Consider the following 56,934-nt stretch of genomic DNA (forward strand, 5'->3'; position numbering starts at 1 on the left):
ACCTCGACCCCGAGGGCGTCGCCGCGGCCCGCGAGGCCCTCGTCGCCCTCGGCGTCGTCGACGACGTCGAACGCCGCATCACCGAGCTCACCGCCTCCGCACTCGATGCGGTGCGCGGTGCCGACGCCCCGGTCCTGGCCGTCCCGGCCCCCGACCGGCTCGCCGATCTGGCCGTCGCCGCCACCCGGCGCGCGCGCTGATCCACCTCTCAGGAGTCGCGTGACCCGCACCGTCCAGTCCCCCACCGACCACGTCGTCGTCGTGGGCGCAGGCCTCGCCGGCCTCGCGACCGCCCTGCACCTGCTCGGCGCGGGCCGTCGCGTCACCGTCGTCGAGCGCGACCCCACGCCGGGCGGGCGCGCGGGCCGTCTCGACCTCCATGGGGGGCAGCACGCCGATAGGGGGTTCCGCCTCGACACCGGCCCGACCGTGATCACGATGCCGGAGCTGATCGAGGAGGCCCTCGCGGCCGTCGGCGAGAAGCTCGGCGACCGCCTCGAGCTCGTCGACCTCCACCCCGCGTACCACGCGCGATTCGCGGACGGCAGCGCGATCGACGTGCACACCGATCCGGGTGCGATGGAGCAGGAGATCCGGGAGAAGGTCTCGGCGTCCGACGCCGAGGGCTACCGCCGGCTGCGGTCCTGGCTCACCGAGCTCTACCAGGTGCAGATGGCGACGTTCATCGACGCGAACTTCGACTCGCCGCTCGACGTCCTGGGCCCCGACCTGGCGCGGCTGGGCGCGCTCGGGGGCTTCGGACGGCTCGGGTCGAGGATCGCGAAGTTCCTCGACGACGAGCGCCTGCGACGCATCTTCTCCTTCCAGGCCCTGTACGCGGGCGTCCCGCCGGCCAAGGCCCTCGCCGCCTACGCGGTGATCGCCTACATGGACACGATCGCCGGCGTCTCGTTCCCGAAGGGCGGGGTCCGGGCCCTGCCCCAGGCCCTGGCCGACGCCGCCGCCGACGCGGGCGCCGAGTTCCGCTACGGCACGACGGTCACCGGGCTGGAGCGCTCCGGCGGGCGCGTGCGGGCGCTGCGCACCGTGCCGACGGGCGAGCCGAGCGCCGACGGCGACCGCCTCGCCGCCGACGCCGTCGTGCTGACCTGCGACCTCCCCGTCTCCTACGGCCTGCTCGGGCGCACCCCGCGACGCGTGGTGCCGATGCGCTGGTCGCCCTCGGCGTTCGTGTGGCACGCCGGGGTGCCCGCCGGCACCGGTCTCGGCCACCACACCATCTCGTTCGGCGACGCCTGGGCCGGCACGTTCGACGAGATCATCACCGAGGGCCGGCTGATGTCCGACCCGTCGCTGCTGGTCACGCACCCGACGGCCACCGACCCGTCGCTGGCGCCCGACGGGCACGAGCTCGTGTCCGTGCTCGCGCCCGCCCCGAACACCGACAAGGCCCCGCTCGACTGGGAGCGGATCGGCCCGCGCTACCGCGACGAGCTGCGCGGGGTGCTGGCCGGTCGCGGGATCGAGCTCGGTGAGCCGGTCACCGAGCACCTCATCACCCCCGACGACTGGGGTCGGCTCGGGCTCGCGGCAGGCACCCCGTTCTCGGCGGCGCACACGTTCGCGCAGACCGGCCCGTTCCGGGCGGGCAACCTCGTGCGCGGCGAGGGCAACGTCGTCCTCGCCGGCTCGGGGACGACGCCCGGCGTCGGCGTCCCGACGGTGCTCGTCTCGGGCAAGCTCGCGGCGGCGCGGATCACCGGGTGAGCACCACGGAGCTGGACGCCGCCGGCATCACCGACCCGGCGCTGCGCGACGCCTACACGCAGTGCCGGGCGCTGAACGCCGTGCACGGCCGGACCTACTTCCTCGCCACGCGCCTGCTCGCCCCGGCCCAGCGCCCGGCGATCCACGCGCTCTACGGCTTCGCGCGGATGGCCGACGACGTCGTCGACGACCCGGACGCCGACGCCTCGCCCGCCGCCGTCGCCGCGCGGCTCGAGGAGGTCCGCGCCCGCATGCGCCGAGGCCTCGCCGGCACCGACCCGCGGACGCTCGTGACCGAGGGCGAGCCGGTGGTCGCCGCGCTGGCCGACACCGTCGCCCGCTTCGGCATCGAGCACCGCCACCTCGAGGACTTCATGGACTCGATGGCCATGGACCTCACCGTCACCGACTACCCGACGTTCGACGACCTCTCCGGCTACGTGCACGGCTCGGCCGCGGTCATCGGGCTGCAGGTGCTGCCGGTGCTCGGGACGGTCGTGCCGCAGGAGGAGGCCGAGCCGTACGCCGCCGACCTCGGCGTCGCCTTCCAGGTGACGAACTTCCTGCGCGACGTCGGCGAGGACCTCGACCGCGGCCGCGTCTACCTGCCGACCGCGGAGCTCGCGGCGTTCGGCGTCGACCGCGACCTGCTGGCCTGGTGCCGCAGCACCGGCCGCACCGACCCCCGGGTCCGGCGGGCCCTGGCCCACCTCGTCGCCCGGACCCGCGCGGTCTACCGGCGCGCCGAGCGCGGCATCGCCCTGCTCCACCCCGTGTCGCGGCCGTGCGTGCGGACCGCGCACGTGCTCTACGGCGGCATCCTCGACGAGATCGTCGACGCCGACTACGACGTGCTGCGCCGGCGGGTGGCCGTCGGGAACGGGCGCCGCGCGGCGGTCGCCCTGCCGCGCCTGGCCCACGCCGTGGGGTCGCGGTGGGGGACGCGGTGGCGTCGGCGGCTGGCGGCGAGCACGAGGGTCACGCCGCCTGCGCGCGGTGCCGGGCGGTGGGCACCACCGTCGCGGACACCGTCGGGCCGGATCTCGAGGTGCTGCCGCTGGCCGACTACCGGGTGGCGGCCTGGTGCGCCGAGTCCGGCGTCGCGGGGGACGCGCCGACGCTGCTGGAGATCACGCCCACCGACGGCGCCGACCGCGTGCGGGCGTGGACGGGCCCGGCGCTGGCCCCCGCCCTGGTGCGCCGGCTCGGCGTGCGGCGCGCCGCGCGGCTGACGGCGGCGCTGCGCCGGCACGGGCTGCTCGGGGAGGCGTTGAGCGGACTGCGTCCGTTCAGAACGCCATCGCCTGGGCGCGACGCTTGACCTCGCGCCCCCGGTCGGAGCGCAGCGCGTCGATGGGGGTGCCCGGCAGGGAGTCGTCGTCGGCGAAGAGCCACCGCAGGATCTCCCCGTCGGCGTACCCCCCGTCGCGGAGGACCTGGATGGTGCCGGGCAGGCCCTTCACCACCCCGTCGGTGGTGAGGAAGGCGGCGGGCACCGACCAGCGGTCGTCCTCCCGAACGCCCAGCAACTGCCCCTGCTTGATCATCTGACTGACGCGCGTGCGGGGCACGCCGAGACGCTCGGCGACCTGGGCGAGCGAGACGACCTCGATGTCATGGCCCACGAGGGCGGCGAGGGACTCGGTCACAGGCGTCACTGTGCCAGAGGTGCGGCCCCTCCGGCCCCCTGTGCGCGCGTGTGTCCCGGGGTGTCCAGACCGTCGCGGATCAGGGCCTCCGGCTGGGCGAGCGCCGGGAGGTGGCCGCCGGGCACGAGCACCGGTTCGACGCCGGCGCGCGCACGGGCGAGACCGATCTGGAAGTCCGGCGGGAAGAAGCGGTCGTCGCGTCCCACGACGACGGTGACGGGCACGTCGGGCCACGCCGGGAGCGACCAGCCGTCGGCGAACGGGCCGTCGGACTGCGCGCGCTGGTGCTCGGCGCCGGCCCCGACCACGTCGGCGGGGACGTCGTGCAGGAACTCCCACTCGGGGGCGAACCCGGCGTCCTCGCGTCCCGCGGCGCGCACCGCGGCCTCCTTCGCCGCCGCGTGCCCCGACCCGGTCCACCACTGCCCGGGCGTCTCCCCCACCGCGGGGATCATGGCGTTGACCAGCACCAACCGCTGCACGGGGATGCGTCGGCAGATCTCCACCGCGGTGAACCCGCCCAGCGACTGGCCGACCACCACGGGGTCGGGGCGGCCACCGAGGGCCTCGAGCGCGACCTCGACGTAGCGCGGCACGCCGGCGTCCGGGTCGTCGGCGGGGAGGTCGACGGCGATCGCCTCGTCGCCGCGGGCCCGCAGGAGATCCACCACGCGGTGCCAGTACCAGGCCACGCCGCCCGCGCCGGGCACGAGGAGCCAGGTCGTCATGGTCGGAGCCTAGGTGCGCGGCGCGTGGGCCAAGCGCACCCGGTCGAGGGGCCGCGCGTCGGACACGAGAATCCCCGCAGGTCACCGACGTCCTCGTAGCATCGGGGCATGACGTCCGTCCCGACCGCCGACCCCGCGGGGACGGTGCTGGAGGGGCGCTACCGCGTCGACGGCCTCCTCGCGCGCGGCGGGATGTCGGTGGTGCACCGCGGGAGCGACCTGCGCCTGGACCGTCCGGTGGCCATCAAGATCCTCGACCGCGGCCTCGCCGCCGACCCCGCCTTCGTCCGGCGCTTCGAGCGGGAGGCGCGGGCGGCGGCCCGCCTGGCGCACCCCGGCGTGGTCGCCGTGCACGACCAGGGACGCGACGCCGACGGCACCGTCTTCCTCGTCCTCGAGCTGGTCGAGGGCGGGACGCTGCGCGACGTCCTGCGCGACCAGGTCCGCCTCCACCCGGCGGCCGCCCTGACGGTCATCGAGCAGGTGGTCACCGCCCTGCAGGTCGCCCACGACCGCGGCCTCGTCCACCGCGACGTGAAGCCCGAGAACGTGTTGGTGGGCACCGACGGGTCCGTCAAGGTCGCCGACTTCGGGCTGGTCGCCGCGGCCTGGGAGACCGACGCCGCCGACCCGAACGACCCCGAGGGCTCCGGCGAGATGGTGCTCGGCACCGTGGCGTACCTGGCCCCCGAGCAGGTCACCGACGGCCGCGCCGACGCCCGCAGCGACCTCTACGCCGCCGGGATCGTGCTGTTCGAGCTGCTCACGGGCGTGCCGCCCCACGGCGGCGACGACGCCGTGGCCGTCGCCCGCCGGCACGTGCACCACGACGTCCCGCCGCCCTCGTCCGTCGTCGGCGGCATCCCCCGCGCGCTGGACCGCCTCGTGCTCGCGGCCACCGACCGCGACCCCGACGCCCGCCTCGCCGACGCCGGCGCCTTCCTGGCCGCCGTCCGCGGGGTGCGGATGGACACCGACCTGCCCTACCACCCGGTGCCGCCACCCCCGCGCCGCACGGGCACCGCCGGGTCCCGGCCGCTGCGCGGCACGCGGCTGCTCGACCTCGACGGCGCGCCCCGCGAGTCGCCCCGCACCGGGCGCCGGCCGTGGGACGACGAGCCGGAGGACGACCTCGACGAGGACGACGTCGACGAGGCGGACGACGACCGCGATCCCGGCCCCGACTCCGGTCCCACGGTGCGCCGCAGGCCCGACGGCGCGGTGGACGACGTCGACGTGGCCATCGAGCGGATCGAGCGCCGGCGGGCGCGCACCCGCTCCCGCCGGCTGCTCGGCGCCTGGCTGCTGCTCGTCTCGATCGCGACCGTCGCCGCCGGTGCCGCCGGCTGGGGCTTGGGGCTGCCGGGCTAGCTCGTCGCCGGGTCCTTGCGACCCCAGACGGCCGTCATCATCCAGCACTGGGTCCAGAGATCCGGGTCGTCGAGCACCGCCGTCGCGGCGTCCAGCGTCGCCGCGTCCAGCCGTCCACTGCGCAGGACCCGGTCGCGCACCTCGGCGAAGAAGAGCTTGAAGTAGAGCGCGCCCCGGTCGCCTCCCCGGATGTTCTGCACGTCGGTCGTGGCCTGCGGCCGCGCGAACCCGGCCGCGCCGACCATCCCCGGCAACCGGCGGCCGATGAGCCAGTCGACGCCGTTGTCCTGTCCCCACGCGATCAACGCCCGCCACGTCTCGGCCCAGACGGCGGGCTCCGTGGTGGGTGCGAGGTGGAAGTCCGGCTCCTGGACCAGGAGCCATCCGCCCGGTGCGACCGCCGCAGCCATCTTCTCGAGCACCGCCGGGGCGTGGCCGGCGATCTGGTGCAGCAGGGCACGGCAGCTGACGAGGTCGTACAGCCCGCTCGGGAGGGGGTCCGTCCGGACGTCCGCCTGCTGCACCGTCAGGTTCTGCGCGGGCACCAGCCGCAGGAGCGCCGGGTTGATGTCGACGGACGTGACGCTCCCGGCGGAGCCGACGGCGTCGCAGAGCCACTCGGCCACGCTGCCGTTGCCGCCCCCCAGCTCCAGGCAGTGCCAGCCCGGCCGGACCCCGAGTGCCTCGAGGTGGCCGCGGGTCCAGGGGTCGAGGATCTTCGACATCAGGTCCAGCCGCTGGTACTCCACCGTCGCGGCGTCGTCGAGGATGTACGCGGGCAGGGCTCCCGCGGCCACGCCGTCGCCGGACCGCAGGCTCACCGGTGCTCCGGGTTCTCGAAGTCGAACCGGCAGCCGGCGTCCCACTCGGAGCGCTGGTTGCCGTACGCCGGGATGCCGCCCCGGTCCTTGAGCATCCGTGCCACGTGCAGCAGGTTCCAGGTCATGAACGTGGTGTTGCGGTTGGTGAAGTCGTTCGACGGACCGCCCGAACCGGGGTCGAGGTAGGACGGGCCGGGTCCGGCCTCACCGATCCAGCCGGAGTCCGCCTGCGGCGGGATCGTGTACCCGAGGTGCTGGAGGCTGTAGAGCACGTTCATCGCGCAGTGCTTCACGCCGTCCTCGTTGCCCGTGATCAGGCAGCCGCCGACCCGGCCGTAGTAGGCGTACTGACCGGCGTCGTTGAGCAGGTGGGAGCACGCGTAGAGGCGCTCGATCACCTGCTTGGTCACCGAGCTGTTGTCCCCCAGCCAGATCGGGCCGGCGACGACGAGGATGTCCGCGGCGAGGACCCGCTGGTAGAGCTCGGGCCACGCGTCGGTGGCCCATCCGTGCTCGGTCATGTCCGGCCAGACACCGACCGCGATGTCGTGGTCGGTCGCGCGGAACTGGTCGACGCGCACACCCTGTTTCTCCAGGATGCCGACGCTGAGGTCCACCAGGCCCTGGGTGTGACTCACCTCCGGCGAACGCTTCAGCGTGCAGTTCACGAACAGCGCCGACAGATCCTGGTACCCGGTCACGTTCCGCCTCCCCCGATCACCGCGCGGCGATCATCGGGACGTCACGATCCTCGGGTGCGGGCCGGCGGGACAGCGCGAACTCGCACCGTGCCCGGCCCGCCACCCGACGTGGCGGGCGCTCAGTTCCGGAGCATCTCCGCGACGAGGAACGCCAGCTCCAGCGACTGCTGGGTGTTCAGGCGCGGGTCGCAGGCCGTCTCGTAGCGCCCGGCGAGGTCGGTGTCGGAGATGTCCTGGGCGCCGCCGAGGCACTCGGTGACGTCCTCGCCGGTGAGCTCGACGTGGATGCCGCCGGGGTGGGTGCCGAGGCCCTGGTGCACCTCGAAAAAGCCCTGGACCTCGTCGACGACCTGGTCGAAGTGCCGGGTCTTGTAGCCGGTGGTCGCCTCGACGGTGTTGCCGTGCATCGGGTCGCACTGCCAGATGACCTGGTGCCCCGACCCCGTGACCTTCTCGACGATCGACGGCAGCACGTCGCGGACCTTGCCCGCACCCATGCGCGAGATCAGCGTGAGCCGGCCGGGCTGGTGGTACGGGTCGAGGCGCTCGACGTACTCGACCGCCTGCTCCGGCGTCGTGCCCGGGCCGATCTTGATGCCGATGGGGTTGGCCAGCAGCTCCGCGAACGCGATGTGCGCGCCGTCGAGGGCCCGGGTGCGCTCGCCGATCCACAGGAAGTGGGCGCCGAGGGAGAACAGGCGGGCGTCGTCACGGCTGGTCGCCTCGACCCGCGAGTCCAGCCGCAGCAGCGCGCGCTCGTAGTCGAGCACGAGGGCCTCGTGGCTGGCGAAGATCTCGGTGCCGCGCAGGGAGTGGTCGTTCACCCCGGCCGCCGACATGAACCGCAGCGCCCGGTCGATCTCGGCTGCCACGGCCTCGTACCGCTCGCCCGCGGCCGACGTGCGCACGAACTCCCGGTTCCACTCGTGCACCTCGTGCAGGTCGGCCATGCCGCCGGAGGTCAGCGCGCGGACCAGGTTCATCGCGGCGCCGGCGTTGGCGTACGCGCGGATCATGCGGCCCGGGTCGGGGATGCGGCGCTCGGCGTGCGCGGCCAGCGAGTTGACCATGTCGCCCCGGTAGGACGGCAGGCCCAGCGCGTCGGTGTTCGACGAGCGCGGCTTCGCGTACTGCCCGGCGATCCGCCCGATCTTGACCACCGGCAGCGACGCGCCGTAGGTCAGCACCACCGCCATCTGGAGCAGGGTGCGGATGTTGCCGCGCAGGTGCGGCTCGGTGTTGTCCGCGAACGTCTCCGCGCAGTCGCCGCCCTGGAGCAGGAACGCCTCGCCCCGGGCCACCGCAGCCAGCTGGGACTGCAGCCGGTCGATCTCGGCGGGCACGGTGATCGGCGGCACGTGCTCGAGGACGGTGCGGACCTCGGCGACCGCGTCCGGGTCGGGCCAGTCGGGCTGCTGCGCCGCCGGGCGCGCGAGCGCGGCGTCGAGGCGTTCCCGCAGGGCGGGAGGCAGGGGCGGCAGGCCCGGCAGAGCGTCCACGGGCAGGTCGACGGACCAGTTCACACCCGCCAGCGTAGAGGGCGGTGACGCGGCCGTTACGTGTTCCCCGCTACGTGGTCGGCCGGGCGCGGTCATCACGCGCTGTGATCACGCCCCGGCGGCCGGGCGGCCCTCGTGCAGCGCGCGCCAGTGGGCGTCGATGACCTGCCATCGGGCCAGGTTGTGGCGGGCATCGGCGAGGGCGTCATGGGCGTCCGCGGGCGCCGACGGCAGCTCGGGGCGCCCGACGTCGTCCCAGCGCTGGCGCAGATCGCGGGTGAAGCGGGGCAGCGCCCGCGGCAGGTCGGGCATCGCGCCCCAGAGCTGCGCGATGGCGACGTGGTCGTACGCGGCGTACCAGGCCCAGAGCTCCACCGGGCCCTCGCCGGCGGTCACGAACTCGTAGAACGCCTCGCGGATGCTCAGGCGGCTGCGCCACGCCGGGTCCGACATCGGGGGCAACTTGTCGAGGACGTTGTGCCGGACCCAGGGGCCCGCCCGCATGGGGTCGAACTGCTTGGAGATCGCGTAGAACTCGCGGCCCTGCTCGTCGACGACACCCACCGAGACCAGCTCGATGGTGGTCCCGTCCTCGATGAACTCGCAGTCGTAGAAGTACCGGGCCACGAGGGTGATTCTGGACGGTGGGACCCCGCCGGGATCAGGCGGCCTCGGCCTCGGCGCCCTTGTCCTTGCCGTCCTTGACCGTGCTGGCGTAGACGTCGACGTACTCCTGGCCCGACAGCCGCTGCACCGCGTCCATGATCTCGTCGGTCATCGCCCGCTCGACCTGGCGGTCGTCGGTGATGCCGGCGTAGCGCGAGAAGTCCAGGGGCTCGCCGATGCGGATGCCGATGCGGACCGGGCGCCAGAAGCGGGAGCCGACGGGGTTCGCCTGGTCTGTCCCGATCATCGCCACGGGCACGACGGGCACGCCGGCCTCGAGCGCCATGCGCGCCACCCCGGTGCGGCCCTTGAACAGCCGGCCGTCGGGCGAGCGCGTGCCTTCGGGGTAGATGCCGAACAGCCGGCCCTCGCGCAGCACGCCGATGCCGGTGTCGAGCGCCGCGCGTGCCGCGCGCCCGTTACCGCGCTCGATGGGGACCTGGCCCATGCCGGTGAAGAACCAGCGCTTGAGGGTGCCGAGCACCCCGGGCTGGGTGAAGTACTCCGCCTTGGCGGGGAAGGCCATCCGGCGCGGCACCATCAGCGGCAGGACGAAGGAGTCGAGCACCGCGAGGTGGTTGGACGCGACCAGCGCGCCGCCCCGCCGCGGCAGGTTCTCCGCCCCCACCACGCGCGGGCGGAACGCCACGCGCATGAGCGGGCCGAGCAGCACCCACTTCATGATCCAGTACAGCACTCGCGCTCCCGTTCCGCCCTGCCCTCGTCGCCGCGCGCGAGCCTAGGGCCCACCGGCGGCCCGACACAGCCTCCGCGCCACCCGTCACACGACCCGATCGGCCCCCTCGGACGCCCGCGATCATGCGAACGGCCGCCCGCGACCCCGTCGTGCGGACCGCCCGGCGCGACACGGGCACCACCGCGTGACCCAGGCGTGTGGGACATGCCACGATAGGGTTCCCGATCCGCTCCCACCGCCTCGTGCGGTCCCTGTGCCGCGCCGCCCACGCCGTTCGTCGGAGGATCCATCGTGCCCGTCCTGCCCGGAGCCGAGCCCTTCGTCTCCGATCCCGGCGACGGGTCGCGCGAGATCGGCGTGGTGCTCAGCCACGGGCTCACGGGAACGCCGCAGAGCATGCGGGCGTGGGGCGAGTTCCTGGCCTCCGACGGCATCGGCGTGCGCGGGCCGCGTCTGCCGGGCCACGGCACGCGCTGGCAGGACCTCAACCGCACCCGCTGGACCGACTGGTACGGCGAGGTCGAGCGCGCCGTCGACGACCTCCGGCGCGAGTACCGCTCGGTGTTCGTGTTCGGGCAATCCATGGGCGGCACGCTCACGCTGCGCCTCGCGCAGGAGCGCGGGGACGACCTCGCGGGCATCGCGCTGGTCAATCCCTCGGTCACGACGCTGCGCAAGGACGCGACGATCGCGCCCTACATCCAGTGGATCGTGCCCTTCGTGCCGGGCGTGGCGAACGACATCAAGAAGCCCGGCGTCACCGAGCTGGCCTACGACCGCCTGCCGACGCGCGCCGCGGTGTCGCTGACGACGCTCTGGCGCCTCGTGCGCGCCGATCTCGAACGGGTGCACCTGCCCGTCCTGCTGTTCCACTCCCCCACCGACCACGTGGTGGAGCCGGTCAACAGCACCCTCGTCCTCCAGGGCATCTCCTCGCACGACGTCACCGACGTCGTGCTCGCCGACAGCCACCACGTGGCCACGCTCGACAACGACGCTCCGAGGATCTTCACCGACAGCCTGGCCTTCGTCCGTCGCGTGCACGACGACCGCACCGGCGGACCGAACGCCACGGACACCGCCGTCGCCACCCCAGGGACCCCCGCATGACCGCGCCCGAGCCGGACGACACCCGCCCCGACCCCGCGGACAGCGGCGTCGGCGATCCCCACCGTCCCGGCGTGCCGGACGACATCGACGCGGCCTTCGCCTCGATCGTCGCCGACTGGGCGGCCTCCGGTGCCCCGCGATGGCCGGACGAGATGCCCGACCCGGACGACGCGTCGGGCCGGGAGCACCCGTCCACCGGGCTCGGCACCGCGACGCCCCCCGGCGGCCAGCGCCGGCCCCGCGACACGTTCGACGCCGACGTCCCGCGCCCCGCCGCGCGTCCGGGGGCCACCCCGCCCGCCGAGGACCCGCCCGCGCGCGACGTGCCGCGCCCCTCGCCGAAGCCCGCCCACGACGAGCACTACGTGCCCCCGGAGCCCCCGCCGCTGCCGCGCCTCGGCGTGAGCAGCCTGCTGGGGCTCGGCCTGCTGATCGTCGGGGTCGTGCTGCTCGCCGTTCCGGGCCTGCTCGGCGGGCCCGTCGGGCTCGGCATCGTGCCCGGCCTGCTGGCGATGACCGCCGGTCTCGGCTGGCTCGTGTTCGGTCTGCGCCGCGGGCGCGACACCGGCAGCGACGGCTCCGACGACGGCGCGATCCTCTAGACGCCCGTCCGTTCGCGGGCGTCGAGGGCGGCGCCCACGATCCCGGCGCGACCGCCCAGCATCGCGGGCCGGACCTCGGCCAGCCGGCGGTGCCCTCCCCCGGTGACCTCCTCGGCATAGCGTCGGCGCGCCCGGTCCAGGAACAGGCCCGACGACGCGGACACCTCGCCGCCCACCACGACGACGTCGGGGTCGAAGACGTCGGCGACCAGGGACAACGCCTGCCCGAGCCAGTCGGCGAACTCGTCGACGACCCGCCCGGCGAGCAGATCGCCCGCCTCGGCGGCCCGGGCGACGTCCCAGCCGGTGATCGGCTGCGCGCGCTCCCACGTCGCCCGCAGCACCGAGAACTCCTCGGTGTCGGCGACCAGCTCCTCCGCCGAGCGCCCCAGCGCGGTGCCGCTGCAGTAGCGCTCGAGGCAGCCGCGCTTGCCGCACGGGCAGGGCCGGCCGCCCCGGACCACCGTGAGGTGCCCGAGCTCGGGGGCGACGCCGTGGGCCCCGCGGAACACGGCCCCGTCGACCAGCAGCGCCGCGCCGATCCCGGTGCCGAGGGCGACGAGGACGGCCACCCGGGCGCCCACGGCGGCGCCGACCCGGTGCTCGGCCAGCCCCGCCGCGTTCGCGTCGTGCTCGATCACCACGGGCACGTCGAGGCGGGCCGCGAGCCGCTCGGCCACGGGGTCGTCGCGCCACGGCAGGTGGGCGCCGAACGCGACGGTGCGCCGGTCCGGGTCGACGAACCCCGCGATCGCCAGCCCCACCGCGCCGACGCGGTGCTGCTCGGCGAGACCGCGCACGAGGTCGACGATCGCGTCGTCGAGGCCGGCGGCGTCGCGGGCGGTGGGCACGGCCGCCGTGGCGACGACGGTGCCGTCGGCGTCGACCACGCCGGCGCGCACCGACGTGCCGCCGATGTCGACCCCGACGGTCAGCACGGGGTGTCGCCGGCGGACTCTCCGTTCCCCTCGGTCCGGTCGGTCCGGTCTTTCTGGGCGGGGCGGGCGGGGCGCCGGATGGCGATGCGCTGCACCGACGGCCGCGCCGTGGCGGCGGGCGGGGTGGCCGCGGGCGAGCCGGTCGGGCGGGCGGGCCGCGCGGGGGCGGGGCCGCCGGTGCCTCGGGGGCGGCCCGATCGGGGCCGGCGGCGGTGGGCCTCGCCGGCGGTCCGGAGGCGACGCCGGGGCGCCGGGGCGCGGGTCGGGGCCCGCCACCCGGGGGCCTCGGCCCGGGCCGGGGTGCGGCGCCCCGGCCGGCGGCCGGGGTGGTGGGCCCGGCGGCGGGCGTGTCGGTGGCGGGAGCGTCGGTGGTGTGGGCCTCCCGGAACGCGGCCGAGCGCGGCGAGGACCGGCGGATCGGCACCCGCCGACCGTGGGCGCGGGAGCCCGCCGGGCTCGGGGTGGGCCGGGGGCTCGCGGGCTCCGGAGTGGCGGCGGCTTCGGAGGTGTGGGGCTCGGGTCCGGGCTCCTCCGCCCGGGCCGCGTCCTCGGGAGCCGGGTCGGGCGCACCCACACCCCAGCCGTCCCACGCGCCCCACTCGGCGGGCCAGCCGGGCGGCGGGGGTGGTGTGGTGGACGCCGCCGGCCCCGGCGCGGCGTGGTGCCCGTGCTGGTGCCCGTGCCGGTGGCCGTGCTGGTGGCCGTGCGAGGGGTCCTGGTGTGCCTGCACCATCAGCCGCAGCAGGCCCATCAGCGCCGTGGCGTGCTCGGTGAGGCGGGCGGTCAGCTCGGGCTGCTCGCCCCGGAATGCCGCGACGAGCGCGCAGATCGGGCACCAGGTGCACGGCCCGGGGCTCTGGGACGGGCGCGCCGACCCCGCCCCGGGGTCCGGCATCCCGGCGTCGAGACCGTCGACCCGCGTCCCGAGCCAGTCGAGCAGCGCGGACGCCGTCGCCCGCGCCTCGTCCGTGAGGTGGTCCCGGTCCGCGCGGTCGGACCCGCCCTGCGGCCCCGTCACGTCATCCACACGGAGCGGTCGGGGCGGAAGACCACCGAGAGCAGGTCGTCGGAGAGGTCGGCGCCCGTGACCTCGCAGCGCCGGAGCACGGGCGGCAGGGCCACGGCGCGGCGGCGGCCGTCGACGGTCACCGCCAGCTCGTCACCGATGCGGGCGAGATCCACCTCGGCCTCCCCGATCCCCGAGACGTGCAGGTCGAGCACGAACTCGCTCTCGGGGTGCGTGCCGGTGCCCGCGGTCCGCCGCACCGCGACGAGCGCGCGCCCGACGGGCCCGTCGAGCGGGTCGTCGTCGCCGTACAGGGTGTCGGCGAGCACCGCGAGGGCGTCGACACCCACGGGCTCCCCGGCGTGGTGGGGCACCCGGCGCACGGGCACGTCCCCGCCGGCACCGACGAGGTCGGCGAGCACCGCCTCCTGCTCTGCGCGCCGTGCCCGCACCCACGTCGCGGCCTCGCCGCGTCCCCGACCGGCGTCGGGCACGAGCCGGTTGGCGACCATCCCGTCGACGTGCAGCCCGTGCAGGGCGAGCGCCGTGAGGGTGCGACGGGTCTCGGCCGCGACCACGCGCTCGGGGGTCAGGACGAGGCGGATGGTCGTCGTGCGGTGGTCGGCGAGCAGGGCGCGCAGGCCCGCGAGCTGCTCGGCGAGGCGGGACAGCGACGCCGCGGCGGCGTCCCAGCGGGCCACCGTCGCGCTGCTGCCGGCGATCCCCGCGAGCACGCCACGCACCGCGCGGCGATGGGTCGGGAACAGGCGCTCCAGGTAGGAGCCCAGCGCCTCGGGCAGGGCCAGCAGCCGCAGCGTCTCCGCCGTGGGACCGCAGTCGACGACCACGACCTCCCAGGGCCCGTCGACCGTCGCCCGGCGGACGTCCTCGAGCGCGAGGAGCTCCTCGACGCCGGGCAGGACGGTCAGCTCGTCGGCGACCATCTCGTCGACCCCGGCGCCGGCGAGCAGGGTACGGAGCTGGGTGCGCAGCGGCTCCCAGGCCTCGTCGACGAGCGCACGGGTGTCGATGTGCGCCGCGAAGAGGCCCGGGAAGGTGTCGGGGGCGACCTCGGCGGGGGCGCCGTCGAGGGGCACGGCGAAGGCGTCCCCGAGGGAGTGGGCGGGGTCCGCCGAGAGGGCCAGCACCTTGCGCCCGGCACGGGCGAGCGCCACCGCCGTCGCCGCGGCCGTGGTGGTCTTCCCGACACCACCCTTGCCGGTGAACAGCAGGACCCGCACTAGCCCTCCACGCGGCGCTTCAGCCCGGTCAGCGCTTGATCCATGATCCGCTTCTCGGCACGGCGCTTGAGCATGCCCGGCAGGGGGACGCTGAGGTCCACCGACAGCGTGTACGTGACCTCGGTGGTCCCCCCGTCCTCCGCCAGGCGGTAGCGCCCACGCTGGGAGCGCTGCATCTGGCCGGAGACCAGGTCCCAGGTGACGCCGTCGTCCACCCAGTCGTAGGCCAGCACGTAGGTGTCCTTGATCGGCCCGGCGTCGAGCGAGAAGCGGACCTGCTCGGGACGTCCCTCGTCGTCGTGGGTGAGCACCGTGGCCGCGGTGATCGAGTCCGCCCACTCGGGATAGGCGTCGAAATCGGCGATGACCCCGAGGACGTCGGGGGCCGGCGCCGCGATCGTGATGGATTGCGTCGACTCGTCGGCCATGGCGCGAGAGGCTACCGCCGCGCCCCCGGCGGCCAGCACGCGCCGTGCGGCCGGGGACGTGACCCGTGACCCCGACCTCACCCCGTCACACGGACGTGACCGGGGACTCCCCGCCGGGCGGCACACCGGGTGGCCGCCCGGCCTCCAGGCGGTCCTTGAGCGCGAACGCCACGGCCTTCGCGGCCCGTTGGCGACGCACACCCTCGCGGGTCGCGGCTCGGCGCGAGAGGGGCTCGCCGATCGGATCGACCCGCAGGAACCAGTGCAGCACCGTGCCGTCGCCGACGGCCTCGAGCCACACCTCCATGCTCCCGGTCCAGGCGTCGCCGACGACGCTCCAGCGCACGCCCTGCGCGCCCCGGTCGGTGAACACCCGGAGCGCGAGGTCCGGCCAGAGCCGGCGCCAGGCGGCGGGGTCGGCGAACTCGGCGGCCAGGCGCTCGGGGGGCACGGCGAGGAAGGTCTCGTCCACCACGTCCACGGTCGCCACGCCGCCAGCGTGGCAAGGCGCCGTGCCGTGCGCCGTCCGGGGTCGCGGTGGGCGGATTGTCCGGCTACCGGGAGGTAGTCCCCCGCGACTATGGTCACAGCCGACGCAGCGAGGCGCGCGGGGCAGGAGTGGAGCGAGATGCAGCAGTACACGGAGCCGGCGACCGCCAAGGTGGCCGACGACGACAACCTCACCGCCGCGCCGTGGGCCAACGCCGAGGCGCACGGCAGCGACGTCGCGTACCGCCGCCTGGTCGACGACCAGTGGCAGGACGTGACGTTCGCGACCTTCCGTGACGAGGTCGCCACCGCCGCGAAGGGCTTCATCGCCGCCGGCCTGCAGCCCGGCGACCGCGTCGGCCTGATCTCGCCGACGCGCTACGAGTGGACGCTGCTCGACTACGCCCTCTGGGCGGCCGGCGCGGTCACCCTCCCGATCTACGAGACCTCGTCGTCCGACCAGGTCGAGTGGTGCCTGTCCGACTCCGGCGCCAAGGGCGTGATCGTCGAGTCCGACGAGCACCGCGCCATCGTCGAGAACCTGCGCGAGAAGCTCCCCGAGCTCGAGCACGTGTGGCAGATCGACGGCGCCGACGGCGCGGTGAGCTCCCTGCGCGACGCCGGCGCGGGCCTCGACGACGCGACGCTGGAGGAGCGCCGGACGTCGGTGCACGCCGACGACCTCGCGACGCTGATCTACACCTCGGGCACCACGGGCCGCCCCAAGGGCTGCGAGATCACCCACCGCAACCTGCTGTTCGAGGTGCGCGCCGTCGCCGACACGTTCTCGGACCTCATGGCGCCCGGGAACTCGACGCTGCTGTTCCTCCCGCTCGCCCACATCTTCGCCCGCGTCATCCAGTGCGCCGCGATGGAGTACCGCTACACGATCGGCCACTTCGCGGACACGAAGAAGCTCACCTCCGAGCTGCCCCGCTTCCAGCCGGACTTCCTGCTCTCGGTGCCGCGCGTGTTCGAGAAGGTCTACAACGGCGCCAAGGTCAAGGCGCACAACGACGGCAAGGGCCGGATCTTCGACATGGCCGAGGCGACGGCCGTCTCCTACAGCGAGGCCCTCGACGCGGGCGGCCCCGGCCTCGTCCTGCGCCTGCAGCACGCCCTGTTCGACAAGCTCGTGTTCGGCAAGCTGCGGGCCGCCCTGGGCGGGAGGTGCACGGGCGCGGTCTCCGGCGGCTCGGCGCTCGGCGCGCGCATCGGCCATTTCTTCCGCGGCATCGGCGTCCCGATCCACGAGGGCTACGGGCTCACCGAGACCAGCGCGGCGATCACCGCCAACCCGAACCGGGCGATCAAGGTCGGCACCGTCGGCAAGGCCATCCCCGGCGTCACGATCGCCATCGGCGAGGACGGCGAGATCCTCGCGAAGGGCGACGTCGTGTTCCGCGGCTACTGGAACAACGAGGAGGCGACGGCCACGGCGATCGTCGACGGCTGGTTCCACACCGGCGACCTCGGCAGCCTCGACGAGGACGGCTACCTCTCGATCACCGGCCGCAAGAAGGAGCTCATCGTCACCGCGGGCGGCAAGAACGTCGCCCCCGCGGTGCTCGAGGACCGCGTGCGCGCCCACCGCCTCGTCAGCCAGGCCCTCGTCGTCGGCGACAACCGGCCCTACATCGGGGCGCTCGTCACCCTCGACCCCGAGGCCCTGCCGGGCTGGAGCTCCGAGCACGGCAAGGACGCCTCTGATGCGGCCACCCTCGCCGAGGACGCCGACCTGCAGGCCGAGATCTCCGGCGCGATCGAGGACGCCAACCGCGCCGTCTCCAAGGCCGAGGCGATCAAGCAGTGGCGCATCCTCTCCAGCGACTTCACCGAGGAGAGCGGCGAGCTCACCCCGACGATGAAGCTCAAGCGCAACGTCATCACCGAGAACCGGGCCGCCGACATCGAGGCGGTCTACGAGCGCTGAGCCCTTCGGTCCTGGTTGCAGCGAACGCGCTGTTCGCTGCTTCTAGGCGCACGAACTCCCCGTTCGCGCGCCGGATCTAGCCGGCGGCCAGCGCCCGCAGGCGGGCGGCGCGGGCGTCCCAGGTCCAGTCGGCGCGCATCCAGCGCCGCCCGGCCTCGCCCATCGCGCGCGCCGCGTCGGGGTCGGCGAGCACGCTCGCGAGGGTGTCGGCGACGTCGGTGGCGTCGCGGCCGTCGACGAGGCGCCCGGTCTCCCCGGCCGGACGGTCTCGGGCGCGCCGCCGGAGCGCCCCGCGATGACGGGCACCCCGGCCGCCTGGGCCTCGAGCAGCACGATCCCCAGCCCCTCGACGTCGAGGCCCCCGCCGAGCGTGCGGCAGGGCAGCGCGGAGACGTCGGCCGCGGCGTGGTGGCCCGCGACCTCGTCGGGCGTCATCGGGCCGGTGAACACCACGTGGTCGGCCACCCCGTGGCGGCGTGCGAGCCGGCGCAGCCGGTCGCGGTCGGGCCCGTCGCCGGCGATCATCAGCGCCGCCCCGGGCACCGCGGTCCGCAGGCGCGGCAGGGCGGCGATCAGCACGTCCTGGCCCTTGCGGCGCACCAGCCGCGACACGCACACCACGAGCGGGCGCTCCCCGAGCCCGTGCCGGCGGCGGATCGCCTCGCGGGCGCCGGGGTCGGGCCGGAACCGGGCTGTGTCGATGCCCGACGGCAGCGGCTCGAGGGCGGCGTCCGGGCCGAGGGCGGGCGCGATGCGGCCGCGCGTGTAGCGGCTGACGGTGGTGACGACGTCGCAGTCGCCGCCGATGCGTCGCAGCGCCTGGCGGCTGCCCGGCAGCATCGACCAGCCGACCTCGTGCCCGTGGGTGCTCGCCAGCACCCGGCCGGCCCCGCTGCGTCGCAGCGCCGGCGCCATCAGCCCGAGCGGCGCGGCCGCCCCGAACCACACGGTGTCGATCCCGTGCGAGCGCACGAGCTCCGCGGCCCGCCGGGTGGCGCCGGGCGTCGGCAGCATCATCGTGGTCGGCAGGCGGTGCACCTCGAAGGGCTGCGCCGCGTCGAACGTCCGGCACGCTTCGACGGCCTCCGGCGAGCGCGCCCAGGTGGACGCGAGCACCACCAGCTCGTCGGGCGGGAGGTGCGTGGCGAGGGCGTGGAGGTAGGACTGGATCCCGCCGGGCCGGGGCGGGAAGTCGTTGGTGACCAGCAGCGTGCGCGCCACGGGCGGGAGCGTGTCACGGGCCCCCGGCGCGCCCCGCGACGGGCTGCGGGCAGGGGCTACGGGGCCCAGCGGCGGATGAACTCCACCGCCGCCGCGTCGACGACCTCGGGGTGCGAGGCGCTCAGGAAGTGCTGCCCGCCCTCGACGATCCGCAGCTCGGCCTCCGGGGAGCGCGTGAAGCGGCCGATCTCGTCCTGGGCGTTGGCCACCGAGTACACGGGGTCCGCCGTGCCGTGCAGCCAGAGCACCGGGCACCGGACCTCGTCGAGCCGGCCGTGCAGCCCGTCGCGGTCGCGCAGGTTGATCGAGCTCGTCCGGAGCCGTCGGCGCCCGGCGTCGCCGGTGTAGTTCTGCTGGTGGGTCCTGTGCCAGAAGTCCCGCTCCTCCGCGCTGACGTCGGGGCCGAAGCCCTCCGCGAGCACCGCGTCGACGAGCTCGACGGGGATCACCCAGTCGTCGCCGACGGGCTCGGCGAGGGCGTCGATCGCGGGGGTGCAGAACGAGATGCCGTCCCAGCAGCCGAGCTCGCGGCTCCGCGGGCTCTCGAAGTCCATCGACGTGCCGAGCGGGAGGACGCCCTGGACGACGTCGGGGGCGAGCAACGCCATGCGCACGGCGATCCAGCCGCCCTGGGAGGTCCCGAGCACGAACGCCCGCTCGATGCCGAGGGCGTCGAGGACGCCGAGGGCGGCCGCCGCGCTGTCCCAGTAGGTGTAGTCGGCGTACCCGGCGCGGGTGCTGCCGTGACCGTACGGCTCGATCGCCAGGAGGTTGGCCGTGCGCCGGAGCTCCTCGTCGGCGAACTGCGGGCGGTAGAGATCCACCGACGTGGTGAACGAGTTGGAGAGGACCAGCGTCGGCAGCGACGCGTCGTACGGCGCGGCGAGCGCGTACCCGATGGTCGAGGAACCGAGATGGGGCACGGTGACCGTGTCGGCAGCGCTCATGGTCCGGAGCGTGTGACCCGGACCACGACCGTGTCAATCAGGCAGTCAGCCGGGTCGATCAGAGGACGACGCGCCGCACGCCCGAGAGGCTGCGGCGGACCTCGGAGACCTTGACGACGTCGCCGGACTGCGGGGCCTCGAGGAACTTGCCGTCGCCGACGTAGAAGCCGACGTGGGTGACGGGCTCGTTGAAGAACAGCAGATCGCCGGGCCGGGCGTCCGGGAAGGACACCGGGATGCCGATCAGGGCCTGCTGGCGCGACACCCGGGGCAGCCCGACCCCGACCTGGCGGTAGGCCCACTGCACCAGCCCGGAGCAGTCGTAGGTGCTGGGCCCGGTGGCGCCCCACAGGTAGGGCTTGCCCTGCTGGGTCAGCGCCACCTTCAGCGCCTCGATCGCGATCCCGGTGCCGGCGATGTCGGTGGGGAAGTTCGTGGTGCCGCCGCGGCGCAGCGCGGCCAGGGTCTCGGGTGAGGCGTCCTCGAGGGCCTGCTCGGCCGCGGCGACCTCGCGGTCGGCGTCGTCCTTGCGGCGCTGGGCGTCGTCGGCGGTGCGCTGCGCGTCGGCGGCGGAACGCTCGGCGTCGAGCGCGCGGGCGTCGGCGTCGCGCTCGGCGCCCTCGGCGACCGCGGTGGCGTCGAGGAAGCGCTGGACCAGGACCCGGTTCTCCTCGGAGATGGTGTCCAGCAGCGAGGTGCGGTCCAGGTAGGCCTGCGGGGACTCCGCGCCCAGCAGCGCACCCAGCGGGTCGAGCTGTCCGCCCTGGTAGGCGGCGCGGGAGACCTGGTCGACCGCGCCGAAGGCGACGTCGCGCTCGGCCCGGGCGGCGTCGGCGACCTCGCGGGCGGCGTCGGCGTCGCGGCGGGTGCGCTCGGCCTCGCCCCGGCGGATCCCGAGCTGCTCCTCCGCGTCCAGCGACGCCTCCGTGGCGTCGGCCGCGCGGGCGTTGGCCTGGGCGAGGGACGTGACGGCGTCGGAGGCTCCGGGCGGGACGATGGGATCGGCCCACGCGGACCCCGCGGATCCGGCCCCGAGCAGCGCCCCGGACGCGAGCAGCGCGAGGACGGCCGTGACGACCACGGCCACCGAGAGGCGGCGGCGAGCGCCGCGATCCGCGGGGCGGGGAGACACCACGGTGTCGTCGGGTCCTCTCTGCGCTGCCCGGCACAGCCGCGACCCCGGACCCTCCGGCCACCCGCACGGGACGGCCCGGGACCGGACGTCTCGGCCCCCGACGGCCACCATCCGGAGCCCACCGCGCCGTGCTCGGGCGGCGGTGGGTGCGCGGACTCTAACCGACCGTGCTCGGCCCTCCGCACGCGGCGGCGGCGATCGGTGGGCGCCCGGGCGGCGGAGGGCCCGGCGCGCGCCGGACGGCGCGCGTTCACCCCACGCCCCGGGCCCGCCGCGCCCCCACAGCGCCGGCCGGACGTTCGCGCGGCGGCGCCGCCGGGGGCACCAGCCGCAGCCGCGGGATGAGCCCGTGGTCGGCCAGGACCTCGAGCGCGCGCTGTTCCACCGGGCCGAACTCCAGCGGCAACGGGCCGCCGGGCTCGTCCGGGGACGGCGTGGCCCGGGCCGGGACCGTCGGCGTGCCGAGCAGCACCCCGACGACGCAGTCGTCGCAGGCGATGTCGCGCACCGTGCAGGTGTCGCAGTCGATGAGCACAGCGGCCTCCCCATGGTGTCGACGGCCTCTCGACGGCCTCGACACCCTCGGCCCCCGGCAGGTCCGGGGTCATGGTGCGCACGCTAGGAGCGACCCCCGACAACGCCGCTCCGCCTGACCTCGCAGGGCCCCTCAGATGCGCGCGAGCCGGCCCAGTAGGACGCTGGAGGGCACCGGGTGGGCGCCGCTGCGGCGCACCGAGTCGACGACGGCGCGGTCGGAGGTCACCACCACCAGCGGGCGGCCCTCCGGCTCCGCCCCGACCAGGGAGCGGATGAGGTCGTCGGCGAGCACGCCGGCGTCGCTGAAGAGCACCCGCACCCCGCGCACCGAGTGCGTCGGCACCCCGGTGATCCCCGCCCCGTCGAAGACGAGCGTCGTCTCGGCCCCCGTGCGCGCCGCCAGCGGCTGGACCGCGGCGACCAGGCGCTCGCGCTGCGCGGCCAGCGACAGCTCCGGCCAGCCCGTCTTGGTGACGTTGTAGCCGTCGACCATGAGGTGCACCTCGGGCAGCGCGAGCAGCCGGTCGAGCGCGGCCGGGTCGGTGACCCGGGCCTTCGGCGCCGTCGCCCCCGCCCCGACCAGCTCCGCGGGCCGCGCCCGGAGTCCCCGGGCGCAGGCCGAGCTCCCGGCGCAGGCCCTCGGCCGCTCCCGCGACGGTGTCGACGAGCAGGGCCAGGCGCGCGTCGTCGGCCCGCCGTGCCTCGACCGACGCGCGCCGGACCCCGGCCAGCTCGTCGGCGGCACGGCGCGCGCGTTCCTCGGCGTGCGCCGCGGCCTCGCGGGCCCGGTCGCGCTCGCGCCGCAGCTCCGCCATCTCGGCGCGCAGCCCGCCCTCGCCCGCGTCCCGCGCGGCCCGCAGCTCGGCGGCCTCGTCCTCGGCGCGCCGCACCCGCGTGCCCTGCTCGCGGAGGCGGGCGCGGAGCTTCGCGATCTCGTCGCGGTTCTCCTCGGCGGTGGCCTCGACCGCGGCGCGGGCCTGCTCGCGGTCCGCGGTGAGCCGCCGCACCTCGCCCTCGAGCTTCTCGACCTTCGCGACCGCGGCGTCGCGCTCGGAGCGGGCGCGCGCGGCGTCGGCGCGTTCCCCCAGGTCGCGGACCAGGACCGAGCCCTCGTCCCGGCCCTCGAGCACGGCCACGGCCGCGGCGTGCACCGGGTCGGGGACCTCCGGGCGCCACCGTGCGGGCTGCTCCTCGGTCCACCAGCCGACGACGGACGCGGCGAAGCCCTCGGCGCTCCCCAGCGCCGTGAGCAGCGGCCCCGCACCGGCCCGGGCCCGCTTCGACGGCGCGAAGCGGGACACCGCGCGCACCGGCGGGGGCAGGTCGGTGACGGGCATGTGCCCGACGGCCACGGAGGCGAGCTCGGCCACCTTGGCCCGCACGGCCTCGGGCGCGCGCTCGAGGAGCTGGACGCGGACGGCGGCCCTGGCGGCCTCGTCGGGCCGGTCGGACTCGTCCCCGGAGGCGGCCGCGGCGGGTGCCCCCGTCGTCGCACCGTCGCCACCGGCCTCCATGACCGCCCAGGCTAGCCCTGCCCGGGCGACCGTCCGGGCTGGTGAGCCCGGTGCGGCGCGTGCTCGACCCGGGACTGTCGGGGGGCACCCCTAGCGTCCCGCCGCGATGGACGCCCCCGCCCGTCCGGTCACCGGTCCGGACCCCCAGCTCTCGTTCGGCGAGCTCGGCACGCCCCTGTCGGCCGTGACGTTCGTCGTGGTCGACCTGGAGACCACGGGCGGGCCGCCCGACTCGGACGCGATCACCGAGATCGGGGCGGTCAAGGTGCGCGGCGGCGAGATCGTCGGGGAGTTCGCGACGCTCGTCGACCCGGGCGTCGCCGTGCCCCCGCAGATCGTCTCGCTCACCGGCATCACCACGGCGATGGTCCGGGACGCCCCGCGCCTGTCCGCGGTGCTGCCGGGCCTGCTGGAGTTCTGCGCCGGGGCGGTGCTCGTGGCCCACAACGCGCCGTTCGACGTCGGGCACCTGCGCGCGGCGTGCCGGCGTCACGGGCCGTCGTGGCCGCGCCCGGCGGTGGTGTGCACGGCACGGCTCGGACGCCGCGTCCTGTCCCGCGACGAGGCGCCGTCGTGCCGGCTCTCGGCCCTGGCGGCGCTCTTCCGGGCGGGCACGCGCCCGATCCACCGCGCGCTGGACGACGCGCGGGCCACCGTCGACGTCCTGCACGGGCTGCTCGAGCGCGTCGGCGGCCGCGGCGTGTCGACGCTCGAGGACCTCCTGGCGCTGCAGGTCGAGGTCAGCCCGGTCCAGCGCGCGAAGCGTCACCTGGCCGACGCCGTCCCCGAGCAGCCCGGCGTCTACCTGTTCCGCGGGCCCGGCGACGAGGTGCTCTACGTCGGCACCAGCGGCGACCTGCGACGACGCGTGCGCTCCTACTTCACCGGCGGCGACAAGCGGGCGCGCATCAAGGAGATGATCGGGCTGGTCGAGCGGGTCGACTGGGTGGTGTGCGCCCACGCCCTCGAGGCCGAGGTCCGGGAGCTGCGCCTGCTCGCCGGGCACGCGCCCCGCTACAACCGGCGCTCCCGCTTCCCGCACCGCGGCTGGTGGGTGGCGCTCACCGACGAGCCCTTCCCCCGGCTCTCGGTGGTCCGCACGCCGCGCGCCGACGCCGTCGGGCCCTTCGGGCGCCGTCCCGACGCCGTGGCCGCCGTCCAGGCCCTGCAGGACGCCCTCCCGTTGCGGCCGTGCACCCAGCGCATCCCGGCGCGCGGTGCGTCCGGGACGCCGTGCGCGCTGCACGAGATGGGCCGGTGCGGGGCGCCGTGCGCGGGCCACGTGGACGTCGCGGCCTACCGGCCGGTGGTCGACGACGCCCGGGCGCTGGTCCGCGGTGCCGACGACACGGGGCTGCGCCGGCTCTCGGCGACGGTGGGTGACCTCGCGGCCGCCGAGCGCTTCGAGGACGCCGCGGCCCACCGCGACCGCCTCGCCGACCTCGCCGCCGCCCTCGGGCGCGTCCAGCGCCTCTCCGCCGTGGCCGCGGCGCCGGAGATGATCGCCGCCCGCCCGGACGGGGAACGCGGGTGGGACCTCGCGGTCGTCCGGCACGGCCGCCTGGCGGCGGCCGGGCGGGCCCGTCGGGGCGTGCCGCCGATGCCGGTGGTCGAGGCGCTCGTGGCCTCCGCCGAGACCGTGCGCCCCGGCGACGGCCCCTTGTGCGGCGCGCCGCCCGAGGAGGTCGCCGTCGTCACCCGCTGGCTCGAACGGCCCGGGACGCGGATGGTCCGCACCACCACCCCCTGGGCGATGCCGGCCGCGGGGGCCGGCGCCTGGGCCGGCTGGGTCGGGCGGGCCCGCGAGGCGCGGCGCGAGCCTGCGGGGGCGCCGGGCGAGCCGCCCTAGACTCGCGGCACCCGGGGCCGGGCGGCCGGTCCCCGAGCCACACCCGAGCGACGAGGAGGGCCCGTTGATCACGGCCTTCGTGCTGGTCCACGCCGACGCCGACCACATCCCCGAGACCGCCCAGGCCATCGCGGACCTCGACGGCGTCGCGGAGGTCTACTCCTGCGCCGGCGACGTCGACCTGGTCGCGGTGGTCCGCGTCCGGGAGCACGAGCAGCTCGCGGACGTCATCGCCGGCGGGCTGAGCCGCGTGTCCGGGGTGCGCAGCACCTCCACGCACATCGCCTTCCGCTCCTACTCCTCGAGCGACGACGCCTCGGCGTTCTCGATGGGACTCGACTAGTCACGCACGGCGCGGGCGACCGCCGACCAGCGCTCGAGCAGCGCCGCGGCGGCCCCCGAGTCGACCGCCCCGGCGGCGCGGCGCATCCCGGCCGCCACGCCGGCGTGCAGGTCGGTCATCGCCGTGCCGGTGACCGACTCCTCGTGGGCGGCCAGCGCGGCGCCGGCGTTGAGCAGCACCGCGTCGCGGATCGCGCCGGGCTCGCCGGCGAACACCGCGCGGGCCACCGCGGCGTTGTGGGCGGCGTCCCCGCCCCGCAGCGCCCCCGGGCCGGAGACCGGCACGCCCAGCGCGGTCGGGTCGAGCGTCTCCACCCGCACCCCGCCGGGCCCGGCGTGCCAGACGGTGGTCGTCGTCGCGGTGGTGACCTCGTCGAGGCCGTCGTCGCCCCGCACGACCACGGCGCGGTCCCCGCGCGCGGCGAGCACCTCGGCGAGGATCGGCGCGAAGCGCACGTCGGCGCACCCGATCAGCGCCGCGCCCGGGCGGGCAGGGTTGGTCAGCGGGCCGAGCAGGTTGAACGCGGTCGGCACGCCGAGCTGGCCGCGCACCGGGCCCGCGTGGCGCATCGCCGGGTGGAAGACCTGGGCGAAGCAGAACCCGATGCCGACCTCGGCGACGCAGCGGGCGACGGCGTCGGGACCGAGGTCGACCGGCACGCCGAGGGCCTCGAGGACGTCCACCGACCCGCTCTGCGACGACGCGGCGCGCCCGCCGTGCTTCACGACCCTGGCGCCGGCCGCCGCCATCACGACGGCCGCCATGGTCGAGATGTTGACGGTGTGCGCGCCGTCCCCGCCGGTGCCGACGATGTCGACCACGGGGCCGGGGACGTCGACGGGCCGGGCGTGGGCGAGCATCGCCGTCGCCAGCCCCGCGATCTCCGGCGCCGTCTCCCCCTTGGCCCGCAGGGCCACGACGAACCCCGCGACCTGCGCGGGCGACGCCTCGCCCGACATCACCTGGTCCATCGCCCACTCGGTGTCGTCCGCGGCGAGGTCGTGGCCCGCCAGCAGGCGCCCGAGCAGGCCCGGCCAGCTCGGGACCTCTGCGACCGGCGTCCCCACCGCGGCCGTCACCCGCGGACGGCGGGCGCGGCCCGCTCCCGCAGGACGGTGGCGACGGTCTCGGCGGCGGTCACCGGGTCCAGCGGCTGCACGAGGACGGCGTCGGCCTGCGACCAGGTCGCGAGCCAGTGGTCGTCGCGGCGCCGGACGACGACGATGATCGGCGGCGGGTCGTCGCTCTCGTTCTTGATCTGGCGGCACACCCCCATCCCGCCGGTGGGCTGCGCTTCGCCGTCGAGGACCGCGAGATCGATCTCGCCGGCGTCGAAGGAGCCGAGGACGTCCCCGATGCTCTCCGCCTCGACGAAGCGCAGTCGCGGGAGGTCGGGCGCGGGGCGGCGCCCCACTGCGCTGGAGATGGCCTCGCGCACCTCCGGACGATGGCTCATCACCACGACCGTGAGTGTGGGGCTCGGGGCGCTCATGGGGCGGATGCTATCCGGCGGGCCCCACGGGCACCGAGCCCCACGACCACCCGCCGCGCCACGCCCGGCGATCGGTACGACGAATCGACGTACGACGACGGGTAGGAGAACCTGCAGGTGAGGGGCGTGCAGGTCGCGGAGGGTGCGGACCGTCCCCCGAACACCGCACGATCCGCCCTCGCCCCGACGGGCTGGTGTCGGGCGGAGGTGTCATCATGACGCCCGTGACGACCGCCCAGGGTGCGCCGGCGCCTTCCTTCAGCGCGAGGATTCACTCCCTCAACCGGCCCAACGTCGTGAGCGTGGGGACCATCATCTGGCTCTCCAGCGAGCTGATGTTCTTCGCCGGGCTGTTCGCCATGTACTTCGTCGCGCGTGCGAACGCCACGGAGGGATGGCCGCCCGAGCCCACCGAGCTCGACGTGCCGTACGCGCTGGTCAACACGATCATCCTCGTGGCCTCGTCGTTCACGTGCCAGTACGGCGTGTTCGCGGCGGAGCGCGGCGACGTGTTCGGCCTACGGCGCTGGTACGCGATCACGTTCGTGATGGGCACGATCTTCGTGCTCGGGCAGGTCTTCGAGTACCACACCCTCGTCACCGAGCACGCCACGACGATCTCCAGCAGCTCCTACGGGTCCGTCTTCTACATCACCACCGGATTCCACGCGCTGCACGTTACGGGCGGCCTGATCGCGTTCATCCTGCTCATAGCACGCACGTTCCTCAGTCGGTTCACACCGGCGCAGGCCACGGCGGCGATCGTCGTCTCGTACTACTGGCACTTCGTGGACGTGGTCTGGATCGGCCTGTTCGCGGTCATCTACTTCATCCGCTGACCCGTGTCGGCGACCCCGCAAGGCCCGCAGGACCAACCGCACCACCACCGAGGAGAGCTCGAGGTTGGGCACCCGATGAGTGACGAGAAGCCGCGACCCGCCCCCACCCGGGCACGTCGCGGGACGAAGATGCGCCGGCGCCTGTCCGGGATGCTCGCCCTGGGCGTCGCGCTGGTCGCCGTCGGCGGCCTCTACACGGTGTTCACCCCGGAGCCCGACCAGGCACTCGCGGCGGACCCCGCGATCGTGCGCGAGGGCCAGCAGATCTACGACAACTCCTGCATCACGTGCCACGGCACGAACCTGCAGGGTGTGGAGGGCCGCGGCCCCAGCCTCATCGGCGTCGGCGAGGCCTCGGTCTACTACCAGGTCTCCACCGGCCGGATGCCGCTCGCGGCCCAGGGTGCGGTCGCCGAGCGCAAGCCCCCGCGCTTCGACGAGGCCCAGGTCGACGCCCTCGGGGCGTTCATCCAGGCCAACGGCGGCGGTCCGGTGACGCCCGAGGAGAGCGGCGAGGCACTGCGTGGCCGGGACCTCGGTCGCGGCGGCGAGCTGTTCCGCCTCAACTGCGCCTCGTGCCACAACTTCACCGGCCGCGGCGGCGCGCTGTCCCAGGGCAAGTTCGCGCCGAACCTCGACCCGGCGAGCGAGTCGCAGATCTACGCGGCGATGCTCTCGGGTCCGGCGAACATGCCCACCTTCGCCGACACGCAGCTCTCCCCCGAGGAGAAGCGCGACATCATCGGCTACATCAAGTCGGTGGGCGCCGAGAACCCCGCGAAGGACCCCGGCGGCGTCGGGCTCGGAGGCTTCGGCCCCGTGCCGGAGGGCGTCGTGGCGTTCTTCGTCGGTCTCGCCGCCCTCATCGGTATCTCTCTGTGGATCGGATCCCGCCAGTGACCCGCCCCGATCAGAGCGCTGACGCGCCCACGCAGTCCCACGACGGCCCGCGCATCCCGTCGGACGACGAGCTCGCCCGGATGAGCACCGAGGACCTCGTCCGTCTGGGCAACCAGATCGACGACCTCGAGGTCGTCTCGAACCGTGAGCGGTTCCCCGTGCCCGGCACCCGCGCCGAGCGGCGGGCCGAGCGCCAGGTCGCGGGCTGGTTCATCATCGCCGCCCTGGCGGGCGTCGCCTTCCTCGTGGCGTTCATCGCCTGGCCCTGGGAGTACCGGGGGCCCGGCGAGGAGGGCGGTGTGCTCTACGCCCTCTACACGCCGGTCATCGGGTTCCTCTTCGGCCTCTCGGTGTTCGCGGTCGGCATGGGCGTGATCGCCTACTCGAAGAAGCTCCTGCCCGAGGACCTGACGATCCAGCAGCGTCACGACGGCCGGTCCTCCGAGATCGACCGCCGTACCGCGGCCGCCCGCCTCGTCCAGACGGGTCAGCAGAGCGGCATCACGCGCCGCAAGCTCGTCTACCGGTCGATCGGGGCCGCCGGCGGCGTGCTCGGCCTCGGTGTGCTGGTCGCCGCGTTCGGCGGGCTCGTCAAGAACCCGTGGAAGGAGGGGCCCAACTCGCCCCTGCTCATCACGGGGTGGCACTCCGAGGACGGCGAGCGCGTCTACCTGCGACGGGACACCGGCGAGTCCGAGCAGGTCGTGCTCGTGCGGCCCGGCGACCTCGCCCCGGGCGCCATCGAGACGGTCTACCCGTTCAAGGAGTCCGAGCGCGAGAACCCGGAGGAGCTCGCCGAGGTGCTCCATTCCGCCGACTCGCCCGTGATGCTCATCCACCTGCGGCCCGACGTCACCGTGATCAAGCGGGCCGGCCAGGAGGACTTCAACTACGGGGCGCTGTTCGCCTACTCCAAGATCTGCAGCCACATGGGCTGCCCCACGTCGCTGTACGAGGACCAGACCAACCGCATCCTCTGTCCCTGTCACCAGTCGCAGTTCCAGGCGAACGAGTACGCCAAGCCCGTCTTCGGCCCGGCGACCCGTCCACTGGCGCAACTGCCGATCGCGGTGGACGATCAGGGGTATCTGTACGCGCGCAGCGACTTCATCGAACCGGTGGGTCCGGCGTTCTGGGAGCGAAGCTCATGAGTGCGATCACCACACCCACCCGCAAGGGCGGCGGCACGGCGATGAAGCTCGTCGGCACCGCCGCTGACGAGGCGGACAGCCGGTTCCACCCCGCCGGGCCGCTGCGTCGTCAGATCAACAAGGTCTTCCCCACGCACTGGTCGTTCATGCTGGGCGAGATCAACATGTACGCCTTCATCGTGCTGCTGATCTCGGGCACCTGGCTGGCGGTCTTCTACGACCCGTCGATGACCGAGGTGACCTACAACGGCGTCTTCCAGCCGCTGCAGGGCGTCTCCATGAGCCGGGCGTACGAGTCGACGCTGGACATCTCGTTCGAGGTCCGCGGCGGCCTGTTCATCCGCCAGGTCCACCACTGGGCCGCGCTGCTCTACGTCGCGGCGATGATCGCGCACATGATGCGGACGTTCTTCACCGGAGCGTTCCGCCGCCCCCGCGAGACCAACTGGGCCCTCGGCGTCGTCCTGCTGCTCACGGGCATGATCGAGGGCTTCATCGGCTACTCGCTGCCCGACGACCTGCTCTCCGGCACCGGCATCCGCACGGGCGTCTCGGCGATCGTCATGTCGATCCCCGTGATCGGCACCTGGCTGCAGTTCGCCATCTTCGGCGGCGAGTACCCGGGCGACATCATCATCCCGCGCCTGTACATCGTCCACGTCTTCCTGCTGCCCGGGATCATCACCGCGGTCATCGCGGTGCACGTGGCGCTGGTGTGGTTCCAGAAGCACACCCAGTTCCCCGGCCCCGGCCGCACCGAGCGCAACGTCGTCGGCGTCCGCATCCTGCCGACGTTCGCCACCAAGGCCGGCGGCTTCACCGTCGTCTCGGTGGGCCTCATGGCGGCGATGGGCGGCCTGTTCCAGATCAACCCGATCTGGAACCTCGGCCCGTACAACCCGGCCAAGGTCTCCGCGGGCTCGCAGCCCGACTGGTACATGGCCGTGTTCGACGGCGCCGTCCGGCTGTGGCCGTCGTGGGAGATGTACCTGTTCGGCCGGTACACGATCCCAGCGATCTTCTTCCCGGCCGTGATCGGCATGGGCATCCTCACCACGCTGCTCGCGCTCTACCCGATGATCGAGCGCAAGCTGACCGGCGACGACGCCCACCACAACCTGCTCCAGCGCCCGCGTGACGTTCCCGTGCGGACGGCCACCGGGATGATGGCCATGGCCTTCTACTTCTGGCTGGTCGTGGCGTGCGGCAACGACATCATCGGCTACACGTTCGACATCTCCCTGAACGTGATGACGTGGATCGGGCGCATCGGGCTGCTCGTGCTCCCGCCGCTCGTCTACTTCGCGACCTACCGCATCTGCCTGGGCCTCCAGCGCAGCGACCGCGAGGTGCTCGAGCACGGCATCGAGACCGGGCACATCAAGCGCCTGCCGCACGGTGAGTTCATCGAGGTGCACCAGCCGCTGGGTGGCGTCGACGAGCACGGCCACGCCGTCCCGCTCGCCTACCAGGGCGCCAAGGTGCCGAAGCGCATGAACGACCTCGGCTCCGCGGGCCAGCCCCTCAAGGGCGGCTGGTTCCGTCCGGACCCGGCCGACGAGCAGGAAGCCCTCACCGGCGGTCACGGTGGCGGCGACCCGATGCAGGTCGAGCCCGGCGAGCAGCGCGAGCTCGCCGGCCGCCCGGACGCCGGGCGCCCGCGCGACATCCAGGAGTAGGTCGGAGCACGTCCGCACGACACGGGCCGGGAGCGTCATCGACGCTGCCGGCCCGTTGTCGTTACTGGCCCTCCTCAGTGCACCGCTGGTGCAAGCCCTGCGTCCACGCTGGCACTGGACGCCAGGATCGCCACAGCGTCGCGCGAGCGACAGGCCGAGGACGGCGCTGGGGGCGCGTGAGCGGCTCCGGGGACCCCACCGGGGGACCGAGCCCGCCTCACAGGGCATCTGACGCCCGCTCAGCTCGCTCCTGGGAAGGGGCACAGGGTGCCCACGGGGTCCGCAGGGGTCAGAGACGCGACCCTCGGGCCGCTCCACCGTCGCCGCGGCAACCCGCCGGGCCCGGGCCTCGATCAGCAGGCGGAAACGCACCGTCCGGGCGTCAGTGCCGGTGCCTTTCGACCTGGTGATCTCCCGACCAGACGCGCCTCGACGGCAGCGTCGCCCCGGAGCGGCACGACCTCGTCGGCCAACCTCCCAGCCCCCGGCGGCGTGGGCCCGGGGCGGTTCGGGATCGACTGCCCGGCTGGCGAGCTCGGACAGGGCGCGCCACCGTGCCGTCGGACCGTTTCCTGAGGACACGGTTCGCGCGAACCTCTCGGCACCTGCGGACGCGCGCCCCGTCCCCCCTAGCACGAACGCGCCGTTCGCGCGCATAGAAGCAGCGAACAGCGCGTTCGCTGCAACGACCAAGACACACCACAGCCCCGCTCCGACGGGCGGAGCGGGGCTGTGAGGGCCTGCGAAAGCGACTAGTGCGCCGACGGACCCGCGTGGTACTCGAAGACGAGGCCGCAGATGGCGATGATGAGCGCGACGCCGGCGAGGACGATGAGCCACCACTGCCACAGGGCGATGCCGAAGCCCGTGAGGGCCGTCCCGCCCGCGACCGCGATGGGCCAGTAGCTCCCGGGGCTGAAGAAGCCCAGGTCGCCTGCGCCGTCGGACACCTCGGCCTCGGGGTTGTCCTCGGGACGCTCCTCGAGCCGCCGGGCGACGAAGCGGAAGTACGTGCCGACGATGAGGGTCAGGCCGCCGGTCAGCGTCAGGGCGACGATGCCGACCTCCTCGCCCGAGAGGATGCCGTACACGATCGCGCAGACGAAGCAGAAGACCGTGAGGATCTCGAAGATGCGGGATTCGACCTTCACCGGGTCCTCGCTCTCGACAGGGTGGGGCGGGCGGTCACTTGAACGCCTGCCGGGCGGTCGGGTCCGGGTTGGCGGGCTGCGTGGTGATCGACTCGGGGTTGCAGAGCTCGCCGCAGTTCATCGCCGCGAGGGCGGCGTTGGTGGTGAAGCCCTGGCCCGTCTGCGGATCGATCCGCTGGCGGATCTGGAGGAACTGCTCGAACAGGGCCGGCGGCAGCGCCCGGACCTCGAAGTTCATCATCGAGTGGTAGGCGCCGCAGAACTCCGCGCAGCGGCCGACGAAGGCACCGGGACGCTCGATCCGGTCGATCACCCAGGTGTTCTTCTGGTCGTTCTCCTCCGGGTACGGCATGACGTCGCGCTTGAAGAGGAACTCCGGCACCCAGAAGGAGTGGATGACGTCCTTCGACTCCTGGGTGAACGCGATCGGCCGGTCGGTGGGCAGCACCAGGATCGGCACGGAGCTCGTGGTGCCGACGACGGAGGCCGGGAGCCCGTTGGGCGCGATGGTCTGCGGGTAGCCGAACTCCCAGTTCCACTGGAACCCGGTGATCGTCACCTGCAGTTCGTTGCCCTCCGCTTCGCGGTCGACGACGTTCTGCACGACGACCGTGAAGTAGAAGAGCACCGCGACGATCACCAGCGGCACGACCGTGAGCACGAGCTCGAGCGGCAGGTTGTACTGGAACTGGCGCGGCAGGTCCGAGGCGCCGGCCTTGCGGCGGTGGAACGCGACGGTCCAGGCCGTGGCGCCCCACACCAGCGCGCCGACGATCAGGGCGGCGACCGCGGACCAGGTCCACAGCGTGCGCATGTCCGCGGCCTCGGGCGTGACGCCGACCGGCCAGCCGAAGCGGAGGACCTCCTCCACCGAGCACCCGGAGGTGGTCACCGCCACGACGACGGCGGCCGCAGTCAGACCCAGGACCCGGCGTGCGCGCCCGGTGCGGGCCCGGGGCGGCGTCCCATCTCGGCGCACTGCTGCTGCCTTCCTCCTCGCACGGTGCACGCCCTCCGACCAGGGGCCGAGGACGGCTCCGGACGGTGCGGCGAGCGGCCCGGCGACCCGGGCCCCGACGTCGGAGCGGAGACTATCCGAGCGAGCCACTACGCGCTGTCGGAGGGGCGCGCGGGGTGTCACGGAGCGGCGCACCCGGGTCGTCATACTGAGCGCATCCCGCCCCGCCGGGGCGGCGGCGGTGGCCCCGGAACCGGAGGTGTCAGCGGACGCGTGTGCGGCCTGATGGGATTGATCACGCCCGGCGGTGAGGGCGCGGCGCGCGCCGACGCGGTGCGGGCGAGCCTCGAGTGCATGCGCCACCGCGGGCCGGACGAGTCCGGCGTGTGGCACGACGACGACGTGGCGCTGGGGTTCAACCGGCTCTCGATCATCGACGTCGAGAACTCGCACCAGCCGCTGACGTACGCGAGCGATCGCTACCGCATCGTCTTCAACGGCGAGATCTACAACTACCTCGAGCTGCGCGAGGAGCTCGCGCGCGACCACGGCGCCCGGTTCGTCACCGACGGGGACACCGAGGCCATCGTCGCGGCCTACGACGTCTGGGGCCCCGACGCGGTCCGCCGCCTGCGCGGCATGTTCGCGTTCCTCATCTGGGACACCCACGAGCGCGTGCTCTTCGGCGCCCGCGACCCGTTCGGCATCAAGCCCCTCTACGTCTCCGCCGGCCCGCACGGCGTGGCGTTCGCCAGCGAGAAGAAGAGCCTGCTCGAGCTCGCGAAGAGCCTCGGCGAGCCGACCACCGCGCCCGACCCGACCGCGCTGCAGCACTACCTGCAGCTGCAGTACGTGCCGGAGCCGCTCTCGCTGCACCGCTCGATCCGCCGCGTCGAGTCGGGGACATGCTTCACCGTCTCCCCCGGCGAGCCGATGTCGACGGAGCGCTACTTCGTCCCGACCTTCGACGAGAAGCCGGTCGACGACGAGGCCCGCGTGCACGCCGAGATCACCGAGGTCCTGCGCGACTCGGTGGCCAAGCACATGCGTGCCGACGTCACCGTGGGCGCGTTCCTCTCCGGGGGCATCGACTCGACGGTCATCGCCGCGCTCGCCAAGGAGCACAACCCGGACCTCATCACCTTCACCACGGGCTTCGAGCGCGAGGGCTACTCCGAGGTCGACGTCGCTCGCGAGTCGGCCGAGGCGATCGGCGTGCGGCACGTCGTCCGCACCGTCACCGCCCAGGAGATGATGGACGCGCTGCCGCTCATCGTCTGGTACCTCGACGACCCGGTGGCCGACCCCGCGCTGGTGCCCCTGTGGTTCGTGGCGCGCGAGGCCCGCAAGCACGTCAAGGTCGTCCTCTCCGGGGAGGGCGCCGACGAGCTGTTCGGCGGCTACACGATCTACAAGGAGCCGCTCTCGCTCGCGCCGTTCGAGAAGCTGCCCGGGGCGGTGCGCAAGCTCGCCGGGTCGCTGTCGGCGAAGCTGCCCGACGGCATGCGCGGCAAGGACCTCCTGCGCCGCGGGGCGCTCCCCCTCGAGGAGCGCTACTACGGCAACGCCCGCATCTTCCGCAACGACCAGCTCGCCGCGGTCCTGCGCGGGCACGACCCCGAGCTCTCGCACGTCGACATCACCGCGCCGCTCTACGCCGACTCGGGCTCCTGGGACCCGGTGGCGCGGATGCAGCACGTCGACCTCTTCACGTGGCTGCGCGGCGACATCCTCGTCAAGGCCGACAAGATGACGATGGCCAACTCCCTCGAGCTGCGCGTGCCGTTCCTCGACAAGGAGGTCTTCGAGGTCGCGTCGCACCTGCCGACCGACCAGAAGGTCGCCCACGGCACCACGAAGTACGCGCTGCGCCGGGCGATCGAGGGCATCGTGCCGCCGCACGTGCTGAACCGGCGCAAGCTCGGCTTCCCGGTGCCGATCCGCCACTGGCTCGCCCACGACATGCTCGAGTGGGCCCGGGAGATCGTCCGCGACTCCCAGACCGACGCGATCCTCGACAAGGCCGCGGTCCTGCGTCTCATCGACGACCACCGGGCCGGCCCCGTCGACCACTCGCGGCGGATCTGGACGATCCTGGTGTTCATGCTCTGGCACGGCATCTTCGTCGAGGAGCGCATCCGCCCCGCGATCCCGGAGCCGAACTACCCGGTGTATGCGTGAACGTGCCGGACGTAACGGTGCGGTCCCTCTGATGGCGGCTTTCACCTAGGGTCGAACGTTGGTCCGAAGGACGTACCGCCAGCGAGAGGCATCCATGGACGTACTGGGAATCGGCAACGCGATCGTCGACGTGTTGTTCCGCAGCGACGACGACACCATCCGCGGGCACGACCTGCCCAAGGGCGGGATGACGCTCATCGACGAGGCCCAGGCCGAGAAGCTGTACGCCGAGGCGAGCGACACCACCGAGCGCTCCGGGGGCAGCGTCGCGAACACCATCGCCATCGCCGCCGCCCTGGGCGCGGACACGGGCTACGTGGGCAAGGTGTCGGACGACCGCCTCGGCGGCTCGTTCACCGACTCGATCCGCTCGCACGGGGTCGCGTTCACGACGCCGGCGCTGTCCGGGAGCCCGGCCACCGCGCGGTGCCTGATCATGGTGACGCCCGACGGCGAGCGCACGATGTCGACGTTCCTCGGTGCCTGCACGGCGCTGGGGCCCGACGACATCGAGCAGGACGACGTCGCCGGCAGCACGGTCAGCCTCATCGAGGGCTACCTCGCCGACACCGAGCACGCGCGCCGGACGATCGGCAAGATCGTCGACGCCGCGGCGAAGAGCGACGCGAAGGTCGGCCTGACGCTGTCGGACGCCGGCTGTGTCGACCGTCACCGCGAGTACTTCCGCGAGCTGTGCCGCGAGAACGTCGAGATCCTCATCGCCGACGAGGACGAGGTCGCGGCGCTCGTCGGGGACGACCCGATCGAGGGCCTGCTGCGCGACAAGGGCGGCAACTGCGAGGTCGTCGTCGTCACGCACGGCCCGAAGGGCTCGACGATCTACGGCGTCGGCGGCTCCCGCCAGGAGGTGGAGGCGCGCCCGGCCGACGAGCTCGTCGACACCACCGGCGCGGGCGACGCCTACGCGGGCGGCTTCCTCTACGGCTGGACCCGTGGGCTCGACGTCGGGACGGCCGGCCGGATCGGCTCGGTCGCCGCGTCGCACGTCGTCGCGCAGATGGGGGCGCAGCCGCCGGAGGACCTGCGGCAGAAGGTCGCCGCGGAGGTCCCCGGCCTGTAGGGCCCCGGACACACGGCGGCCCCGGACCTCGAGCGAGGTCCGGGGCCGCTGTGGTGTCGGATCAGTTGAAGCTGTCGCCGCAGGCGCAGGACCCGCCGGCGTTGGGGTTGTCGATCGTGAACCCCTGCTTCTCGATGGTGTCGACGAAGTCGATGACCGCACCCTGCAGGTACGGCGCGCTCATGCGGTCGACGGAGACGGTGAGCCCGTTGAAGTCGACGTTGAGGTCGCCGTCGAGGCTGCGGTCGTCGAAGAAGAGCTGGTACTTGAGACCCGCGCACCCGCCCGGCTGGACGGCGATGCGCAGCGACATGTCGTTGCGGCCCTCCTGGTCGAGCAGGGCCTTCGCCTTGCCGGCGGCCGAGTCGGTCAGCTCGACACCGTGCGCGGCCTCGGTGACCGCGGACGGCGCGGTCGGGTTCTCGACGGTCATGGTTCTCCCTTGAGCTCCCGGGACGGACGCTGTGCACTACCCGCTGCGCACAACCCGGTCGCGGTGCCGTGTGTTCCTTCGGGGCGCCACATGATCTCGAAGGCCCCGCGGCCGGTCTCCATCGTCGCACACGTCGGGCGTGTGCTCATGCGTGCGCGCGCTCACCCCCGGCTACCCGGGAGGACGCGCCCCCCATCGCTTGGCGACGCCCTCGGCGAGATCGGCCAGCCGCGCGGCGGGCTCGGCGAGGGCGGCCTCGACGGAGCCCGCGTCCGCGGCCACCGAGTAGACGCCCTCGAGCCCGGCCTCCAGGGCCTCCCCCGTGCTCATGTCCACCTGGCCGGCCAGCGCGATGCAGGGAACGCCCTGCTCACGGGCTCGCGCGGCCACCACCGAGACGAGCTTGCCGTGCAGCGACTGGGCGTCGAGGCGTCCCTCGCCGGTGACCACGAGGTCGGCGCGGGCGAGGGCCTCGTCGAGGCCCGCGACCTCGCGGACCAGCTCCCCGCCGGCGACCCTGCGCGCCCCGAGCGCCGCGAGCGCCACGCCCAGCCCACCGGCGGCACCGGCCCCGGGCCGGTCGGCGAGTCCGTCACCCAGCACCGCCGCCCACGTCGTCAGCGCCGCGTCGAGGACGGCCACGGTCTCCTCGTCGGCCCCCTTCTGGGGGCCGAACACCGCCGCGGCGCCCTCCGGGCCGGTCAGCACGTGGTCGACGTCGGCGGCCACGACGAGGTCGACGCCCTCGAACCGCGCGCGCACGTCCGCGAGCCCGTCGAGGCGGGCGGCCCGCGCGAGGCCCCGCCGCCGTCGGGCAGGGCGTCCCCGTCGGCGTCACGGGCCACGGCGCCGAGCGCGGCGAGCATCCCGGCCCCGCCGTCCGTGCAGGCGGAACCGCCGAGCCCGACGACGATCGCGGACGGCCTGTGCCCGGCGGCTGCCGTCATGAGCTCGCCGACACCCCGGCTCGTCGCCGACGCCGCGGTGCGGGGCGTGCGCTCGTCGACCAGGTGCAGCCCGCAGGCCGACGCCGACTCGAGGTACGCCGTCCCGTCCAGCTCGAGCCATGTCGCCGTCGTCGGCGTCCCGAGGGGGCCGGTGACCTCCACCTCGTGGTGGGTGCCGCCGCGCGCGGTGTGCAGGACCTCGACGAACCCGGTGCCGCCGTCGGCGAGCGGGAGCAGGACGGCGGTGTCCTTCGGCTCGCTCCGGGCCCAGCCCTCGGCCATCGCCGTGGCCGCCTCGGCGGCGGTCAGACTGCCGCCGAAGGAGTCGGGAGCGAGCAGCACACGCATACGGCGCACCGTAGGGGTCTCGCGGTCTGGGGAGGCCCGTCCGGGTGCCCTATTCTGGGGACGTGAACTTCTTGCGCCGTGGCACCTCGACCGGATCGGGCTCCGAGCCCGACGACGCCACGACCGCCGAGGCCGACGACCGCGAGACGGTCGTCGTCGGCGAGCGCGGGGCACGCCAGACCACCGGGAAGGGACGCCCGACGCCCGCCCGTCGCGACGCGCAGGGCAAGCGGCGCGGACCGGTGGCGCCGGCCCCCAAGACCCAGCGCGAGGCCATGAAGCGCGCGCGGGCGCTGCGCGGCACCAAGGACGACCGCCGCAAGGCCTCCGCCGACCGCCGCAAGCGCATGATGGCCGGCGACGACTCGGTGCTGCTGCCCCGCGACCGCGGGCCCGCCCGCGCCTACGCGCGCGACCTCGTCGACGCCCGGCGCAACCTCATGGGCCTCTTCATGCCGCTGGCCGTCGTCATCTTCGTGACGGTGATCGTCCCGATCCCGCAGGTGCAGACCGCGGGCAGCCTGATCTGCCTGGTCATGCTCGTGATGATGGCGCTCGAGGGCGTGATGCTCGGCCGCTACGTCGTGACGCGGGTGCGGGCGAAGTTCCCGGACGAGCAGATCGGCGGCCTGTCCTACGGTTGGTACGCGTTCACCCGCGCCACCCAGCTGCGCCGCCTGCGGATGCCCGCGCCCCGGGTGGCCCGCGGCACCGCGATCGCCTGAGCGCGGTCCTGCGCACCCTGGTCCTCGGCGGGACGCGCTCGGGCAAGTCCGCGTACGCCGAGGGGATGCTCGACGCCGACGCGCCGGTGCTCTATGTCGCCACCGCCCGCGGCGTCGACCCGGACGCCGACCCGGAGTGGGCCGACCGCGTCGCCGTGCACCGCGCCCGCCGCCCCGCCGGCTGGCGGACGGTGGAGGACGGCGACCTCCCGGCGGTGCTCGACGCGCACCCCGGTGACCCGGTGCTCGTCGACGACCTCGCCACCTGGGTGACGGGATTGCTCGACGATGCCGGCTGGGTGCGCGACGCCCCGGCGGTCGACGCGGCGCGCGCATCGCTGACGGCGGCCGTCGAACGGTTCGCCGGGACGCTGGTGCTCGTGTCGGCCGAGGTCGGGCTGGGCGTCGTGCCCTCGACGAGCGCCGGCCGCCGTTTCCGCGACGAGCTGGGCGCGGTGAACCAGGCGCTCGCGGCGGTGTGCGACGAGGTCTGGCTGCTCGTGGCCGGGGTGCCCCTGCGTCTGCGCTGACCGGCTACCGTCGCGCCGGGATCGCTTGCCCCCGAACCTCGTCCCGAATCGTCGTGCCAGGAGGAACCGCGTGCACCCGGTCGCCAGCTCGGCCCCGGCGGGTGTCGCACCCCCCGACGAGACCGCCCGCGAGGAGGCCCGCGCGGCGCTGCCCGACGGGAGCTACGGGCGCCTCGAGGAGCTCGCCGCCTGGCTCGCCGCCTGCCAGGGGCGGGCGCCGGCCCGTGCGCCGCGGCGGGTGCGGGCGGTGCTGTTCGCCGCCGACCACGGGATCGCCGCCGCGGGCGTCTCCGCCCACGCGCCCGGGGAGACCGTGGCGCGGGTGGCGGCCGCGCGCGACGGCTCGGCCGCGGTCGCCCGGTTCGCCGAGACCGCGGGTGCCGGGCTGCGGGTCGTCGACGTCGGGCTGGCCACGCCGGTGCCCGGCGACGCGCGCGACGACCGCGCCGTGGTGCGCGGCGGCGGACGCCTCGACGTCGAGGACGTGCTCACCGCCGACCAGGCGGCGGCGGCGCTGCGCGCCGGGCGCGAGGTGGCCGACGAGGAGGTCGACGAGGGCGCCGACCTGCTGGTCGCCGGCGAGCTGGCCGTCGGCGTCAGCACGCCCGTCGCCGTGCTCGCGGCCGCGATGACCGGGCGCGAGCCCGTGGCCGTCGTCGGGCGCGGCAGCGGGATCGACGACCGTGCGTGGATGGTCAAGGCCGCGGCGGTCCGCGACGGGCTGCGGCGCGCCCGCTCCGTGGGCCGCGATCCCCAGGGCCTGCTGCGGGTCGCCGGCGGCGCGGACCTGGCGGCGCTCGTCGGGTTCCTCGCCCAGGCCGCCCGTCGCCGGACCCCGGTGCTGCTCGACGGCGCGGCGACGGCCGTGGCCGCGCTGCTCGCCGACACCGAGGTCCCCGGGGCGCGCGCCTGGTGGACGGCGGGCACGCGGTGCACCGAGCCCGCGCAGGCCTTCGCCCTCGACGTCCTGGGCCTCGAGCCGCTGCTGGACCTGTCGATGCGCGCCGGTCAGGGCACCGGGGCGCTGGCCGCGGTCGGGCTCGTACGCGCCGCGGTGTGCGTCGGCTGACGTGCCCGGCCCCTTCCGCGGCGGGGTGACGCTGGCCGTCGCGATGTTCACCGTCGTGCCCCTGCACGCGCGGCGGATCGACCGGCCCGCCGCCGCGGTGGCGCTCGCCGTCGTCCCGGTCGTGGGCGTGGTGCTCGGGGCCCTGCTGGGCGCCTGCGCCGCGGGCCTGGTCGCGGCCGGGGCGCCGGGGCTGCTCGCGGGGCTCGTGGCCGTCGGCCTCGGGGCGGCGGCGACCCGCGGGCTGCACCTCGACGGCCTCGCCGACCTCGCCGACGGGCTCGGCAGCCACGGCGACGCGCAGCGCATGCTGGCGGTGATGCGGGACCCGGGCACCGGCGCGTTCGCGGTGATCTGGCTGGTCGTGGTGCTCGGGATCCAGGCCACGGCGTTCGGGGCGCTGGCGGAGCGGGGCCTGGTGGTCGCGGTCGTCGGCGGCGCGCTGGCCCTGGGGTTGGGGCGCGCCGCGTTCGCGTGGGTGGCGCGACGGGGCGTGCCCGCGGCGTCCCCGGACGGGCTCGGCGCCCTGGTCGCCGGGACCCAGCCGGCGTGGCTGGCGCCGGTGTGGGCGGTGGTGCTCGCCGGCGCCGCGTTCCCGGTGCTGGGGCTCCGCGTGGTGATCGCGACCCTGCTGGCGGCGGTGGTCGTCGTCCTCGTGGCCGCCCACGCCCGCCGGCGCCTCGGGGGCGTGTCGGGCGACGTGTTCGGCGCCTGCGCCGAGCTCGCGGCCACCGTCGCCCTCGCGGTGCTCGCCGTCGCCTGACGCAGCGAACGCGCTGTTCGCTGCTTCTATGCGCGCAAAGTCCCCGTTGATCGCCCGGTGTCGTCGCGCCGAGGAGGCGCCGGCGGGAGCGAACGCGCCGTTCGCACGCCTAGAAGCAGCGAACGTCCAGCTGAGCACGCCGATAGGGCGTTCGCTCCGTCAGGTGGACGCGCGCGTCAGCGCAGGCGCGTCATCCAGCCCCGGGTGTCCGGGGCCGCGCCGCGCTGGATGGCGGTGAGGCGCTCGCGCAGGCGCTGGGTCATCGCGCCCGGCTTGCCGTCGGCGATGTCGTACTCGCCGCCCTCGTACTTCACGGTGCCGACCGGGGTGATCACCGCGGCGGTGCCGCAGGCGAACACCTCGGTGAGGCGCCCGGCCGCGTTCTCCTTCTCCATCTCGTCGGTGGAGATCCGGCGCTCGCTGACCGTCGCGCCCTCCTCCTCGGCGAGCTCGAGCAGCGAGCGGCGGGTGACGCCGGGCAGCAGCGAGCCGGAGAGCTCGGGGGTGACGACCTCGGCGTTGCCCGAGGGGTCGGTGAACACGAAGAAGAGGTTCATGCCCCCCATCTCCTCGATCCACCGGTGCTCGAGGGCGTCGAGCCAGACCACCTGGTCGCACCCCTGCGCCGACGCCTGGGCCTGCGCGGCGAGCGAGGCCGCGTAGTTGCCGCCGCACTTGGCCTCGCCGGTGCCGCCGGGGACGGCGCGGACGTAGTCGGTGGACAGCCACACGGTCACCGGCGCCAGCCCGCGCGGGAAGTACGCGCCGGCCGGGGAGGCGATGAGCATGTAGAGGTACTCCTCGCTCGGGCGCACGCCGAGCCCCGACGAAGAGCCGATCATGAAGGGCCGCAGGTAGAGCGAGTCCTCCCCGCCCGCGGCCGGCACCCAGCGCTCGTCGACGGCGAGCAGCTCCTCCAGCGAGCCGAGGAACAGGTCCTCGGGCAGCGGGGGCATCGCCAGGCGCTCGGCCGAGCGGGCCATGCGCTCCGCGTTCGCCGTCGGCCGGAACGCGTGGATCGTGTCGTCGGCCCAGCGGTAGGCCTTGAGCCCCTCGAAGATCGTCTGGCTGTAGTGGAGCACGACCGAGGCCGGGTCCATCGACAGTGCCTGGTAGGGCCCGACGGTCGCGTCGTGCCACCCGCGCGCGGCGTCCCAGGAGATCGTCACCATGTGGTCGGTGAAGAACTTCCCGAACCCGGGTGCGGCGAGTACCTCCGTCACACGCTCCGCGGTCGCCGGGGCGGGGTGCGGGGTGTGGGCGAAGGCCGTACTCATGGTTCCAGCCTAGTCCGACGGGGCAAGACCGAGCGCCGCCCGCGTCACCAGGCCGGCGACCCGTCCGTCGCGCACCATCCAGGCCGCCGCGGCGCCGTCCAGACGGGTGCGCGCGCCCTCGACCCCCTCCCCCGCACCGAGGCTCGGCGGCACCGGGCGGACGTGGTGGCGCACCGGGTCTCCGTCGGGCAGCCCGTCCAGATCCGCCGAGGTCACCGCGCCGAGGATCTCCGACGGGGCCGCCGCGCCGTCGGGCCGGTCGTGGGTCACGGGCGCGGGGCCGGGCGTCTGCGCGAGCGCCGCCCGGGCCCGCGCCACCGTCCAGGACGCGCGCACGACGGGCACCGCGACGACCGGCAGGTCGCCCACCAGCGGCCCCGGGACGTCCGCGTCGGGCTCGTCGAGGAAGCCGAGACGTCGCAGCCACCCGTCGTCGAAGTACTTCGAGAGGTACGCCCGCCCGGAGTCGGGGGCGATCACGACGACCACGTCGTCGGGACCCAGGTCGCGGGCCGCGATCAGCGCCCCCGCCACGGCCGTCGCCGAGGAGCCGCCGAGCAGCAGGCCCTCCTCGCGGGCCAGGCGGCGGGCGGTGCGCATCGTCGTGCGGTCGTCGACGCGCACGATCTCGTCGGCCACGGACCGGTCCCAGTTGGCGGGCCAGGGGTCGTCGACGGTGTCGGGGTGGCGGTAGTGGCCGATCGCCTCGACGTAGTACGGGCTGCCGTCCCCGCCACCGTAGGCCGAGGTCACGGGGTCGACGCCGACGACGCGCACCGGGCCCCGCTCCTTGAGCGCCGCGCCGGTGCCCGACAGCGTGCCGCCGGTGCCGACGCCCGCGACGAAGCAGGTCACGCGACCGCCGGTCTGCTCCCAGATCTCGGGCGCGGTGGTGTCGTGGTGGGCGCGGGGGTTGGCGGGGTTGCCGTACTGGTCGGCGAGCCACCCGCCGGGCGTCTCCTGCGCGATCCGCGCCGCCAGGTTGATGACGTGGCGCGGGTCGTCGCGGGGCAGCCCGCCCGGCGTCAGCACCACCCCGGCGCCGTACGCGCGCAGCGCGGCGATCTTCTCGGCCGCGGTGGTGTCGGGGACGACGATCAGCGTGCGGTAGCCGAGGAACCCGCCGACCAGCGCGAGGCCGATCCCGGTGTTGCCCGAGGTGCCCTCGACGATCACCCCGCCCGGGCCCAGCGCCCCGGAGCGCTCGGCGGCCCGGATCATCCACAGCGCCGCGCGGTCCTTGACGCTCCCGCCGGCGTTCTGCCACTCGGCCTTGATGTAGATCGCCGGCGCCAGGCCCTCGGTCACCCGCCGCAGGCGGATCAGCGGGGTGGCGCCGATGGCGTCGAGCACCGATTCGTGGACGCTCCCGGGCACGCCCCGTGTGTACACGCAAAGATGGGCCCGTGACGTTCCCGGGCTTCGGCGAGGCGGTCGTCGACTTCTACGAGGGCCTGGAGGCCGACAACTCCAAGGCCTACTGGACCGACAACAAGGCGCTCTACGACGACCACGTCCGGGCGCCGATGGTCGCGATGCTCGCCGACCTCGAGCCCGAGTTCGGCCCGGGCAAGGTCTTCCGCCCCTACCGCGACGTGCGCTTCGCCGCCGACAAGACGCCGTACAAGGTCCAGTGCGGCGCGACCGTCGGCGGGCGCTACGTCCAGGTCTCGGCCGACGGGATCATGGTGGCCGTCGGCTACTACCGGATGACGTCCGCGCAGGTCGCGCGCTTCCGCACCGCGGTCGACGACGACCGCCACGGGCCGGAGCTCGAGAAGATCGTCGAGGACCTGCGCACCGACGGGTTCACCGTCGACGGCGAGCAGCTGAAGTCCCGCCCGCGCGGCGCCGACCCCGAGCACCCCCGCCTGGAGCTCCTGCGCCACAAGAGCCTGTTCGTCCGGCGCTCGTGGCCGCCGTCCGACGAGCTGCACACGCCCGCCGTGCGTGAGCGGGTGGCCGAGACCTGGCGACGCCTCGAGCCGCTCGGACGCTGGCTCGACGAGCACGTCGGCGTCGACCTCGACGACGCCGCCGACCGCCCGGGCCGCCGCCGCTGACCCTCACGCCCACCACGCGGGCCGCCGCCTAGCGTCGTCGCGTCGTGGGGACGACGACGCGTGCCGCCCTCGGGACGAGCGCGCTCCTGGCGCTGGCGCTGCTCGGCGGCCTCCTCTGGTGGACCGCGTCCGAGCACGGACTCACCGCCCGCGACCTGTGGGAGACCGTGGACCCGCCGGCGGAGTCGTGCATCGAGCAGGACCCGACCACCTCGGGCTGCCTCACGCCGACCGCCCTGCGCCTGCACGACGCCGCCGTCGCCCGGTTCGGCGCGCCGGGTGCGGACGCCCCCATCCGCTCGGTCACCTGCTGGTCGGAGCACGCGTGGAACCCGTCGAGCGACCACCCCGAGGGGCGCGCCTGCGACTTCTTCCCCGGCCGGTACGGCGATGTCGCGGAGGGCGACGACCTCGCCGCCGGGTGGGCCGTGGCGCACTGGCTGCGCGAGGACGCCGGGGAGCTCGGCGTCCGGTACATCATCTGGCAGGGGCGCATCTGGTCCGCCGGGAGCTCCGACGCCGGCGACGGCTGGGGCCGGCCCTACGGCGGCGGCGGGGTGTACGACCCCGAGGACGCCACGGGCGGGCACTTCGACCACGTGCACGTCAGCGTGCGCGACGGGTCCCGGTGGTGAGCCGCCCTGCCCCGTGAGCGAAGTTCCCGGCTATAGCCGGGAACTTCGCTCACGTGGGGATCGGGTCGTGGCGCCAGTCGCGGAGGTTGACCTGGTCGCACGTCAGGGCGAAGGCGTCGATCTCCTCCGTGCTCGCGCCGCGGGCGAACAGCTCGACGAGGCCCCGGAAGTACTCCTCGCGCGGCGCTCCGGGCACGAAGAGGATGAGGAAGCGGGCCATCTCGTCGCCCACCGCGTGGAACCCGTGCACCCCGTTGACCGGGACGTGGGCGAAGTCGCCGTGCTCGAGCACCTGCCACTTCTCCCCGCTCATCACCGCGAGCCGGCCCGAGATCACCCAGAAGGACTCGGAGAACCCCTGGTGGTAGTGCGGGATCGCGCCCCAGCGGCCCGGAACGGCGGCGTCCTCGAAGAGGCCGAAGCCGCCGCCGACGACGTCGCTCGGCGCGGTGAACACGACGGGGCCGGCCTGCTCGGCCTCGGCGCGGAAGCGGTAGACGCCCGGCGCGGACTCCGGGATCTCGGTCGGGAAGCTCACCCGATCATCCTCACCGCACGTGCGACGGGACGAACGGCGGGCTGACCACCTCGCACTCGAGCGACCGGCCCCGGACGTCGACGGTCAGCGTCTCGCCCTCCTCGACGCCCGCCGCGGTGTCGAGCAGCGCGAGCGCGATCCCCGTCTTGAGCGTCGGCGAGAACGTCCCGGACGTGGTCTCGCCGATGGGGACGTCGCCCTGCACCACGGCCATGTGCCCGCGCGGCACGCCGCGACCGGTGGCGCGCAGCCCCCACGAGCGGCGTCGCGGACCCGCCTCGCGCTCGGCGAGCAACGCCTCGCGGCCCCAGAACTCGTCCTTCTTCCAGCCGACGGCGAACCCGCACCGCGCCTGCAGCGGCGTGATGTCGGGGCCGAGGTCCTGGCCGTGCAGCGGCAGGCCGGCCTCGGTGCGCAGGGTGTCGCGGGCGCCGAGCCCGGCGGGCAGCCCGCCCTTCTCGGCCACCACGGCGGCCAGCGCGTCCCACAGCTCCCCGGCGCCGTCCGACGGCGCGATGAGCTCGTAGCCCCGCTCGCCGGTGTAGCCCGTGCGGCAGACGCGCACCGGGCGACCGGCCCACTCCGCGTCGACGAAGGCCATGTAGTCGAGCGGGTCGGGGTCGGTCAGCAGCCCGACCTCGGCGAGCACCTCGGGCGACGCGGGCCCCTGCACCGCGAGCACCACGTGGTCGTCGTGCTCGTCGGCGACGGTGATCCCGGACGGGGCGACCTCGGCGAGGCGCCGTCCGACGCCCGCGGAGTTCGCGGCGTTCGGGACGGCGAAGACCTCGTCGGGGCCGACGAGATAGAGGATCAGGTCGTCGACCACGCCGCCGTTCTCGCCGCAGCACAGCGTGTACTGCGCCTTGCCCGGCACGATCCGCGACAGGTCGTTCGTCAGGCAGCGGTCGACGAACGCGGCGGCGCCGGGGCCGCTGATGCGGACCTTGCCCAGGTGGCTGACGTCGAACAGGCCGACGGCCTCGCGGGTGGCGGTGTGCTCGGCCACCGTTCCCGAATACTGGACGGGCATCTCCCACCCGCCGAACGGCGCGAACGACGCCCCGAGGGCGACGTGGTGGTCGTGCAGCGGGCTACGGCGCCCAGGGATGGTCTCATCGGGCACGGTCTCGGACACCCGCGGCACGGTACGGGAGCCGCCCCGGTCCTAGCATGTGATCGACACCGCCCGGCGCAGGAGGACACCCCACGTGAGCAGCACTCCCGACCTCGATCTCCTCGGCGCCGACCCGGGCGCCGACGCGCTCGCCGGCGTGGACGCCGTGGTCGTCGGCGTGCGCCCCGGGACCGACGGCGGCGACCCCGCCGTGGTCGGCCCGACGTCCGCCCTCGGCGACCTCGCCGGCGAGCTGCCGGGTCTGGTCGCCCTGCTCGGCGGCACGGGCAAGGCCGAGGAGGTCACCCGGGTCCCCACCCGCGGGGCGATCGGGGCGCCGCTCGTGGTCGCCGTCGGGCTCGGGGCCGAGCCGGGCGACACGGGTGGGGCGGGCGAGACGCCCGACCTCGCCGAGCAGGTCCGGCGCGCGGCCGGCGCCGCGTCGCGGACCCTGCACGGGCACGCCGCCCACGTCGTCACCACGCTCTCCGCGCTCGACCTCGCGGCGGCGATCGAGGGCACGCTGCTCGGTGACTACGCCTTCACCGACTACAAGAAGGCCCCCGAGACGGCGCCGACCGAGCTCACGCGCGTCGGCCTGGTCGGCGACGGGGACGAGGCGGCCGTCACCCGGGCGGCGGCGGTCGTGCGCGCCGTCCGGAACGCCCGCGACTTCGTCAACACCCCGCCCAACGACCTCTACCCCGACGCGTTCGCGCAGCGGGCGCGCTCCCTGGCCGAGGCCGCCGGGGTGTCGGTGGAGATCCTCGACGAGTCCGCGCTCGCCGAGCAGGGCTACGGCGGCGTCCTGGGCGTCGGCGGCGGGTCGTCGCGGCCGCCGCGGCTGGTCCGCCTGACCTACAGCCCGGCGAATCCCCGCAAGAAGGTCGCCCTCGTCGGCAAGGGCATCACGTTCGACACCGGCGGCATCTCGATCAAGCCCGCGGCGAACATGGACCACATGACCTCGGACATGTCCGGGGCCGCCGGCGTCGTCGCCGCCACCTGCCTCGCCGCCGACCTCGGGCTCGACGTCGAGGTCGTCGCCACCGTGCCGATGGCCGAGAACATGCCCTCGGGCACCGCGTACCGCCCCGGCGACGTCCTCTCCATGTACGGCGGGACCACCGTCGAGGTGCTCAACACCGACGCCGAGGGCCGTCTCGTCCTCGGCGACGCCATCGCCCGCGCCTGCGAGGACTCCCCCGACTACCTGCTCGAGACCTCGACGCTCACCGGCGCCCAGCTCGTCGCCCTCGGCTCGCGGACGCCCGGGGTCATGGGGACCGACGAGTTCCGCGACCGGGTCGCCGCCCACGCCGTCGCGGCGGGCGACGGCGGCTGGGCGATGCCGCTGCCCGACGAGCTGCGCAGCGACCTCGACTCGCGGGTCGCCGACCTCGCCAACGTCACCAACCACCGCTTCGGCGGGATGCTCGTGGGCGGCATCTTCCTGCGGGAGTTCGTCGCCGACGGCGTGCCGTGGGTGCACCTCGACATCGCCGGCCCGGCCTTCAACACCGGCGGCCCGCACGGCTACACGCCCAAGGGCGGCACCGGCGTCCCGGTGCGCACGATCGCCGCCGTGCTCGACGACATCTCCCGCAACGGCTGAGGTCGGCCGCGGGGGTTTCGCGGAGGTGGAAGGATGAACCCGGACAACGCCTCCCCGACACCACGATGCCGGGCCGGGGCCACCGCACGCCACACGCCGACGCGGGAGTAGCAGCAGTGAGCGACACGTACGACGTCATCATCCTCGGAGCCGGGTCCGGGGGGTACGCCTGCGCCTTCCGGGCCGCGGAGCTGGGCCTCTCGGTCGCGCTGGTGGAGAAGGACAAGGTCGGCGGCACCTGTCTGCACCGCGGCTGCATCCCGACGAAGGCCCTCCTGCACGCCGCCGAGGTCGCCGACTCGGCGCGCGAGGGCGAGCAGTTCGGCGTGAAGAGCTCGCTGTCGGGCATCGACATGAGCGGCGTGAACTCCTACAAGGACAACGTCGTCGCCCGTCTCTACAAGGGCCTGCAGGGCCTGGTGAAGGCCAACAAGGTCACGCTGATCGAGGGCGCGGGCAAGCTCGTCGGACAGGACACCGTCGAGGTCGACGGGCAGCGCTACCAGGGCCGTCACATCGTCCTGGCCTCCGGCTCGTACTCGAAGACGCTGCCCGGCCTCGAGCTCGGCGGCCGGGTGCTCACCTCCACCGAGGCCATCAACCTCGACTACGTGCCCGAGCGCGTAGTCGTGCTCGGCGGCGGCGTCATCGGCGTCGAGTTCGCCAGCGTGTGGAAGAGCTTCGGCAGCGAGGTCACGATCGTCGAGGCCCTGCCGCACCTCGTGCCCAACGAGGACGAGTTCCTCTCCAAGTCGCTCGAGCGCCAGTTCCGCAAGCGCAAGATCGCCTTCAAGACCGGCACCAAGTTCACCGGCGTCGAGCAGAGCGCCGACTCGGTGACGATCAGCCTGGAGAACGGCGAGCAGATCGAGGCGGACCTGCTGCTCGTCGCCGTCGGCCGCGGCCCGAACACCGCCGACCTGGGCTACGAGGAGAACGGCGTCACGCTCGACCGCGGCTTCGTCCCGACGAACGAGCGCCTGCACACCGGCGTCGCCAACATCTACGCCGTCGGCGACATCGTCCCCGGTCTCCAGCTGGCCCACCGCGGCTTCCAGCAGGGCATCTTCGTCGCCGAGGAGATCGCGGGCCTGCACCCGCCGGTGATCGACGAGACGGGCATCCCGCGGGTCACCTACTGCGAGCCCGAGGTCGCCTCGGTCGGCCTCACCGAGGCGCAGGCCAAGGAGGTCTACGGCGAGGTGCAGACCCTGACCTACGACCTCGCAGGCAACGGCAAGTCGCAGATCCTCAAGACCTCCGGCGCCGTCAAGCTCGTCAAGGGCGGCACCGGCGACGACGCCCCCGTGGTCGGCGTGCACATGATCGGCACGCGCATGGGCGAGCAGGTCGGCGAGGCCCAGCTGATCTACAACTGGGAAGCGCTGCCCGCCGACGTGGCCAACCTCATCCACGCCCACCCCACGCAGAACGAGGCCCTCGGGGAGGCGCACCTCGCGCTCGCCGGCAAGCCCCTGCACAGTCACGGCTGATCTCGGCTACGGCTGACCACACCCGCGAGATCGACGAGGAGTCACGAGCACGATGGCCTACACCGTCCAGATGCCTGCTCTCGGGGAGAGCGTCACCGAGGGCACGGTGACGCGCTGGCTCAAGCAGGAGGGCGACCACGTCGACGTCGACGAGCCCCTGCTCGAGGTGTCCACCGACAAGGTCGACACCGAGATCCCCTCGCCCCAGGCGGGGGTGCTGCAGCGGATCGTGGCGCAGGAGGACGACACCGTCGAGGTCGGCGGCGACCTCGCCGTGATCGGCGACGAGGGCGAGGGCGGTGGCTCGTCGGGTGGTGACGCCCAGCCGGCCCAGGAGTCGCAGTCCGAGCCGGAGCCCGAGCCCCAGCAGGAGTCCGAGCCGGAGCCCGAGCCCCAGCAGCAGTCCGAGCCCGAGCCCCAGCCCGCGGCGGCGGCGTCGTCGGGCGGCTCGTCCGGCGGGGCCAGCACGACCGTCGAGATGCCCGCGCTGGGCGAGTCGGTCACCGAGGGCACGGTCACCCGCTGGCTCAAGCAGGTCGGCGACACCGTCGAGGTCGACGAGCCGCTGCTCGAGGTGTCCACCGACAAGGTCGACACCGAGATCCCCTCGCCCGTCGCCGGCACCGTGCTCGAGCTGCGCGCCGGCGAGGACGACACCGTCGAGGTGGGCGGCGCCCTCGCCGTGATCGGCGACGCCTCGCAGGCGTCCGGCGGGGGCTCGCCGGCCCCCACCCAGCAGGAGCCGCAGCAGGCCGAGGCCCAGCAGGCCGAGTCCGCCCCGCCGCGCGAGGACCCGCGCCCCGAGCCCGAGCGCCCGGCCGAGCCGGAGCCCGCGCAGGCCCCGGCCGGCGCCCAGGCCGCGTCCGGCGCCGACGACTACGTCTCCCACGAGACCGAGCAGCCCACCGGCCCGAGCGGGCCCGCGAACGCGGGTGCGCAGAAGGCCCCGTCGCAGGCCTCGACGCAGGGCAACGGGGCGTCCGCCCCCGCGGGCGACGAGGCGAGCGGCTCGCCGTACGTCACGCCGCTGGTGCGCAAGCTCGCCGCCGAGCGCGGCGTGGACCTGTCGTCGCTGACCGGTACCGGCGTCGGCGGCCGCATCCGCAAGCAGGACGTGGTCAAGGCCGCCGACGAGCAGGACAGCGCCGCAGCCACTCCGGCGGGCGACGCCCCGGCTGCGGCGCAGGCCTCGGGCGGCTCCGGCGGCGGGGCGGTGCACGGCGGCGAGGTGCAGAAGCCGTCCGCGTCCGGCTCCCGTGGCTCCTCCGGCGCGCCCGCGCCGGACACCTCGGGGCTGCGCGGCACGACGCAGAAGCTCTCGCGGCGCCGGGCGACGATCGCCAAGCGCATGGTGGAGTCGCTGCAGATCTCCGCCCAGCTGACGACCGTGGTCGAGGCGGACCTCACGCGGATCGCGCGCCTGCGCGACCGGGCGAAGGCCGACTTCCAGAAGCGCGAGGGCGTCAAGCTCTCGTTCCTGCCGTTCATGGCGCTGGCCACCGTGGAGGCCCTCAAGGCCCACCCGCAGGTCAACGCGATGATCGACACCGAGAAGGGCGAGGTCACCTACCACGGCGCCGAGCACCTGGGCATCGCCGTCGACTCGCCGGCCGGCCTGATCGTGCCGGTGGTCCACGACGCCGGGGACCTCAACCTCGCCGGGCTCGCCCGCAAGATCTCCGACGTCGCGGACCGCACCCGGGCGAACAAGATCACGCCGGACGAGCTCTCGGGCGGCACGTTCACCATCACGAACACCGGCTCGCGGGGCGCGCTGATCGACACCCCGATCATCAACCAGCCCCAGGTCGGCATCCTCGGCACCGGTGCCGTGGTGAAGAAGCCGGTGGTGCTCCAGGACGACTCGGGGGGCGACGTCATCGCCATCCGGTCGACGGCCTACCTGTGCCTGTCCTACGACCACCGCATCGTCGACGGCGCCGACGCCGCGCGCTTCCTGACGACGATCAAGGACCGCCTCGAGGGCGGTGCCTTCGAGGGCGAGCTGGGCCTGTAGCTCGCGCGCACCTGTTCTGACCGAAGGGCACCTTCACGCGCTCTAGCCGCGCGAAGGTGCCCTTCGGTCGTCCTGTCCCGAGCCCGCCCCGAGCCGCGCCGTTCCGACGGAGGGCGCCCCTCGCCGCTCTAGCCGCCTGAAGGTGCCCTTCGCGCGGAACGGGGCCCGGTCCTCCCGCGACACGGCCGAACGCCGACCCCGGGTCGCGTCGGGCCGGACACTCCGCGACGATCACCCCATGCGCGTCGTCATCGCCGGGTCCTCCGGACTCATCGGCACCGCCCTGGTCCCCCGCCTGCGGGAGGCCGGGCACGAGGTCGTCCGTCTCGTCCGCCGGACCCCCCAGGCCCCGGACGAGCGCGGCTGGGACCCGGCCGCAGGGCACCTCGCGCCGGGCGCGCTCGAGGGCGCCGACGCCGTGGTCAACCTGTGCGGCGCCGGCATCGGCGACAAGCGCTGGACCGGCGCGCGCAAGCAGGAGCTGCGCGACAGCCGCATGATCCCCACCGACGTCCTCGCCCGCGCCGTCGTCGAGCACGGTGTCCCCACGCTGGTCAACGGCTCGGCGGTCGGCTGGTACGGCGACACGGGCGCGATGGCCGTCGACGAGACCGCCCGTCGCGGCACCGGCTTCCTCGCCGACCTCTGCCGCGACTGGGAGGCCGCCACCAAGCCCGCGGTCGACGGCGGGGCGCGCGTCGTCCTGGTCCGCACCGGCCTGGTGCTCTCCCCGTCGGGCGGGCTGATGGGCCGGATCAAGCCGCTGTTCCAGTTCGGGCTCGGCGGGAAGCTCGGGCCCGGGACCCAGTACTGGCCGTGGATCTCGCTCGACGACGAGATCGGCGCGATCGTGTGGGCGCTCGAGCACGACACGGTCTCCGGTCCGCTCAACGCCACGGGGCCCGACCCGGTCACCAACGACGAGTTCACCCGCGTGCTCGCCGAGCAGATGAGCCGCCCCGCGCCCTGGGTCGTCCCGGGGTTCGCGATGCGGGCCGCGCTCGGGCAGTTCGCCGACGAGGGCGTGCTCGTGAGCCAGCGCGTCCTGCCGGGCGTCCTCGAGCGCGAGGGCTTCGAGTTCCGTCACGGCACGCTCTCGGAGGCCCTGCACGCGGTGCTCGACGGATGACGGTCCCGGAGCCCCTGCCCGATGCCGTCGACGTCGTCGTGGTCGGCGCCGGGCTCGCCGGGCTGCGGGCCGCGCGCACGGTGGCGCGGGCCGGACGGTCGGTCGTCGTGTGCGAGGCCGGTGACGGTGTCGGCGGGCGGGTGCGCACGGACGTCGTCGACGGGTTCCTCGTCGACCGCGGGTTCCAGATCCTCAACACGTCGTACCCGGCGCTGCGCGCGTCGGTCGACCTCGAGGCCCTCGACCTGCGGCGCTTCGTCCCGGGCGCCGCCGTCCGCGACGCCGACGGCCGCCTGCACCGCCTCGCCGACCCGCGCCGCGTGCCCTCGTGGGCGCCGCGCACCGCGCTCGACGGGCTGCTCGGGGTCGGCGCCAAGGCCCGGATCGCCGCGCTGGCCGTGCGCTCGCTGGTCGTGCCACCGCGGACCCAGGCCCGCGCCCCCGAGCGCTCGACCGCCGACGAGCTCGCCCGCTGGGGCCTCGGCGGCGCGCCGACCGAGACCTTCCTGCGCCCGTTCCTCAACGGCGTGCTCGGCGACCGCGACCTGGAGACCTCCTCGCGGGTGTTCTCCCTGTTCTGGCGCAGCTTCGCCCTCGGCGACCTGACGCTGCCCTCGCGCGGCATCGGCGCGGTCCCGGCCCAGCTCGCCGCCCGGCTGCCGGCGGGGACGGTGCACCTCGACACCCCCGTACAGCGGGTCACTCCCGGGCTCGTGGAGACGGCGCGCGGCACGGTGCGCGCCGGCGCGGTGATCGTCGCGACCGAGGGCACCGCGGCGTCGGAGCTGCTCACCGGCCGCGTCCCGCCGCCGCGCACGTTCGCGCTGACCACGCAGTACCACGTGGCGCCCGAGCCCCCGACCCGTCAGGCGCTCCTGCACCTCGACGGCGCCGGCGGGCCGGTGGTCAACACCATGGTGCTCACCGCCGCCGCGCCGTCCTACTCCCCCGACCACCGGCACCTCGTCGCCAGCACCGTCCTCGGCCCCGAGCCGCTGCCGGGGTCCGAGCTGCGGCGCGAGCTCGCGCGCATCTGGGGCACGCCCGTCGGCGCCTGGGAGGAGCTGGCGACGGTCCGCGTACCCCGCGCCCTGCCCGCCGCGATCCCCCCGACCCCGGCCGGCCTGCAGCACCCCGTCGACGTGGGCGACGGCCTGTTCGTCGCCGGCGACCACCGCGACACCCCCTCGGTGCAGGGCGCGCTGGTCAGCGGGCGGCGGACGGCGCAGGAGGCCCTCCGGTTCCTCGCCGCCGGGGTACCGTCGAGCCCGTGAGCCGTTCCAGCCGCGCCGCCGCCGAGCCCGTCGAGGTGCACGAGATCGGCACCGTCGACTACCAGGAGGCCTGGGACCGCCAGCGCGCCCACGCCGACGCGCGGGTCGACGGTGGCCCCGACGTGCTCCTCCTGCTCGAGCACCCCTCGGTGTACACGGCGGGCAAGCGCACGCTGCCCGAGGAGCGCCCGGCCGACGGCACGCCCGTCATCGACGTCGACCGCGGCGGCAAGATCACGTGGCACGGCCCCGGCCAGCTCGTCGGCTACCCGATCATCGGGCTCGCCCAGCCGTTCGACGTCGTCGACCACGTCCGTCGCCTGGAGCAGGCGCTCATCGCCGTGTGCGACTCCTACGGCCTGGCCACCGGCCGGATCGACGGGCGCAGCGGCGTGTGGCTGCCCGCCGACGACCGCGCGCCCGCCCGCAAGATCGCCGCCATCGGCGTGCGCGTGGCGCGCGGCGTCACGCTGCACGGCTTCGCCCTGAACGCCGACCCGGACCTCGCGGCGTTCGGCGCGATCGTGCCCTGCGGCATCCGCGACGCCGGGGTCACGAGCCTCACCGCCGAGCTCGGGCGCCGCGTGGGTGTCGACGAGGTGCGCGCGGCCACCCGCGACGCGGTGCTGGCGGCCCTGAAGGGCGACCTCGAGGTCACCGAGCGCACGCTGACCGTGGACGAGCCTGCGCCCGACACGGCGACCGAGGTCACCGTCGGCGGCCTCACCGTGCGCGTGGGCACGCCGGCCGGGGCCTGACGCGCGAGCACTCCCGCTCGGTGATCGACGGAAGACTACGGACGCTCAATGTCTGCGACCGTCCGCCACTGACACCGAGGCGGGGCTCTCAGGCCGCCGCGAGCTGGGACGCCACTTCCGAGGCCACGAGCTCGAGGTGGTCGAGGTCGGAGAGGTCGAGCACCTGCAGGTACACGCGCTGCATCCCCGCGCGCTCGCCGAACGTGCCGATCTTGTCCACGACCTCGCCCGGGGTGCCCGCGATGCCGTTGGCGCGGAGCTCGTCGGGGCGACGGCCGATGGCGTCCGCGCGGCGGGCCACCTCGGCCTCGTCGCGACCGACGCAGAGCACCTGCGCGGTGGAGCGGCCCAGGGTCGCCGGGTCGCGGCCGCGCTCGCGGCACACGGTGTCGACGCGCTCCTGGCCCTCGACGAGGGCCTCGAGGCCGGCGAACGGCATGTTGAACTCGGTGGCGAAGTCCGCCGCGAGCCTCGGCGTCCGCGACGGCCCGTTGCCCCCGACGATGATCGGCGGGTGCGGGGTCTGCAACGGCTTCGGCAGGCCGGGGCTGTCGTCGAACGTGTAGTGCTCGCCGGCGAAGGAGTACGTGACGCCCACGGGCGTGCGCCAGGACCCGGTGAGGATCTCCAGCTGCTCCGCGAGCATCCCGAAGCGCTCGCGCAGGGGCGGGAAGGGGATGCCGTACGCCCGGTGCTCGGCCTCGTACCAGCCGGTGCCCAGGCCGAGCTCGACGCGTCCGCCCGACATCTGGTCGACCTGCGCCACCGTGATGCCCAGCGGACCGGGCAAGCGGAAGGTGGCGGCCGTCATGAGCGTCCCGAGGCGGATGGTGCTCGTCTCGCGCGCCAGGGCGGCGAGGGTCAGCCAGGCGTCGGTGGGCCCCGGGAGCCCGTTCGCGTCGCCCATGGCGAGGTAGTGGTCGGAGCGGAAGAAGGCGTCGAAGCCCGCCTCTTCGGCGCACCTCGCGACTCTGAGTAGATCTTCGTAGGCGGCGCCCTGTTGGGGCTCTGTGAAGATCCGGAGGTCCACACGATCAGGGTAGTCATCCGGTCACGGTCCGAACCTTCCCCGCCCACATCGGTCTGAAGGACACGTCCGTGCGGCGTAGGGTCGAGGCCGTGACGGTCGGCCCCAGCCAGGATCTTGCACGCGGACGGAAGATGTTGCGGCTCGAGGTCCGCAACTCCCAGACGCCCATCGAGCGCAAGCCGGAGTGGATCCGCACGCGCGTGGCCACGGGCCCGAACTTCACCGAGCTCAAGGGCCTGGTGAAGGGTTCCGGTCTCGCCACGGTGTGCGAGGAGGCCGGCTGCCCGAACATCTTCGAGTGCTGGGAGGACCGCGAGGCCACCTTCCTCATCGGCGGCGAGCAGTGCACCCGGCGCTGCGACTTCTGCCAGATCGACACGGGGAAGCCCTCGCCGCTGGACCGGATGGAGCCGCAGAAGGTCGCCGAGTCGGTGCGGCAGATGGGCCTGCGCTACTCGACGATCACCGGCGTCGCCCGCGACGACCTCGAGGACGGCGGCTCGTGGCTCTACGCCGAGACCGTCCGCCAGGTGCACGCGCAGAACCCCGGCACCGGCGTCGAGCTGCTCATCCCCGACTTCGACGGCCGGG

General features: G+C 74.7%; 53 protein-coding genes and 3 pseudogenes (2 of these 56 running past the window's edge). 29 read left to right on the plus strand and 27 right to left on the minus strand.

Features of this window, described 5'->3' with window-relative positions; all coding sequences use genetic code 11:
- The 3 genes and pseudogenes from ACQPYN_RS19275 to ACQPYN_RS19285 all read left to right on the plus strand — a co-directional run.
- Positions 1-200, plus strand: the 3' portion of a protein-coding gene (locus ACQPYN_RS19275) for a polyprenyl synthetase family protein (protein WP_433026191.1). The gene continues 949 nt to the left of window position 1, outside the view; 200 of the gene's 1,149 nt are visible here — the last part of the coding sequence; the start codon falls outside the window, past its left edge; its stop codon occupies positions 198-200.
- A 19-nt stretch (positions 201-219) separates the two neighbouring features.
- Entirely contained in the window at positions 220-1,728 is a 1,509-nt protein-coding gene (gene crtI / locus ACQPYN_RS19280; protein ID WP_433026194.1) for a phytoene desaturase family protein, read from the plus strand.
- Positions 1,725-2,663: pseudogene (locus tag ACQPYN_RS19285) on the plus strand (phytoene/squalene synthase family protein); the annotation flags it as partial. The gene crtI and the pseudogene ACQPYN_RS19285, both read left to right, overlap by 4 nt.
- Positions 2,664-3,017: 354 nt before the next feature.
- Here ACQPYN_RS19285 and ACQPYN_RS19290 read toward each other — a convergent pair.
- Positions 3,018-3,377 (minus strand): Rv2175c family DNA-binding protein, encoded by a 360-nt coding sequence (locus ACQPYN_RS19290; RefSeq protein WP_274190191.1) that lies wholly within the window; start codon positions 3,375-3,377, stop codon positions 3,018-3,020.
- Positions 3,378-3,382: 5 nt separating this feature from the next.
- Positions 3,383-4,105 (minus strand): alpha/beta fold hydrolase, encoded by a 723-nt coding sequence (locus ACQPYN_RS19295; protein ID WP_433026197.1) that lies wholly within the window; start codon positions 4,103-4,105, stop codon positions 3,383-3,385.
- A gap of 108 nt (positions 4,106-4,213) precedes the next feature.
- On the opposite strand from ACQPYN_RS19295, the gene ACQPYN_RS19300 reads away from it, so the two are divergent.
- Positions 4,214-5,476 (plus strand): protein kinase domain-containing protein, encoded by a 1,263-nt coding sequence (locus ACQPYN_RS19300; RefSeq protein ID WP_433026200.1) that lies wholly within the window; start codon positions 4,214-4,216, stop codon positions 5,474-5,476.
- Here ACQPYN_RS19300 and ACQPYN_RS19305 read toward each other — a convergent pair.
- The 5 genes from ACQPYN_RS19305 to ACQPYN_RS19325 all read right to left on the minus strand — a co-directional run bounded on the left by ACQPYN_RS19305 (position 5,473) and on the right by ACQPYN_RS19325 (position 9,860).
- A complete protein-coding gene (locus ACQPYN_RS19305) occupies positions 5,473-6,297 on the minus strand; it encodes a class I SAM-dependent methyltransferase (RefSeq protein ID WP_433026203.1) in 825 nt (274 codons plus the stop codon). The genes ACQPYN_RS19300 and ACQPYN_RS19305 overlap by 4 nt on opposite strands.
- Positions 6,294-6,998 (minus strand): flavodoxin family protein, encoded by a 705-nt coding sequence (locus ACQPYN_RS19310; RefSeq protein WP_433026206.1) that lies wholly within the window; start codon positions 6,996-6,998, stop codon positions 6,294-6,296. Before ACQPYN_RS19310 ends, ACQPYN_RS19305 begins: the two co-directional genes overlap by 4 nt.
- Before the next feature lie 119 nt (positions 6,999-7,117).
- A complete protein-coding gene (locus ACQPYN_RS19315; RefSeq protein WP_433026209.1) occupies positions 7,118-8,521 on the minus strand; it encodes a class II 3-deoxy-7-phosphoheptulonate synthase in 1,404 nt (467 codons plus the stop codon).
- Between the two features lie 84 nt (positions 8,522-8,605).
- Positions 8,606-9,124, minus strand: coding sequence for a polyadenylate-specific 3'-exoribonuclease AS (locus ACQPYN_RS19320; RefSeq protein WP_433026212.1), 519 nt, complete (start codon positions 9,122-9,124; stop codon positions 8,606-8,608).
- A gap of 34 nt (positions 9,125-9,158) precedes the next feature.
- Complete coding sequence (locus ACQPYN_RS19325) at positions 9,159-9,860, minus strand: lysophospholipid acyltransferase family protein (protein ID WP_433026215.1); 702 nt, start codon at positions 9,858-9,860, stop codon at positions 9,159-9,161.
- Positions 9,861-10,151: 291 nt separating this feature from the next.
- On the opposite strand from ACQPYN_RS19325, the gene ACQPYN_RS19330 reads away from it, so the two are divergent.
- Together ACQPYN_RS19330 and ACQPYN_RS19335 are read left to right on the plus strand one after the other, a co-directional pair.
- On the plus strand, positions 10,152-10,970 hold the full coding sequence (locus tag ACQPYN_RS19330) for an alpha/beta hydrolase (protein WP_433026218.1): 819 nt from the start codon (positions 10,152-10,154) through the stop codon (positions 10,968-10,970).
- Entirely contained in the window at positions 10,967-11,572 is a 606-nt protein-coding gene (locus ACQPYN_RS19335; protein ID WP_433026221.1) for a hypothetical protein, read from the plus strand. Before ACQPYN_RS19330 ends, ACQPYN_RS19335 begins: the two co-directional genes overlap by 4 nt.
- Here the strand turns inward: ACQPYN_RS19335 and ACQPYN_RS19340 are convergent.
- The 4 genes from ACQPYN_RS19340 to ACQPYN_RS19355 all read right to left on the minus strand — a co-directional run bounded on the left by ACQPYN_RS19340 (position 11,569) and on the right by ACQPYN_RS19355 (position 15,675).
- A complete protein-coding gene (locus ACQPYN_RS19340; RefSeq protein WP_433026224.1) occupies positions 11,569-12,510 on the minus strand; it encodes an ROK family protein in 942 nt (313 codons plus the stop codon). The genes ACQPYN_RS19335 and ACQPYN_RS19340 overlap by 4 nt on opposite strands.
- Before the next feature lie 1,014 nt (positions 12,511-13,524).
- Entirely contained in the window at positions 13,525-14,757 is a 1,233-nt protein-coding gene (locus ACQPYN_RS19345) for an ArsA family ATPase (RefSeq protein ID WP_433026227.1), read from the minus strand.
- Positions 14,757-15,185 carry an SRPBCC family protein gene (locus ACQPYN_RS19350; protein ID WP_274190203.1) on the minus strand — a complete coding sequence of 143 codons (429 nt, stop codon included), beginning with the start codon at positions 15,183-15,185 and terminating at the stop codon, positions 14,757-14,759. Before ACQPYN_RS19350 ends, ACQPYN_RS19345 begins: the two co-directional genes overlap by 1 nt.
- Before the next feature lie 85 nt (positions 15,186-15,270).
- Positions 15,271-15,675, minus strand: a complete 405-nt coding sequence (locus ACQPYN_RS19355; protein WP_433026230.1) for a polyketide cyclase / dehydrase and lipid transport — start codon at positions 15,673-15,675, stop codon at positions 15,271-15,273.
- Between the two features lie 138 nt (positions 15,676-15,813).
- Between ACQPYN_RS19355 and ACQPYN_RS19360 the strand changes: the two genes are divergently transcribed.
- The gene (locus tag ACQPYN_RS19360) at positions 15,814-17,607 is read left to right on the plus strand and encodes an AMP-dependent synthetase/ligase (protein WP_433026233.1); all 1,794 of its coding nucleotides are present in this window, start codon (positions 15,814-15,816) and stop codon (positions 17,605-17,607) included.
- 76 nt (positions 17,608-17,683) lie between these two features.
- On the opposite strand, the pseudogene ACQPYN_RS19365 reads toward ACQPYN_RS19360, so the two are convergent.
- From ACQPYN_RS19365 to ACQPYN_RS19385, 5 genes and pseudogenes are all read right to left on the minus strand, one after another.
- A pseudogene (locus tag ACQPYN_RS19365) lies at positions 17,684-18,828 on the minus strand (glycosyltransferase family 4 protein).
- Positions 18,829-18,884: 56 nt separating this feature from the next.
- Positions 18,885-19,775 carry an alpha/beta fold hydrolase gene (locus ACQPYN_RS19370; RefSeq protein WP_433026235.1) on the minus strand — a complete coding sequence of 297 codons (891 nt, stop codon included), beginning with the start codon at positions 19,773-19,775 and terminating at the stop codon, positions 18,885-18,887.
- 58 nt (positions 19,776-19,833) lie between these two features.
- Positions 19,834-20,910, minus strand: coding sequence for an NlpC/P60 family protein (locus tag ACQPYN_RS19375; protein WP_433026237.1), 1,077 nt, complete (start codon positions 20,908-20,910; stop codon positions 19,834-19,836).
- A gap of 250 nt (positions 20,911-21,160) precedes the next feature.
- A complete protein-coding gene (locus tag ACQPYN_RS19380) occupies positions 21,161-21,445 on the minus strand; it encodes a hypothetical protein (RefSeq protein ID WP_433026240.1) in 285 nt (94 codons plus the stop codon).
- A 132-nt stretch (positions 21,446-21,577) separates the two neighbouring features.
- A complete protein-coding gene (locus ACQPYN_RS19385; protein WP_433026243.1) occupies positions 21,578-21,940 on the minus strand; it encodes an NYN domain-containing protein in 363 nt (120 codons plus the stop codon).
- Between ACQPYN_RS19385 and ACQPYN_RS19390 the strand changes: the two genes are divergently transcribed.
- The 3 genes from ACQPYN_RS19390 (at position 21,939) to ACQPYN_RS19400 (ending at position 25,153) form a co-directional block, all read left to right on the plus strand.
- Positions 21,939-22,976, plus strand: coding sequence for a hypothetical protein (locus ACQPYN_RS19390; protein ID WP_433026246.1), 1,038 nt, complete (start codon positions 21,939-21,941; stop codon positions 22,974-22,976). The genes ACQPYN_RS19385 and ACQPYN_RS19390 overlap by 2 nt on opposite strands.
- A gap of 91 nt (positions 22,977-23,067) precedes the next feature.
- Complete coding sequence (locus ACQPYN_RS19395) at positions 23,068-24,810, plus strand: DEDD exonuclease domain-containing protein (protein WP_433026248.1); 1,743 nt, start codon at positions 23,068-23,070, stop codon at positions 24,808-24,810.
- A 64-nt stretch (positions 24,811-24,874) separates the two neighbouring features.
- Positions 24,875-25,153 (plus strand): Lrp/AsnC family transcriptional regulator, encoded by a 279-nt coding sequence (locus tag ACQPYN_RS19400; RefSeq protein ID WP_274190212.1) that lies wholly within the window; start codon positions 24,875-24,877, stop codon positions 25,151-25,153.
- Here ACQPYN_RS19400 and trpD read toward each other — a convergent pair.
- Together trpD and ACQPYN_RS19410 are read right to left on the minus strand one after the other, a co-directional pair.
- Positions 25,150-26,232 (minus strand): anthranilate phosphoribosyltransferase, encoded by a 1,083-nt coding sequence (trpD, locus tag ACQPYN_RS19405; RefSeq protein WP_433026251.1) that lies wholly within the window; start codon positions 26,230-26,232, stop codon positions 25,150-25,152. The two genes, ACQPYN_RS19400 and trpD, sit on opposite strands and share 4 nt — an antisense overlap.
- Positions 26,229-26,645, minus strand: coding sequence for a hypothetical protein (locus ACQPYN_RS19410; RefSeq protein WP_433026254.1), 417 nt, complete (start codon positions 26,643-26,645; stop codon positions 26,229-26,231). Before ACQPYN_RS19410 ends, trpD begins: the two co-directional genes overlap by 4 nt.
- Before the next feature lie 215 nt (positions 26,646-26,860).
- Here ACQPYN_RS19410 and ctaE point away from each other — a divergent pair, with 215 nt between their 5' ends.
- The 4 genes from ctaE (at position 26,861) to qcrB (ending at position 31,214) form a co-directional block, all read left to right on the plus strand.
- The gene (gene ctaE, locus ACQPYN_RS19415) at positions 26,861-27,484 is read left to right on the plus strand and encodes an aa3-type cytochrome oxidase subunit III (protein ID WP_274190215.1); all 624 of its coding nucleotides are present in this window, start codon (positions 26,861-26,863) and stop codon (positions 27,482-27,484) included.
- A 75-nt stretch (positions 27,485-27,559) separates the two neighbouring features.
- The gene (gene qcrC, locus ACQPYN_RS19420) at positions 27,560-28,384 is read left to right on the plus strand and encodes a cytochrome bc1 complex diheme cytochrome c subunit (protein WP_433026257.1); all 825 of its coding nucleotides are present in this window, start codon (positions 27,560-27,562) and stop codon (positions 28,382-28,384) included.
- The gene (gene qcrA / locus ACQPYN_RS19425; RefSeq protein ID WP_433026260.1) at positions 28,381-29,535 is read left to right on the plus strand and encodes a cytochrome bc1 complex Rieske iron-sulfur subunit; all 1,155 of its coding nucleotides are present in this window, start codon (positions 28,381-28,383) and stop codon (positions 29,533-29,535) included. The genes qcrC and qcrA overlap by 4 nt, the downstream gene beginning before the upstream one ends.
- On the plus strand, positions 29,532-31,214 hold the full coding sequence (gene qcrB / locus ACQPYN_RS19430; RefSeq protein ID WP_433026263.1) for a cytochrome bc1 complex cytochrome b subunit: 1,683 nt from the start codon (positions 29,532-29,534) through the stop codon (positions 31,212-31,214). The genes qcrA and qcrB overlap by 4 nt, the downstream gene beginning before the upstream one ends.
- A 752-nt stretch (positions 31,215-31,966) precedes the next feature.
- Here the strand turns inward: qcrB and ACQPYN_RS19435 are convergent.
- Positions 31,967-32,365: a cytochrome c oxidase subunit 4 gene (locus ACQPYN_RS19435; RefSeq protein WP_274190219.1), complete on the minus strand. Its 399-nt coding sequence runs from the start codon at positions 32,363-32,365 to the stop codon at positions 31,967-31,969.
- 34 nt (positions 32,366-32,399) lie between these two features.
- Complete coding sequence (gene ctaC / locus ACQPYN_RS19440; protein WP_433026267.1) at positions 32,400-33,344, minus strand: aa3-type cytochrome oxidase subunit II; 945 nt, start codon at positions 33,342-33,344, stop codon at positions 32,400-32,402.
- Between the two features lie 252 nt (positions 33,345-33,596).
- Here ctaC and asnB point away from each other — a divergent pair, with 252 nt between their 5' ends.
- Complete coding sequence (gene asnB, locus ACQPYN_RS19445; RefSeq protein ID WP_433026270.1) at positions 33,597-35,504, plus strand: asparagine synthase (glutamine-hydrolyzing); 1,908 nt, start codon at positions 33,597-33,599, stop codon at positions 35,502-35,504.
- 94 nt (positions 35,505-35,598) lie between these two features.
- Positions 35,599-36,585, plus strand: a complete 987-nt coding sequence (locus tag ACQPYN_RS19450) for an adenosine kinase (RefSeq protein WP_433026273.1) — start codon at positions 35,599-35,601, stop codon at positions 36,583-36,585.
- Positions 36,586-36,646: 61 nt separating this feature from the next.
- Here the strand turns inward: ACQPYN_RS19450 and ACQPYN_RS19455 are convergent, their stop codons facing one another.
- Together ACQPYN_RS19455 and ACQPYN_RS19460 are read right to left on the minus strand one after the other, a co-directional pair.
- Positions 36,647-37,018 carry a HesB/IscA family protein gene (locus tag ACQPYN_RS19455; RefSeq protein ID WP_274190223.1) on the minus strand — a complete coding sequence of 124 codons (372 nt, stop codon included), beginning with the start codon at positions 37,016-37,018 and terminating at the stop codon, positions 36,647-36,649.
- A gap of 171 nt (positions 37,019-37,189) precedes the next feature.
- Positions 37,190-38,313: pseudogene (locus ACQPYN_RS19460) on the minus strand (glycerate kinase family protein).
- Positions 38,314-38,375: 62 nt separating this feature from the next.
- On the opposite strand from ACQPYN_RS19460, the gene ACQPYN_RS19465 reads away from it, so the two are divergent.
- The 4 genes from ACQPYN_RS19465 to ACQPYN_RS19480 all read left to right on the plus strand — a co-directional run bounded on the left by ACQPYN_RS19465 (position 38,376) and on the right by ACQPYN_RS19480 (position 41,397).
- The gene (locus ACQPYN_RS19465; RefSeq protein ID WP_433026276.1) at positions 38,376-39,038 is read left to right on the plus strand and encodes a DUF3043 domain-containing protein; all 663 of its coding nucleotides are present in this window, start codon (positions 38,376-38,378) and stop codon (positions 39,036-39,038) included.
- 8 nt (positions 39,039-39,046) lie between these two features.
- Entirely contained in the window at positions 39,047-39,568 is a 522-nt protein-coding gene (gene cobU / locus ACQPYN_RS19470; RefSeq protein WP_433038963.1) for a bifunctional adenosylcobinamide kinase/adenosylcobinamide-phosphate guanylyltransferase, read from the plus strand.
- A gap of 70 nt (positions 39,569-39,638) precedes the next feature.
- Complete coding sequence (locus ACQPYN_RS19475) at positions 39,639-40,637, plus strand: nicotinate-nucleotide--dimethylbenzimidazole phosphoribosyltransferase (RefSeq protein WP_433026279.1); 999 nt, start codon at positions 39,639-39,641, stop codon at positions 40,635-40,637.
- Position 40,638: 1 nt separating this feature from the next.
- On the plus strand, positions 40,639-41,397 hold the full coding sequence (locus ACQPYN_RS19480; RefSeq protein ID WP_433026282.1) for an adenosylcobinamide-GDP ribazoletransferase: 759 nt from the start codon (positions 40,639-40,641) through the stop codon (positions 41,395-41,397).
- A 176-nt stretch (positions 41,398-41,573) separates the two neighbouring features.
- On the opposite strand, the gene ACQPYN_RS19485 is transcribed toward ACQPYN_RS19480, so the two are convergent.
- Complete coding sequence (locus tag ACQPYN_RS19485) at positions 41,574-42,674, minus strand: branched-chain amino acid aminotransferase (protein WP_433026285.1); 1,101 nt, start codon at positions 42,672-42,674, stop codon at positions 41,574-41,576.
- A gap of 9 nt (positions 42,675-42,683) precedes the next feature.
- Entirely contained in the window at positions 42,684-44,051 is a 1,368-nt protein-coding gene (locus ACQPYN_RS19490) for a PLP-dependent cysteine synthase family protein (RefSeq protein ID WP_433026288.1), read from the minus strand.
- Between the two features lie 29 nt (positions 44,052-44,080).
- Here ACQPYN_RS19490 and ACQPYN_RS19495 point away from each other — a divergent pair, with 29 nt between their 5' ends.
- A complete protein-coding gene (locus ACQPYN_RS19495) occupies positions 44,081-44,737 on the plus strand; it encodes a DUF2461 domain-containing protein (RefSeq protein WP_433026291.1) in 657 nt (218 codons plus the stop codon).
- Positions 44,738-44,781: 44 nt separating this feature from the next.
- A complete protein-coding gene (locus tag ACQPYN_RS19500; protein WP_433026294.1) occupies positions 44,782-45,372 on the plus strand; it encodes a hypothetical protein in 591 nt (196 codons plus the stop codon).
- A gap of 49 nt (positions 45,373-45,421) precedes the next feature.
- On the opposite strand, the gene ACQPYN_RS19505 is transcribed toward ACQPYN_RS19500, so the two are convergent.
- Both ACQPYN_RS19505 and gcvT read right to left on the minus strand, forming a co-directional pair.
- On the minus strand, positions 45,422-45,910 hold the full coding sequence (locus ACQPYN_RS19505) for a cupin domain-containing protein (protein ID WP_433026297.1): 489 nt from the start codon (positions 45,908-45,910) through the stop codon (positions 45,422-45,424).
- A 10-nt stretch (positions 45,911-45,920) separates the two neighbouring features.
- Entirely contained in the window at positions 45,921-47,048 is a 1,128-nt protein-coding gene (gcvT, locus tag ACQPYN_RS19510) for a glycine cleavage system aminomethyltransferase GcvT (protein ID WP_433026300.1), read from the minus strand.
- A gap of 73 nt (positions 47,049-47,121) precedes the next feature.
- On the opposite strand from gcvT, the gene ACQPYN_RS19515 reads away from it, so the two are divergent.
- The 6 genes from ACQPYN_RS19515 to lipB all read left to right on the plus strand — a co-directional run bounded on the left by ACQPYN_RS19515 (position 47,122) and on the right by lipB (position 55,313).
- A complete protein-coding gene (locus ACQPYN_RS19515; RefSeq protein WP_433026303.1) occupies positions 47,122-48,642 on the plus strand; it encodes a leucyl aminopeptidase in 1,521 nt (506 codons plus the stop codon).
- A 116-nt stretch (positions 48,643-48,758) separates the two neighbouring features.
- Positions 48,759-50,135: a dihydrolipoyl dehydrogenase gene (lpdA, locus tag ACQPYN_RS19520; protein WP_433026306.1), complete on the plus strand. Its 1,377-nt coding sequence runs from the start codon at positions 48,759-48,761 to the stop codon at positions 50,133-50,135.
- A gap of 52 nt (positions 50,136-50,187) precedes the next feature.
- Positions 50,188-52,152 (plus strand): 2-oxoglutarate dehydrogenase, E2 component, dihydrolipoamide succinyltransferase, encoded by a 1,965-nt coding sequence (gene sucB / locus ACQPYN_RS19525; protein ID WP_433026309.1) that lies wholly within the window; start codon positions 50,188-50,190, stop codon positions 52,150-52,152.
- A 238-nt stretch (positions 52,153-52,390) separates the two neighbouring features.
- Positions 52,391-53,281 (plus strand): TIGR01777 family oxidoreductase, encoded by an 891-nt coding sequence (locus tag ACQPYN_RS19530; RefSeq protein ID WP_433026312.1) that lies wholly within the window; start codon positions 52,391-52,393, stop codon positions 53,279-53,281.
- Entirely contained in the window at positions 53,278-54,555 is a 1,278-nt protein-coding gene (locus ACQPYN_RS19535; RefSeq protein ID WP_433026315.1) for an NAD(P)/FAD-dependent oxidoreductase, read from the plus strand. The genes ACQPYN_RS19530 and ACQPYN_RS19535 overlap by 4 nt, the downstream gene beginning before the upstream one ends.
- Complete coding sequence (gene lipB / locus ACQPYN_RS19540; protein ID WP_433026318.1) at positions 54,552-55,313, plus strand: lipoyl(octanoyl) transferase LipB; 762 nt, start codon at positions 54,552-54,554, stop codon at positions 55,311-55,313. Before ACQPYN_RS19535 ends, lipB begins: the two co-directional genes overlap by 4 nt.
- An 88-nt stretch (positions 55,314-55,401) precedes the next feature.
- On the opposite strand, the gene ACQPYN_RS19545 is transcribed toward lipB, so the two are convergent.
- The gene (locus ACQPYN_RS19545) at positions 55,402-56,343 is read right to left on the minus strand and encodes an LLM class F420-dependent oxidoreductase (protein WP_433026321.1); all 942 of its coding nucleotides are present in this window, start codon (positions 56,341-56,343) and stop codon (positions 55,402-55,404) included.
- A 131-nt stretch (positions 56,344-56,474) separates the two neighbouring features.
- Between ACQPYN_RS19545 and lipA the strand changes: the two genes are divergently transcribed.
- Positions 56,475-56,934, plus strand: the 5' end (the start) of a protein-coding gene (gene lipA / locus ACQPYN_RS19550; protein ID WP_433038965.1) for a lipoyl synthase. Its footprint extends 524 nt past the window's final position; only the first 460 of its 984 coding nucleotides appear in the window; its start codon is at positions 56,475-56,477; its stop codon lies beyond the right edge, outside the window.

This window comes from Actinomycetospora sp. CA-053990, from assembly GCF_050948445.1.
Taxonomy (GTDB): domain Bacteria; phylum Actinomycetota; class Actinomycetes; order Mycobacteriales; family Pseudonocardiaceae; genus Actinomycetospora; species Actinomycetospora callitridis.

What these genes read in the sequence shown, in the direction of transcription:
- ACQPYN_RS19530 (WP_433026312.1), top strand. Translation starts at nt 52,391, where the DNA reads ATGCGCGTCGTCATCGCCGGGTCCTCCGGACTCATCGGCACCGCCCTG.
- ACQPYN_RS19395 (WP_433026248.1), top strand. Translation starts at nt 23,068, where the DNA reads ATGGACGCCCCCGCCCGTCCGGTCACCGGTCCGGACCCCCAGCTCTCG.
- ACQPYN_RS19455 (WP_274190223.1), bottom strand. Translation starts at nt 37,018, where the DNA reads ATGACCGTCGAGAACCCGACCGCGCCGTCCGCGGTCACCGAGGCCGCG.
- ACQPYN_RS19335 (WP_433026221.1), top strand. Translation starts at nt 10,967, where the DNA reads ATGACCGCGCCCGAGCCGGACGACACCCGCCCCGACCCCGCGGACAGC.
- ACQPYN_RS19450 (WP_433026273.1), top strand. Translation starts at nt 35,599, where the DNA reads ATGGACGTACTGGGAATCGGCAACGCGATCGTCGACGTGTTGTTCCGC.
- ACQPYN_RS19370 (WP_433026235.1), bottom strand. Translation starts at nt 19,775, where the DNA reads ATGAGCGCTGCCGACACGGTCACCGTGCCCCATCTCGGTTCCTCGACC.
- ctaE (WP_274190215.1), top strand. Translation starts at nt 26,861, where the DNA reads ATGACGCCCGTGACGACCGCCCAGGGTGCGCCGGCGCCTTCCTTCAGC.
- qcrB (WP_433026263.1), top strand. Translation starts at nt 29,532, where the DNA reads ATGAGTGCGATCACCACACCCACCCGCAAGGGCGGCGGCACGGCGATG.
- ACQPYN_RS19300 (WP_433026200.1), top strand. Translation starts at nt 4,214, where the DNA reads ATGACGTCCGTCCCGACCGCCGACCCCGCGGGGACGGTGCTGGAGGGG.
- qcrC (WP_433026257.1), top strand. Translation starts at nt 27,560, where the DNA reads ATGAGTGACGAGAAGCCGCGACCCGCCCCCACCCGGGCACGTCGCGGG.
- ACQPYN_RS19410 (WP_433026254.1), bottom strand. Translation starts at nt 26,645, where the DNA reads ATGAGCGCCCCGAGCCCCACACTCACGGTCGTGGTGATGAGCCATCGT.
- ACQPYN_RS19485 (WP_433026285.1), bottom strand. Translation starts at nt 42,674, where the DNA reads ATGAGTACGGCCTTCGCCCACACCCCGCACCCCGCCCCGGCGACCGCG.
- sucB (WP_433026309.1), top strand. Translation starts at nt 50,188, where the DNA reads ATGGCCTACACCGTCCAGATGCCTGCTCTCGGGGAGAGCGTCACCGAG.
- ACQPYN_RS19350 (WP_274190203.1), bottom strand. Translation starts at nt 15,185, where the DNA reads ATGGCCGACGAGTCGACGCAATCCATCACGATCGCGGCGCCGGCCCCC.
- ACQPYN_RS19535 (WP_433026315.1), top strand. Translation starts at nt 53,278, where the DNA reads ATGACGGTCCCGGAGCCCCTGCCCGATGCCGTCGACGTCGTCGTGGTC.
- ACQPYN_RS19360 (WP_433026233.1), top strand. Translation starts at nt 15,814, where the DNA reads ATGCAGCAGTACACGGAGCCGGCGACCGCCAAGGTGGCCGACGACGAC.
- ACQPYN_RS19390 (WP_433026246.1), top strand. Translation starts at nt 21,939, where the DNA reads ATGAGGTGCACCTCGGGCAGCGCGAGCAGCCGGTCGAGCGCGGCCGGG.
- ACQPYN_RS19295 (WP_433026197.1), bottom strand. Translation starts at nt 4,105, where the DNA reads ATGACGACCTGGCTCCTCGTGCCCGGCGCGGGCGGCGTGGCCTGGTAC.
- ACQPYN_RS19385 (WP_433026243.1), bottom strand. Translation starts at nt 21,940, where the DNA reads ATGGTCGACGGCTACAACGTCACCAAGACGGGCTGGCCGGAGCTGTCG.